We start from the raw sequence: 57,671 nt of genomic DNA, 5'->3' as shown, positions 1-57,671 counted from the left end.
CACTTGCCCAGCCGACAATTGATCGATCGTTTCAAAATCAGCCAGCTTGTCCATTCGGTCGGATATCGCCATCAAGCGATCCTCGAATGTTGGATCCTCGACGAGTGGCATAAGGTGATTCATGAATCTTTCAAGCTCCTCATCCGTAAGCCCGATCTCAGTAAAAAGTCCAGACAGTAAATCGTCCAGTTCTTCATCATCGTATTCCATGTCTTCGTCATCATAACCCATCTCTAAATCGATAATGTCTTCTATATCATAAATGAAATGGAAGGTATCGATGATGGAATCTCCTTCTTCCAATTCACCATACTCCATCAATAATTCCGTCAATTCCGCTTCTGTCATGTCATAATCCTTCAATAACTGCTTCAATGTCTCAGGAGTGACTGTCGGTCCCAATGTATCGCGTAACTCATCTACCGATTCCATCTCCTTCAAGGTCAAGTCATAATAGGCTAAGTAATCTTCCAATTCCTTTTGTGTCATTCTAACTTCCGCCAGGTATGCATTAAGCTCTTCCTGGTTCATTTTCGTTGCAGCGAAGCCTTTAGCTCCGATTGAGCCTACCGAAAAAAGAACGATAAGTGCTACAAATAACGAAAAAAATCTCTTCAATTTCTTTTCCCCCCAATAATTTCTAGTAAAGCCAAACTCCTAACCATTATAAAGCAGCTAAACCAAAAGGTATACATTAATAACAATGATTGACTGTAAATAGGAGGTTAGGAGTGGGTGGAAGGTCTGTTTTTTTCGCATGCTCCTGAGATGATCTTTAAGGTGATAGAAAGGGAAACGATAGCTTTTTCTTGACGGAAGGTTAGGGCAGCGTTAAACTATTAATAACTTCACCATGTTACCATATTAGCGAACTAAAGTAATTTGTAAGATTATTATGATTATTTATAGGATTATGTTAATCTTTTTGCTACTATTTCTTATATGGACCCAAAAATAAGGATTTAACTGTGCTTGATCTTGGAAGGATATAAGGATGTACAAAGACAATGGAGGCAGGGATTGGTTTTGGCCAAAGAAGGCGAACCGATTGAATAGATGATTACTACTTTTTTAAAAGGATGTGCAGTCGTGACAAAGCCGTTTATGTTCGAGAAACCGTTAGGCATGAGAGATACACTGCCAGTGCTATATGAGACGAAGGTGAAGGCCAGAAATGAAATGAGCGATGAAATCAAGAAATGGGGCTATCAATTCATTGAAACCCCAGCACTGGAATATCATGAGACGATTGGCGAGGCCTCGGCCATTTTAGATCAACAGCTGTTTAAGCTTCTTGATTCCGAAGGCCATACGCTCGTTTTGCGGCCTGATATGACAGCACCCATTGCCCGGGTGGCGGCATCGAAGCTGTTAAAGCAGCAAATTCCGCTGCGCCTGGCCTATTCAGCGAATGTATATCGGGCCCAGCAGCGTGAAGGCGGCAGGCCGGCAGAATTCGAGCAGATTGGCATTGAGTGCATCGGCAATAAATCGATAAGTGCAGATGCTGAAATGATTGCACTGCTTGCCGATGTGTTAAAGGCAGCGGGCCTGGAGCGATTCAAGATTTCCATTGGCCATATCGGCTTCTTGCAGGAATTCTTCTTAAGCATACTTGGAACGGAGGAAAGGGCCTCCAAACTGAGGAAGTTTCTATATGAAAAGAATTATGTCGGTTTTCGGGAGCATGTAAAATCGCTGCCGCTATCATCGATCGATAAACAGCGGCTCATCGAATTTACCTCTTTAAGAGGAAGTGAGGGCACCTTGGAAAGGGCGCTGGCGCTGGTCGAGAATGATAAAGGGAAAGATTCCTTGTCAGGGCTCGAGGAATTATCCGTTCAGTTGCAGCAATTCGGCGTAGGGCAATACGTGAGCTTCGATTTAACATTGGTCAGCCACATGAGCTATTATACGGGAACCTTATTTGAGGTGTATGCAGGACAAGTCGGTTCACCAATCGGAAATGGCGGCCGTTATGATAATCTTCTGGAAAAATTCGGTTGGGACGCATCGGCAACAGGGTTTGCGATCCGTGTCGATCGACTTGCCGAAGCTCTTGGAGAGCCTATGCAGCCTGTCGCGCCTGAGTGTATTTTATTCAGTCCAGAACGGCGACTGGAAGCGATCGAAAACGCAAGAATAAAACGATCGGAAGGAAAGCGGGTAACGATTCAGGATATCACCGTCGTCCAAAACGTTGATGCTTTTACAAGGACCTTTTCAGAGGTGCACTTATTTGTAGGGAATGGGGGGAACGGCAAAGATGAACAATAGCTTTTTAACGATAGCGATGCCAAAGGGGAGAATTTTTGAAGAAGCGGCAGAGCTATTAAGAACGGCGGGGTTTCGTCTGCCTCCCGAGTTCGATGATTCCCGGAAATTGATCCTTGAGGTGGAAGAGGAGAATTTACGGTTCATATTGGCCAAACCGATGGATGTCGTAACCTATGTCGAACACGGGGTCGCCGATATTGGCATTGCCGGTAAGGATGTCATGATGGAGGAAGACCGTGATGTATATGAACTGCTTGATTTGAAGATCAGTGCGTGCTACTTAGCCGTGGCAGGCTTGCCTGGTACGAAAATAAGTGACATCGCCCCTAAAATAGCCAGTAAATATCCGAATGTGGCCTCTGGCTATTTCCGTGAGCAGGGAGAGCAAGTCGAGATCATCAAGCTGAACGGTTCAATCGAGCTGGCACCATTGATTGGCTTGGCAGAACGGATCGTGGATATCGTTTCAACAGGCCAGACATTGAAGGAAAATGGCCTCGTTGAATATGCGAAAATTGCTGATGTGACTTCGAGGTTGGTGGCGAACCCAGTCAGCTATCGAATTAAAGAAGCAAGGATCACGGAGATTGTGGATAGATTGGCAGAAATCATCGAATAGCAAAGAATCGCAAATGAGGTGAGCGTATGAAAATGGAACGGTTTGCAGAAGGGATTTCGCTGAAACGCTCGGTTGACGCAGGTACGGCCGATCAACGAAAAGCGGTTCAGGATATTATCCATGAAGTCAGGAAAAGCGGGGATTCCGCTGTACATAAATTCACCGCACGTTTCGATGGGGTGAGTCTTGAGGAATTGCGGGTATCCGAACGGGAAATGGAAGAAGCGACAGCATCCTTAACGGCTGAACAGCTTGCTATCATTCAGGAGGCTGCCGATAATATTGAATTGTTTCACGAGAAACAAATTAGGAATTCATGGTTTACGACGGATGATACGGGAACGATGCTTGGGCAAAAATTGACACCACTTGATGCGGTGGGAGTGTATGTTCCGGGAGGCACAGCGGCATATCCTTCGTCAGTGCTGATGAATACGATGCCGGCCAAGGCTGCGGGGGTGGAACGAATCGTCATGGTATCCCCTCCGGGCCAAGATGGTAAATTATCACCGGCTGTTTTAGCGGCTGCAAAGATTGCCGGAGTCAAGGAAATCTATAAAGTTGGCGGGGCTCAGGCGATAGCCGCATTGGCTTATGGGACGGAAACGATAAAAAAGGTCGACAAAATCGTCGGTCCGGGAAATATCTACGTTGCGCTGGCGAAGCGGGAGGTATTCGGTGATGTGGCCATTGATATGATCGCCGGACCAAGTGAAATTGCCGTGTTGGCGGACGAATCAGCCATTGCAGCGGAAGTTGCCGCCGACTTGCTATCACAAGCGGAACACGACGCCCGTGCTTGCAGTGTCTTGGTGACAATATCCGCATCTCTTGCAGAAGAGGTTGCTGCAGAAGTGACAAAGCAGGCCGCATTGCTTCCCCGCCGGGAGATTGCTTCCGCATCGATTAAGGATTATGGAAGGATCATCGTATGCGGGAATATGACGGAAGCCATTGAAGCCATCAATGAGCTTGCACCGGAACATCTAGAGATCATGACCAAGGATGCACTTGAAGTGATGGCCAAAATCCGGCATGCCGGGGCAATCTTCATTGGCCGCTACAGTTCTGAGCCTGTCGGGGATTACTTCGCGGGGCCCAATCATGTGCTGCCAACAAACGGAACGGCCCGTTTTTCGAGCCCGCTGAATGTGGATGATTTCCAAAAGAAGTCAAGCGTCATCATGTACAGTGAGACGGCCTTCCGCCAGAATGCAGAAAAAATCGCTGCTTTTGCCCGCATGGAGGGACTTGAGGCTCACGCCCGTGCCATAGAATCGCGCGGCGTGAATGAATCCAAGAACTAGGGGCATTTTTTTACGGAATATATGCAAGGTACAGCTTGGGAAAAGGGGACAGGCCCCGATGAGGAGGATTTGTGATGGAACGTTTTGCTAGTGTGGAGCGAAAGACGAATGAAACGGAGATCAGTTTGAAGTTTGGTGTCGATGGGGAAGGCAATTCATCTATCAAGACTGGCGTCCCGTTTATGACACATATGCTTGATTTGTTCACGAAACATGGGAAATTCGATTTGTCCGTCGATGCAAAAGGCGATACGGAGGTCGATGATCATCATACAACTGAAGATATTGGCATTTGCTTAGGCCAGACGTTATTGGAGGCGCTGGGAGACAAGCGCGGGATTAAACGGTACGGAAATGCTTTCGTACCGATGGACGAAGCACTCGCGCAGGTTGTCATCGACTTAAGCAATCGTCCGCATCTGGAATTCAGGGCGGAGTTCCCTTCGCAAAAGGTAGGGACGTTCGATACGGAACTCGTGCATGAGTTTCTTTGGAAATTCGCTCTTGAAGCCAGGATGAACTTGCATGTAGTCGTTCATTATGGCCATAACACGCACCATATGATCGAAGCGATATTCAAAGCGATGGGACGTGCATTGGATGAGGCGACGACCATCGATCCGAGGGTTAAAGGCATTCCTTCAACGAAAGGATTGTTGTAAATGCTCGGGATCGTGGATTACGGCATGGGGAACTTATTTTCTGTAAGCAAAGCGCTGGAGCGGCTTGGCGCCGATTCATTCATTTCCGATGACCCAAAGGAACTTTCAAAGGCAACAGGAATCATTCTTCCTGGTGTTGGCTCGTTCAGGGATGCCATGAGCCTTTTGGAAAAACAAGGGCTGGATGAATTCCTGAAGCGTTATGCAGCAGGGGGAGGCTATGTATTAGGCATCTGCCTCGGCATGCAGCTTCTCTTTGATGAAAGCGAGGAAAATGGGCCGGCACAAGGATTGTCACTCATCCCAGGCAATGTCGTCCGGTTTCAGGGCATGGATGCAAGCGGCCATGTTTATAAAGTGCCTCACATGGGCTGGAATCGACTTGAATTCAAACATTCGTCACCTGTGACTGCAGGACTGGAAGCGGACCATGTTTATTTCGTGCATTCCTATTATGTAGATACGGATGAGGCATATATTGCCGCCAGTGCGACGTATGCAGGGGAAGTCCCGGCAATCGTAGCGAAAGGGAATGTGTTCGGCATGCAGTTCCATCCTGAAAAAAGCGGGCAGATGGGCATGTCGCTGTTAAGAAATTATCTGTCATTAGTAGAAGGGAAGGAAAAAGCATGAGCAACTTTACGATATACCCGGCGATTGATATGCGCGGAGGCAAATGCGTCCGCTTGATCCAGGGAGACTACGATCAGGAAACCGTTTATGGAGATTCTCCCTTCGATATGGCAAAAAGCTTTGCGGACCAAGGCGCGGATTGGATACATATGGTCGACCTTGACGGGGCGAAAGAGGGAGTTCGCATCAACGATTCATACGTGATTAAAGCAGCAAGTGAATTGGGCGCACGCATCCAAATCGGCGGCGGCATCCGTACGGAACAAGATATCGCCCATTATCTGGATAATGGGGTGGAACGTGTCATTCTTGGAAGCACAGCCGTTTCAAATCCTGCCTTCACGAAGGATATGATCAGGAAGTATGGAAAGCATATCGCGATTGGCATAGACGCGAAGGATGGCAAGGTTGCGACTCATGGGTGGCTTCAAACGTCCGGAACCCTTGCCATCGAGCTCGGTAAACGCCTGGCGGATGTAGGTGCCGAGACGTTCATCGTGACCGATATCGCGAAGGATGGCATGCTTTCAGGGCCGAATGTCAACGGGATATTGGCTATGGCGGAGGCAACAGGGAAAAACGTGATCGCCTCCGGCGGCATAAGTTCATTGGAAGATATCATTACCCTCAAACAGCAAGAAGCTGAAGGGATTGCAGGGGCGATCATCGGCAAGGCATTATATACGAATCGCTTTACCGTTGCAGAGGCGCTGGAAAAGGTGCGTGGTTAAATGCTCACTAAACGAATCATTCCGTGTCTCGATGTAAAGGATGGGCGTGTTGTCAAAGGCATACAATTCGTTTCGCTAAGAGATGCCGGAGATCCGGTCGAGCTTGCGGCTTTTTATGATCAGGAAGGTGCCGATGAGCTTGTCTTTCTCGATATTTCTGCCTCACATGAAGGCAGGGAAACGATTGTCGACGTCGTTCAAGCGGTAGCCGGCAGCTTGGCCATCCCGTTCACAGTTGGCGGCGGCATTAATTCCCTGGCGGATATGAAGAAGATATTACGTGCAGGTGCAGATAAAGTATCGTTGAATACAGCAGCCGTTCTCCGGCCTGAATTGATTAATGAAGGCTCTGATTACTTTGGTGCCCAATGCATCGTCGTCGCCATTGACGCCCGATACGATGAAGGGCTGGGATCATGGCGGGTATATACCCATGGCGGGCGAAAACCGACCGAATGGGAAGTGGTCGACTGGGCCAAGGAAGCCGTCAGTCGCGGTGCCGGCGAAATTTTATTGACAAGCATGGATTGCGACGGGGAGAAACAGGGGTTCAATATCGCTTTAACCAAAGCGGTATCGGAAGCGGTTTCCGTGCCGGTCATCGCCTCAGGCGGTGCAGGTAACGCCGAGCATTTCCGGGAAGCATTTGAAGAAGGCAAAGCCGATGCAGCATTAGCTGCCTCGATCTTTCATTATAAAGAAACATCGGTCAAAGAAGTCAAAGCGTTTCTCAAACAACAAGGAGTGGTTGTACGATGAATCTTGAAACTATTAAATTCGATGAAAAAGGTCTAATACCGGCAATTGTCCAGGACGCCCGCAGCAAAGAAGTGCTGACGCTTGCTTACATGAATGAAGAATCGCTAAAAATGTCGATTGAATCGGGTGAAACGGTTTTCTTTAGCCGCTCGCGAAATGAATTATGGCATAAGGGGGCGACCAGCGGAAATACACAGAAAATCATCGAAATCAAGTATGACTGTGATCAGGATGCATTGGTCGTTGCGGTCGTTCCTGCAGGTCCTGCATGCCATACTGGAGCAACGAGCTGTTTTAGCGAAACGATCTATCAAAATACGGAAGCCCGTCAAGCGGCTGAAACGAATGTGGCGTTCCTGACGGAATTGGAACAATTGATTACCAAAAGGAAAGCGGAGATGCCTGAAGGCTCTTATACCACCTACTTGTTCGATAAAGGCGTTGATAAAATCCTGAAAAAGGTCGGAGAAGAAGCGGCAGAAGTGATCATTGCCGCCAAAAACCGCGATGCCGAGGAATTGTCCATGGAAAGTGCCGATCTCCTCTATCACTTATTCGTTTTGCTCCAGGAACAGGAATTGCCTTTCCAAGCGGTGCTGGATGTATTGAAGGCCAGACACTCCGAAAAGGACGAGCCAAAAGAAACTGAATGAACGGTTGTCTGCCCTCCTTTAAAAGGAGGGCCGTTTATATTTTTCTTCTAAAAGGCGCCGCGCATCAAATGGCCCCCCTGAATATAAAGGGAAAGTCATGACACTAATTTGATATTCACACAGAGTGGAAGGGAAAGGAAGGGGCGAGACTCCCGCTTAGGAATGCGCGTCCAAGGGAGCAAGCGCCGAGGGGGCTCCCCGGACGGCCTCTGGATAAGCGAGCGCCTGAAGTGGAAAATAACGGACAAAGGACAAAAGAAAAAAGGCAAATTTCCAAAACGGCGGGCCATTGACGCTAGTTTGCCTAGAGAATAAGCCCTCCATCAAAAGGAGGGCTTTCTTTATTGGTCACTATTTCTTGACTCATGATTTATCTAGGAATATACTTCATCAAAAATGGAGTGTTTATGCATTTTGTTCACTTCCAATAAGGAGGATACACAGATGAAATTCAGTTCCTTGAATAAAAGCTACATTAATGGTGAATGGGTGGAAGGTTTGACGGGCCGTACCAACGATATTCTTAACCCATTTGATGGTTCTATTTTATCAACTGTAAGTCTAGCATCATCCAAACAAGTGCAGGAATCCTTTGAGCATGCAAAAGCAGCACAAAAAGAATGGGCCAAGACAACTCCGGAACAACGGAATGAAGTATTGAAAAAGGCAGCGTCATACTTTCAGGAATACCGCGACGACATCATTGATGTCATCGTCCGCGAAACAGGCGGAAGCTTCATAAAAGCCAATGCTGAACTTGACCTGACCATACAAATTTTAAAAGAATCATTGACCTATTCACATGAGGTGAACCGTGTACATGAAGTGCCATCGGCTGTGGAGGGTAAGGTGAATCGCATTCATCGCCGGCCATTGGGGGTCATTTCATCGATTTCTCCTTTCAACTTCCCGCTGAACCTTTCTGTAAGAACGATTGCTCCTGCCATTGCGTTAGGAAATAGTGTCGTTCACAAACCAGATGTACAGGTTTCGTATTCAGGCGGAATCATCATCGCTGCTGCCTTTGAATATGCGGGCCTGCCAAAAGGGGTATTGAATATGATCATTACTGATCTGGAGGAGATCGGGGATGACATGCTTACCAATCCGATCCCAAGGCTGATCAGCTTTACGGGTTCAACGCCAGTTGGACGCCATATTGGTGAAGTGGCCGGGAAGAACCTAAAACGTGTGGCACTTGAATTGGGCGGCAATAATCCATTTATCGTCCTTTCGGATGCGGATGTCGATCGTGCAGTCGATGCAGCCATCTTCGGAAAGTACTTGCACCAAGGACAAATTTGCATGAGCATTAACCGAATCATCGTCCATAAGGATCTATACGAGGACTTCATCGCGAAATTTGTGGAACGGGCCAAGATGCTTCCTTACGGAAATCCGTTAAATCCAAAAACCGTCATTGGGCCGCTTGTGAATGAACGCCAAATCGACAAAGCGCAGCGCTACATCGAGGAGGCCAAGCTAAGTGGTGCAGTCCTTGCGCTTGAAGGGAAAAGGGAAGGAAACGTCCTGACACCATACGTTTTCCGCGATGTGCAAAATACGGACAAGATTGCCCAGACTGAACTGTTCTCACCAGTCGTTTCCATCATTAAAGCCGAAACCGACGAAGAGGCCATTGAGGTGGCCAATGATACCGAATACGGTTTGAGCTCTGCCATTTTCACCAATGACTTGGAGAGAGGCGAGCGATTGGGTCTCGAAATCGATAGCGGGATGACGCATATCAATGATCAGACTGTAAATGATGGTCCTAACGTTGCTTTTGGCGGCAATAAAATGAGCGGTATGGGGCGCTTCGGCAACCCGTGGGTAGTGGAGGAATTCACTGTCACCAAATGGATATCCAAACAAACCGTTGCTCGCCAATATCCTTTTTAAATTGAGGCAAGAAATTCCTTGATGCCTTTCTCCAAGATGGCAGCTTAAAATGATAGCGCATTGCCGGATTTATAACCGGGGGTCAGATAACCTTTTTCCATTTTCTTGAATTATTCGGCAAAATTACTCCAATATGTTATAATACTGTGGTTAATCAACTTGTAGATGGAGGATTACATGAGTAAAGACTCTAAATTTGGCCAACAGGCAAAAATTTTAACCTTTCACCCAACAGGTGAGTATTATTTCACCAAGGGTTTAAAAGCATATCATAGAAGAGAACTGCCAAAATCAAAAAAATACTTGGAGCGTGCGCTTGAACTGGAGCCGGCCGAACCGATGATAGCCTGTCAATTGGCAATCACATGCTCGGAAATCGGTGAATATAATTATTCGAACAACCTTTTGGAAAACATCTTGGATGTGATGGATCCTTATATGTCGGAATGTCATTACTTTCTGGCGAATAATTATGCCCACTTAGGCATGTTCAAGGAAGCTTACCGTCATGCAAGTGCTTATCTCGATAAAGAAGAGGATGGGGAGTTCAGCGATGACGCAGAGGATTTGCTTGAACTGATTACCTTCGAGACGGATGAAACGGAAGAAAACCCCTTTAAGCATGATGGGCTCATTGCCAAACAGGAGAAAGCGCGTGAATATTTGGAATCAGGGAATTTCCCTAAGGCAATCGAGGTATTGAAGGAAACGATTGCCGAATATGAGGACTACTGGTCCGCTTATAATAACTTGGCATTAGCCTATTTCTACCTTGGCCAAGTGGAGGATGCCTTTGGGACCTTGGATGAAGTGCTGGAAAAAAGCCCAGGAAACCTGCATGCGCTTTGTAACCTCGTCGTTTTCCATCATTATCAACAGGATGAAGAGAAGGTCGAGGAGCTCATACAGATGCTGGAGAAAATCCGGCCGATGCTATCCGAACATCGTTTCAAGCTTGGGGCGACCTTCGCCTTGATCGGAAATTATGCCTCAGCGTATCGATGGCTGAAAGTTTTGCAAAAGCAAGGTTTCGAAGGTGATGGGACCTTCTATTATTGGCTAACGATATCCGCCTATCACTTAGGCCACGAACAGGCAGCCAGAAAGGCTTGGAAGAAGGTCGTGGAAATGAACCCGGAAAAGGAAGGCATGGAGCCGTGGGGTGATATGAATGCTACCTCGGACGGTTTTGAGCATCACTTTCCTTCCATTATTAAACGGCTGGAAAGCGAGTTTATCGAAGAAAGGCTGTTTGCCATTTTCCTTTTGAAGCACTCGGTCCATAAACAGAAGTTATTGAAAAACCAAGTGCTCAACCTTAACCAGAATTTCACTGATCTGGAACGGGATTATGCCGACCTTGTCCAGGCTCCTTCCAAAGATCGCCCATTGACGCACGTTGATTTTGCGGATCGAACGGCTGAGTTGTTATACCGGCATTTCCAGCCGATTCAATTGGATGAAGCTGGACTTTATCTTATGTGGTTTTCGGTCTTCATCGAAGCGGTGAAGTCCGAGCAAAAGCTCAACAATCCTGCAGGATGGGCGTCTGCGGTGGAATACGTATGGAATCAGCTTAAAAATGAGAAAGTTAGCAAACAGGCAATTGCAGACAAACATTTCATATCCGTGTCCACCTTGTCGAAGTACGTGAAGTTGGTGCAAACCCTTCTGGAATGAGCAGATATTTGGACGAAAAATTATTTGTTATATAGGATAATAGGTAGGGAACACTAACCGTAGTGAAGGTTCCATTCGTAATGGAATATGGAGGAGTGAGAACATGTCTGAAAAAATTTATGACGTTGTTATTATTGGAGCTGGTCCTGCCGGGATGACGGCTGCTGTCTATACATCACGTGCGAACCTATCAACCTTGATGTTGGAACGAGGCGTTCCGGGCGGGCAAATGGCCAATACGGAAGAAGTTGAAAATTATCCTGGATTCGACACAATCCTCGGACCTGAACTTTCAACGAAAATGTTTGACCATGCAAAGAAATTCGGTGCGGAGTATGCTTATGGCGATGTTAAAGAAATCATCGACGGTGAAGAGTATAAAACGATCATTGCCGGTTCCAAGGAATTCAAAGCGCGCTCAATCATCATTTCATCGGGTGCCGAATATAAAAAAATCGGCGTACCGGGCGAAAAGGAATTGGGCGGACGCGGGGTATCGTATTGTGCGGTTTGTGACGGAGCATTCTTCAAGCAAAAAGAACTGTTCGTTATCGGCGGGGGAGACTCTGCGGTGGAAGAGGGCGTGTACTTGACCCGCTTCGCTTCGAAGGTGACGATCGTTCACAGGCGTGAAGAGCTTCGTGCACAAAAAATTCTTCAGGATCGCGCTTTTGCCAATGAAAAAGTCGATTTCATCTGGAATCATACGTTGAAGGAAATCAATGAAGAGGGCGGCAAGGTTGGCGGAGTCACCCTCGTTTCGACAGTGAACGGTGAAGAAACGAAGCTCGATGCAGACGGTGTATTCATTTATATCGGAATGCTTCCGCTGACTAAACCATTTGAAAGCTTGAACATCTTGAATGCAACGGGCTATATTGAAACGAATGATCGGATGGAGACACGTGTCCCTGGTATCTTCGCTGCTGGTGACGTTCGTGAAAAAACATTGCGTCAAATCGTGACAGCGACCGGTGATGGAAGCATTGCCGCTCAATCTGCCCAGCATTATGTAGAAGAACTTCAGGAAAAATTGCAGCCAAAGGCATAATCGGATCGGTTACAAAAATTTACACATCGTAATTCCGTTTTAACCCGGCTGTAACACGCGTGAAATAATGATTCGGTATAGTTAGAGTAGAAGTTGACCCCCTTTAATTATAAACGTTGGAGGACACAGATTAAGCATCTGTGTCCTTTTTTTGTCTGTTCTTATATTCCAATTCAAGGGAAATGGGTAGGCCTGCATGCAATTCCGATGTTCCATCCCTTTGCATGCAGGCGGGAATTCTGGTGAAGAATAGGAGTGGAGCAGCAGTTGAATACTTGGTACGAGGATCATCAGGAATGAATATTCCCCCAATGCAGGAAGTTTACTTTATTGTTAGCTCATTTCAAAAATAGTATAATGATAAGATATACTAAACATACACATATATCTTTCATAAAAGGATGTAAAATACCATTTGTTTGAACTATCAGCATTTGTAAATCGTCAAATGGATATCGAACGGCGATTTATGGTGAAGGTTCCTATAGTCGAACAGAGGCCAAATCGAGGTGAAGAACATGCAACGTGTCACAAATTGTGTACTGATCAAGGATGGACAAATCCTCTTATTGAAAAAACCTAGACGCGGATGGTGGGTAGCCCCAGGTGGCAAGATGGAGCCCGGAGAGTCCATACGTGATGCCTGTATTAGGGAATATCGTGAAGAAACGGGCGTTTATTTAAAAAACCCTTCCATCAAAGGCATTTTCACTTTCATCATGAAGGACGGAGATAAAGTGCTTTCGGAATGGATGATGTTCACTTTCTTTGCAACGGATTCCGATGGCGTCAACTTGGATGTTTGTGAAGAAGGCGAACTTAGCTGGCATCCAGTCGATGATGTCAAGAAACTGGAAATGGCTGAAGGCGACTTTCACATCCTGGACTATATGGTTCATGGGCGTGGAATCATTTACGGAACCTTTACCTACACGCCTGAGTTTAAGTTACTTTCGTATCGTTTGGATCCAGGCTAATGGTTGCTATATAAAAAAGATTGTTAAACATGGGGGCGGAGAACAATGAATACAGGGCAGATGAATGAAACGCAATTGGTCATCATTACCGGAATGTCGGGAGCGGGGAAGACAGTGGCGGTTCAAAGTTTTGAAGACCTCGGCTTTTTTTGCGTCGATAATTTGCCGCCCACACTATTGCCGAAATTTTTGGAGTTAATGAAGGACTCGGGGAATAAGATGAATAAAGTGGCGCTTGTCATGGACTTGAGGGGGCGGGAGTTTTTTGATTCGTTATTTCTCGCACTTGATAACCTTACGGATACATCATCGGTATCTCCAAGGATCCTCTTCCTTGAGGCTGATGACGATTCCTTGGTGCGCAGATATAAAGAGACGAGACGAACCCATCCGCTTGCACCATTGGGGCGGCCATTGGAAGGCATTAAAATGGAACGGGAACTTCTGGATGAATTGAAGGGCAGGGCGCAGCTGATTTTCAATACGTCACAACTGAAACCGCGCGAATTGAGGGAGAAAATCGCTTCGGAATTTTCTTCCGATAAAAGGGTCGGATTCACGGTCAACGTGATGTCCTTTGGTTTCAAGCACGGCCTGCCGATAGACGCTGACCTTGTGTTTGATGTGCGGTTCCTGCCAAACCCATATTATATCGACCACATGAGGCCGAAGACTGGCTTGGAACAGGAAGTGTCCAGTTACGTTTTGAAATGGAGCGAGACCCAGAAGTTCTTGGAAAAGGTCACCGATTTACTAGCTTTCATGCTTCCCTACTATAAACGGGAGGGGAAAGCGCAGCTTGTGGTTGCGATTGGATGTACAGGCGGTCAGCATCGTTCCGTCGCTTTGACGGAGTATATCTCGAATCACTTCCAAAATGATTATCGGGTTCAAGTGTCACATCGGGATATCGAAAAAAGTAAGGGGAAAGCAGATGTTAAATAATAAGAAACAGCCTAAGGTCGTGATCATTGGCGGGGGAACGGGCCTTCCCGTTTTATTAAGGGGCCTGAAGAAGCATCCGGTCGATATAACGGCGATCGTTACGGTGGCCGATGATGGCGGAAGCTCGGGCCGCCTTCGTGAGGACATGGATATTCCCGCTCCAGGAGATATTCGGAACGTGCTTGCTGCGTTATCGGATGTGGAACCTCTCGTTGAACAAATGTTTCAGCACCGCTTTCAGAGTCAAAATGAGCTGTCCGGGCATTCGCTGGGGAATTTGATCCTGGCGGCAATGACCTCGTTGACCGGGGACTTTGTCCATGCAATCCAGGAAATGAGCAAATTCCTGAATGTCCGCGGCAAGGTGCTGCCGGCAGCCAACCAAAGCGTGGTCCTCCATGCGGAAATGGATGACGGAACGATCGTTACAGGAGAATCCAAGATCCCCTTCTCAGGAAAGAAGATAAAAAAAGTGTTCTTATCTCCTCAACATATCAAGCCGCTCAGTGAAACCCTTCAGGAAATCAAGCAGGCTGATCTTATTGTCATCGGACCGGGAAGCTTATATACTAGCATTCTGCCTAATTTACTTGTCCCTGGACTGGGGGAAGAGGTCGGCCGTTCCAAGGCTAAGAAGGTGTACATTTGCAACTTGATGACACAAGCAGGCGAGACGCTGGATTATAGCGCAAGCGATCATATTAAAGCGATATATGACCATATGGGCAATGCCTATATTGACAGGATACTTGTAAATAATGAGGAAATACCGGCCGAGATCCAGCAGCGGTACCAAGCTGAATATGCCAAGCCTGTCATGTATGATGTCGAGAGTTTAAAAAGGATGGGCCTTGAGATCATCCAGGAGCGCATTTTCAGCTATGAAGGGAATGTCATCCGGCATGATACAGAAAAAGTGGCCGATTTGCTTTACAATATGCTAATAAATGAAACGAAAAGCCATATAATTCCGTAGATATAGGCAGGGGCGTTTTTTTACTGATAAAAATAGATTACCTGCGTTCGATTGGGGGTGGAATGGATGTCTTTTGCTTCAGAAACGAAAAAAGAGCTTACTACATTAGAGGGAAAGGATTGTTGCGGAAAAGCGGAATTGTGTGCGCTGATCCGGATGAACGGATCCCTTTCATTTTCTAATCGGAAGCTTGTTGTGGATATTCAAACTGAAAATGCAGCGATTGCGAGACGGATTTATACGCTGCTGAAGAAAAGTTATGAGGTCCAAGTCGAGCTTTTGGTCCGTAAAAAGATGAAGCTTAAAAAGAATAACGTCTATATTGTCAGGATGTCATCTGGGGGACAGCGGGTTTTGACCGATTTGGAAATTTTGGGTGACGGATTTGAAATCCTCCATGCGATATCCGATAAGATCGTTGGAAAGAAATGCTGTAAGCGCTCCTATCTAAGAGGGGCATTTCTTGCGGGAGGTTCAGTGAATAATCCGGAAACGTCTTCGTATCACCTGGAAATTTTCTCGCTTTATAAAGAGCATAATGATGCGCTTTGTGAGTTGATGAATAAGTTCGACCTGAAGGCCAAAACGCTTGAGCGCAAAAAAGGATACATCATTTACTTGAAGGAAGCCGAGAAGATTGCCGAGTTTTTAAGTATCGTTGGGGCCCATTCCGCACTATTGAGGTTCGAGGATGTCCGGATTGTCCGTGATATGCGCAATTCTGTGAATCGGCTTGTGAATTGTGAAACGGCTAACTTGAACAAAACGATCGGTGCCTCATTGCGGCAGGTGGAAAATATCCATTACATCGAGGATACGGTCGGATTGAACATTTTGCCGGATAAACTTCGTGAAATTGCCGAACTGAGAATAGCCTTCCAGGATATAACCTTAAAGGAACTTGGCGAAATGGTATCCGGGGGAAGCATCAGTAAATCCGGAATTAATCACCGGCTACGGAAGATTGACGAAATAGCTGACAGGCTCCGTGGGGGAGAGGCTATTGCTGCGAAAAAATAAAGCTTACAGGGGAGATCATGATGGTGGAGAAACAAGTTAAAGTAAAACTGAAAACAGGTTTACAAGCCCGGCCGGCGGCCCTGTTTGTACAAGAAGCTAACCGCTTTCATTCGGATGTATTTCTTGAAAAAGAAGGAAAGAAAGTGAATGCAAAAAGCATCATGGGATTAATGAGCCTCGCCATCAGTTCAGGCGTATCCGTGAAGCTGATCGTTGAGGGGCGCGATGAGAAGGAAGCGCTGGAGGCATTGGAAGAATTCGTTCAGCAAGAGAGTTAAAGAAAGAGGATGCTAAAGGCGCATCCTTTTTTTCATGGCATGCTAAAAGGCCGCGAAGCTCTCGCGGCCTTTTGCTGTGCTGCATTATTTATCTTTTTTATCCTCAAGGATGCTGCGAGTGATGACTTTGTCGATCAAGCCGTATTCAAGGGCTCTTTCGGAAGTCATGAAGTTATCGCGTTCCGTATCTCTTTGAAGGACTTCGAGAGGCTGGCCAGTGCGTTCTGCCAAAATCTGATTCAATTTATCTTTCAAGTGAAGGATACGGCGGGCAGCGATTTCGATTTCCGTAGCTTGTCCTTGCGCCCCTCCAAGTGGTTGGTGAATCATGACTTCACTGTTCGGCAACGCATAGCGCTTGCCCTTTTCGCCAGCAGCCAACAGGAAGGCTCCCATGGAAGCGGCCATACCAATGCATACAGTGGATACATCAGGTTTGATATATTGCATCGTATCGTAAATGGCCATACCGGAAGTGATGCTTCCGCCCGGGCTGTTGATGTATAATGTGATATCTTTTTCAGGGTTTTCCGCTTCTAAAAATAGTAATTGAGCAACAATGGAATTGGAAACATTATCGTCGATTCCGCTTCCCAGCATAATGATCCTGTCTTTTAATAAACGGGAGTAAATATCGTAGGCACGCTCCCCACGACTTGTTTGTTCGATAACTGTAGGAATTAAATTCATGTTCATTTCCTCCTTCGATTAAGAGAATCATTTTAAATTCTTTATGTATGTATGATACACTTTTTGGTCAATTTAGGTCAAACAAAACAAATCCTATAAGTGATAATTTGTTCGACAATTTTCTGGTCAAGTCTCCTTCCTCTTTGAATTCATTTGTAATTATGCCGATCAGGGATGAATTTCCACATTATCCATAATACCCAAAAGACAAACTTTTAAACCTGATAACCCTTGCAAAGGAGGGCATTCTATCATATAATGAAGTCTGTCGAATAGATATGAACATTGATTTTTCCAATTCGCCCTCGTAGTGCAACGGATAGAACGCAAGCCTCCGAAGCTTGAAATGCAGGTTCGATTCCTGCCGAGGGCACTGCCAAATCTCCCGCTTAAATTATTTAAGTGGGGGATTTTTTTATGAAAGATGATTTTTGTTGGAATTTCGCGATTTCCATCGAAATCTGTTTGATGGGGACATCCCTCGAAAATAAGGGCTTCAGTCTTGAAAAATGGGGATTTTTCAATAAAAGTAGTTGTGAAAATGGCATTCCTGACATATAGTATGGAAAACAAATAAACCATTCAGAAAAAAACGTAAGCGTTTTCATGGGTTTTTGTGTAGAATTTTTTCCTGATAATGTAAAATGGAGTGGGGAGGGATGAATCGATGAGTATGAATATGAAAGCAGGATTATTTCAACAGCAAACTTTAAAGATGGCAATGACCCAGGAGCTCATGCAGGCTATTACCTTGCTGCAATACTCCACCCAGGAGCTTTCCGCTTTCTTGGAAAATAAAATGGCCGAAAATCCATTACTGTCCCTAGATCAGCCAACATCTGCATTATTTCAGCCGACCTTTGACCGGAAAAAAGGTAAACGGACCCTTAAAAATACGTATGATGCCAACTATTGGATCGAACAAATCAGTGAAGACACCGTCTCGCTTGAACAGCACGTCATGTCCCAGGTCAATCACCAGCAGCTAACGGGTGAGCAGTATAAGGCGATGCTGCTCTTAATTCATAATCTCGATGAAAACGGTTACTTGCGGATAAGTCTGGACGATATTTGCATTGCAGGCATCTCTCCAGCCGTTTTGGAGGAGAGCCTCTCCATTCTACAGCAGCTCGAGCCGCATGGACTTGCAGCGAGAAATCTGCAAGAGTGCCTCTTGCTCCAAGTGATAGCGGAGGGGATCAACCCCCTGGCGGAAAGCATCATAGAAAATCATTTTCTCGACTTTGCCGAAAAGCGTTGGAAAGATCTAAGTAAGAAAATCGGCGCTACAATGAAGGAAATACAAGAGGTATTCGATTATGTGCAAACGCTGAATCCGCGGCCAGCTTCATTGTTCTTCCAGGAAAAACCATCATATATAGTGCCTGATGTCGTTGTCGAGGTCCGTGAAGGGATGCTTCTTGTCGGGAATTACGATGGCAACACACCGAACCTTAATGTAGATAAAGGGTACTTGAACCGGATGAAGAGCCATGGAGATAAAGGCGTACAACGGTTCATTCAGGATAAGTGGCAGGAATACCAATGGATTTCAAGAGGGATTCAACAGAGAAAAGAAACGATATTGAAGGTTATCCAGTGTATCGTCGATAAACAGCCAGCGTGCTTTCATCACGGGCTGAATTACTTGAAGCCGATGACGATGAAGGAAGTGGCCGATGAACTTGGAATACATGAATCGACGGTAAGCCGCGCCGTTAAAGGTAAATATGTGCAGACCCCTTTCGGTACGATCGAGATGCGGATCTTCTTCACAACATCTTTACAATCAGTAGGCCTTGAAGAGGATATGTCCGGCATGCAAGCTAAAAAGGGACTCAAGGCCGCGATCGATGGCGAAAATAAACAAAAGCCGCTATCGGATCAGGATTTGGCTGAACGGCTGAAAGAGGAGCATGGAATCATCCTTGCACGTCGAACGGTTGCCAAATACCGGGAGCAGCTAGGGATACCGTCTTCATCTAAACGAAAAAGATATGACTGAAAAGGGTTGGGTATTTTGGAAACGAATCAGTTTGTTTTATATAGCAGGGCAAGATGTCCGTTATGTGATGAGGCCAAGGTGATACTTGAAGAGGTGAAACGGGATTCGGGCATAGGTTTTAAGGAAATCGATATTCATTCCGATGATGTGCTGCTTGAGAAATTTGCTTTGATGATCCCTGTGATTGAATGGAAAGAAGAAATCATTCAGTATGGAAAGGTTGATAAATCAGCTCTAAATGGGCTTTTGCAAAAATAATTTTTCAAATCATTTGAAGAAACAATCCGTTCCTGCTAGAATAAAATATGTAGCAGGAATATTTTTTTTATTTCAGGTGGGACATAAAATGACTACGCGGGACATATAGTGTCCAATCAGACTTTTTAGGAGTTTTATCTATGCGTACATTACTCGAGGTACAAAGAAAATTATTACCTGATTTCCTTATGGTTATGCAAAAAAGATATGATATCCTGCGTTATATCAAAATGATGCAGCCGGTGGGAAGGCGAAGCCTGGCCGTGAGTCTTAATTTGACGGAGCGGACGCTTAGAGGCGAGGTCGATTTTCTGAAAAGTCAGAACCTGGTTAATATTTTCAGTTCTGGTATGACACTGACGGATGAAGGGATGGAAATCCTGGAGAAGTTAGAAGGAATAATGCGTGAAGTTATGGGTATAGACATAATGGAACGGCAATTGCAGGACTTGTTGCAAGTGGATGAAGTCATCATTGTATCGGGAAATTGCGATGAAACCCCATGGGTAAAAAAAGAATTGGGCAAAGCTTGTGCAAACCGTATGAAACTCGAGTGGAAATCAAAGAATATCATTGCGGTAACTGGTGGATCGACAATGGCCGAAGTGGCCAATTCGCTGTCGCCTGATGAAGCATCGAAGAAATTGATATTCGTTCCAGCCCGCGGTGGAATTGGTGAAGCGGTGCAGAACCAGGCCAATACGATCGTCGAAAAAATGGCACAGAAGGCGCACGCCTCATACAGAGTGTTATATGTACCCGATCAATTGAGCGATGAAGTTTACGCTTCCTTTCAGAAGGAGCCTGCAATCAAAGAAGTCATTTCACAAATCAAATCTGCCGATATGATCATTCATGGAATTGGTGATGCCATGGCGATGGCAGAGAGAAGGAATTCTCCGCCGGAAATGTTAAAGAAGCTGTTAGATGGTAAAGCTGTAGGAGAAGCATTCGGTTATTACTACGATGAAAACGGAAAAGTTGTCCATAAGGTTTTGACTGTCGGCATCCAGTTAGATGATCTCAGCCCTGAAAAGCGAGTGATAACTGTCGCAGGTGGGAAAACTAAGGCCAAGGCTATCCGTTCTTATATGAAAGGCGCTCCTTCGTCAACCGTATTGATTACGGATGAAGCGGCAGCACTGGAGTTAATTCAGGGGAATTACACCCCTTAATATATTTGCGAACTTTAAAGGAGGAATTTTTCATGGCAGTAAAAGTTGGTATTAATGGTTTTGGACGTATTGGACGTAATGTATTTCGTGCAGCATTGAATAACCCTGAGGTGGAAATTGTTGCTATTAACGACCTAACGGATGCTAATATGCTAGCGCACCTTCTTCAATATGATACAATTCATGGTTCTCTTAATGAAAAAGTAGCGGTTGATGGTGATTTCTTGGTAGTTGACGGCCATAAAGTAAAAGTATTGGCTGAACGTGACCCTGCACAATTAGGCTGGGGAGATTTAGGTGTTGAAGTGGTTGTTGAATCTACAGGACGTTTCACGAAACGTTCAGATGCAGCCAAACATTTAGAAGCTGGCGCGAAAAAAGTAATCATCTCTGCTCCTGCATCCGATGAGGATATCACAATCGTCATGGGTGTAAATGAAGAGAAATATGATGCGGCGAACCACCATGTAATCTCGAATGCGTCATGTACTACAAACTGCTTGGCTCCATTCGCTAAAGTTCTTCATGAACAATTCGGAATCAAGCGCGGTATGATGACGACTGTTCACTCGTATACAAACGATCAACAAATCCTTGATTTACCTCATAAAGATTACCGTCGTGCTCGTGCAGCGGCCGAAAACATCATTCCTACAACAACTGGGGCGGCAAAAGCTGTTGCACTTGTTCTTCCTGAGCTTAAAGGGAAATTGAATGGTATGGCAATGCGTGTACCGACTCCAAACGTATCTGTAGTCGATCTTGTAGCAGAACTAGAAAAAGATGTAACAGCTGAAGAAGTGAATGCAGCATTCAAAAAAGCTTCAGAAGGGGACCTAAAAGGAATTCTTGAGTACAGCGAACTTCCGCTAGTATCAACGGACTATAACGGCAACCCATCTTCTTCTACAATCGATGCCCTTTCCACAATGGTAATGGAAGGAAACATGGTTAAAGTATTATCTTGGTATGATAATGAAACAGGATATTCTAACCGTGTAGTTGATTTGATCGACTATTTGGCTAAAAAAGGATTGTAATTAGAATAATAAAAAAACCTCACCAAGGTGAGGTTTTTTTAATCATACTCTAATAAAACCTGGCAGATGATGATATTATTAGTAAGTCATTAAGCACATGAGGCGCTTCCATTCCTTGTTTTTGGATAATTTTCTGGAAACCGACTATAATGAAGTAGAGTAAAGGGGAGATGGGATATGTACCCTCTCCCTTTTTGACTAAAAAAATCAAAAATGTGTTAACAATATCTAAGGAGGTTCTTTGGATTATGAATAAAAAGTCGATTAGAGATATTGAATTAAAGGGGAAACGTGTATTTTGCCGTGTTGATTTCAACGTTCCGATGCAGGACGGAAAGATTTCGGACGATACAAGAATCAAAGCTGCATTGCCGACGATTTCCTACCTGACGGAACAAGGCGCAAAAGTCATCTTGGCGAGCCATCTTGGCCGTCCTAAAGGACAAGTTGTGGAAGAATTACGTTTAGCTCCTGTTGCCGAACGACTAAGCGAGCTTAGCGGCAAGGATGTGCAAAAAGCTGAAGAAGCATATGGCGAGTCCGTTCAATCCATGATCGACAATATGGAGAATGGCGAGATCTTGTTATTGGAAAACGTCCGCTTCTATCCAGGCGAAGAAAAGAACGATCCAGAATTGGCGAAGTCATTCGCTGCACTTGCCGATGTTTATGTGAATGATGCATTCGGGGCTGCCCATCGTGCCCATGCTTCGACGGAAGGGATTGCACACCACCTTCCAGCCGTTTCCGGATTGCTGATGGAAAAAGAGCTTGCTGTGCTCGGAAAAGCCTTATCGAACCCGGAACGTCCTTTTACAGCTATAATTGGCGGCGCAAAAGTAAAGGATAAAATAGGTGTCATCAAAAATCTTTTGGAAAACGTCGATCATTTGATCATTGGCGGCGGCCTTGGTTATACATTCATTAAAGCGCAAGGTCATGAAATCGGTAACTCGCTATTGGAGGAAGACAAGATTGAATTGGCCAAATCCTTCATCGAAAGCGCTAAAGAAAAAGGCGTGAAGTTGCATTTGCCGATTGATGCCGTCGTTACGGCTGAATTTTCACCTGATGCAGAGACTGAAATCGTCAATATCGATTCGATACCAAAAGAGAAAATGGCTCTTGATATCGGTCCGAAAACAAGTGAATTATATGCGGATATCATCAAAGGCTCCAAGCTTGTCATTTGGAATGGGCCTATGGGCGTGTTCGAATTCGATAAATTTGCGAATGGTACAAAAACCGTTGCCCAAGCCTTGGCTGATGCAAAAGATACTTACAGCATCGTCGGCGGTGGAGATTCTGCTGCGGCTGCCGAAAAGTTTGGGTTGGCGGAAAAAATGTCCCATATTTCAACGGGCGGCGGTGCATCTCTTGAGTTCATGGAAGGCAAGGAATTGCCGGGCGTTGTAGCATTGAACGACAAATAGGCGTGAACCGTCAAAAATTTTTCAACTTTAGAAGGGATGAGAAACCATATGCGTAAACCGATTATTGCAGGTAACTGGAAAATGAATAAGACACTATCTGAGGCAACTGCCTTTTTAGAAGAAGTGAGCAATTTAATTCCTAAGCAAGATGTAATCGATACGGTTGTATGTGCTCCTGCTTTGTTTCTGGATCAATTAGTTCAAGCTGCAAAGGGGACCGATGTGAAAATCGGGGCACAGAACATGCACTTTGAAGATAATGGAGCCTTCACAGGAGAAGTCAGCCCGATCGCATTAGCTGATCTTGGTGTCTCTTATGTCATCCTAGGCCATTCCGAACGTCGCGAAATGTTCAATGAAACGGATGAAGCCGTTAATAAAAAAGCTCATGCCGCTTTCGCTAACCAATTAACCCCGATCGTTTGCTGCGGTGAAACGCTTGAGCAGCGTGAAGCTGGCGAAACGAATGATTTTGTTGCCGGCCAGATCGAAAAAGGCCTAGCGGGCTTATCCGACGAGCAGTTGAAACAAGCTGTCATTGCCTATGAACCGATTTGGGCGATTGGCACTGGTAAATCATCATCTGCACAAGATGCGAATGAAGTATGTGCACATATCCGTTCAGTAGTTGCTGACAAGTTTTCTAACGAAGCGGCAGCGGCCATCCGTATCCAGTACGGAGGCAGCGTAAAACCTGAGAATATCAAAGAGTACATGGCGCAACCTGATATTGACGGTGCATTGGTAGGCGGGGCAAGCTTGAAGCCGGATAGTTTCTTACAATTGCTGGAGGCTGGTCACTATGAGTAAGTCGCCTGTGGCACTTATCATCTTGGACGGTTTTGGCTGCCGCAGCGAGGAAAAAGGAAATGCTGTTTATCATGCGAAAAAACCGAATTTTGACCGTTATTGGGAGCAGTACCCGCACTCCCATCTAACTGCAAGCGGCGAAGCAGTCGGCTTGCCTGCAGGACAAATGGGGAACTCGGAAGTGGGCCATTTGAATATCGGTGCCGGACGCATCGTTTATCAAAGCCTGACCCGTGTGAACCTGGCAATCCGCGAAGGCGAGTTTGCAGAAAACCCGACCTTGGTCGAGGCTATGAAGCATACCAAGAAAAAAGGTACAGACCTTCATCTGTTTGGACTTCTTTCGGATGGCGGCGTGCATAGCCATATTGAACATATGTATGCCTTGCTGAGACTGGCAGCCAAAGAAGGAGTCAAGAATGTGTATGTCCATGCGTTCCTCGATGGGCGTGATGTCGGACCGAAAACGGCTCAGGGCTATATCAAGGATGCCGAGGCGAAAATGAAGGAAATCGGTGTAGGCCGCTTTGCAACCATTTCGGGAAGATATTATTCCATGGACCGTGACAAACGCTGGGAGCGTGTCGAAAAATCCTACCGTTCAATGGTATATGGAGATGGACCAGCTTATCCTTCTGCACTGGAATGTGTCGAGGATTCATATGAACATGGTATTTTTGACGAGTTCGTGATTCCTTCGGTCATTACGGCGGAGGATGGCAAGCCGGTGGCGACGATTAAGGATGAGGATGCAGTTATCTTTTATAACTTCCGTCCCGACCGGGCGATCCAGATTTCGAATACATTCACGAATGAGGACTTTCGCTCATTTGACCGCGGTCCCGGTCATCCGAAACACCTTCATTTTGTCTGCCTGACGCATTTTTCGGAAACGGTTGATGGATATGTTGCATTCAAGCCGACAAATCTCGATAATACATTAGGGGAAGTGCTTTCTCAAAACAAGCTTACTCAGCTTCGCATTGCTGAAACGGAAAAATATCCGCATGTGACGTTTTTCATGAGCGGTGGCCGAGAAGAGAAGTTTCCTGGTGAAGAGAGGATTTTAATTAATTCTCCGAAAGTCGCTACATACGATTTAAAACCGGAAATGAGTGCTTATGAAGTGACGGATGCGTTGGTGGAACAAATCGAGGCCGATAACTTCGATGCGATCCTTTTGAATTTTGCCAATCCGGATATGGTTGGGCACTCAGGGATGCTTGAGCCGACCATAAAAGCGATTGAAACCGTTGATGAATGCCTAGGCAGGATCGTCGATTTGATCGTCTCTAAAGGCGGCACGGCAATCATTACGGCAGACCATGGGAATGCCGATGAAGTCGTTACGCTTGAAGGAAACCCGATGACGGCCCACACAACGAACCCTGTGCCTGTCATTATCACCAAAAATCAGGTAACATTAAGAACAGATGGTATATTAGGCGATTTAGCTCCAACGATGCTTGATCTGCTTGGAGTCGAAAAACCTGTTGAAATGACAGGGAAATCCCTATTATCTAAATAAAAATGTGAATTGGAAAAGGAGAGATTTAAATGCCGTACATTGAACATGTATATGCACGCGAAGTGCTTGATTCCCGTGGTAATCCAACAATAGAAGTAGAAATCCAAACTGAGTCCGGATACTTCGGACGCGCAATCGTCCCATCAGGTGCTTCAACAGGAGAACATGAAGCAGTTGAGCTTCGTGACGGGGATAAATCTCGCTACCTGGGTAAAGGGGTACAAAAAGCGGTTGATAACGTAAATGAAATCATTGCTGAAGCTGTCATTGGCTTGGATGTTACGAACCAAGCTGGCCTTGACCTTACGATGATCGAATTGGATGGTACGGAAAACAAAGGAAACCTTGGAGCGAATGCAATCCTTGGCGTATCCATGGCTGCTGCCCATGCTGCTGCTGAATTTTCCGGTTTACCATTGTACCGTTACCTTGGAGGGTTCAATGCAAAACAACTTCCAACTCCAATGATGAACATCATCAACGGCGGATCACATGCCGATAACAACGTCGACTTCCAGGAATTCATGATCCTTCCTGTCGGTGCGCCAAGCTTCAAGGAAGCCGTTCGTATGGGTGCTGAAGTATTCCATGCATTGAAATCGGTTCTTTCTGCTAAAGGCTTGAACACGGCTGTTGGCGACGAAGGCGGCTTTGCGCCAAACCTAGGTTCGAACCGTGAAGCACTTCAAGTCATCATCGAGGCGATTGAAAAAGCAGGCTATAAAGCAGGCGAAGATATCTACCTTGGTATGGACGTAGCTTCATCTGAATTCTATAACAAAGAAACAGGCAAATACGATCTTGCAGGCGAAGGCCGCAATGGCGTTACATCTGAAGAAATGGTTGCTTTCTATGAAGAGCTAGTGAATGAATTCCCGATTCTTTCCATCGAAGACGGCTTGGATGAAAATGACTGGGATGGCCACAAACTTCTAACTGAACGCATCGGTTCTAGAGTTCAATTGGTTGGTGACGATTTATTCGTAACGAACACGAAAAAATTGGCTGAAGGCATTGAAAAAGGCATCGGTAACTCGATCCTGATCAAAGTGAACCAAATCGGTACACTGACTGAAACGTTTGACGCAATCGAAATGGCTAAGCGCGCTGGCTACACGGCTGTCGTTTCCCACCGCTCAGGTGAAACGGAAGATGCAACAATCGCTGACATCGCCGTTGCAACGAACGCAGGACAAATCAAAACAGGTTCGATGTCACGTACGGACCGTATCGCTAAATACAACCAACTTCTTCGCATCGAAGACCAGCTTGGCGACTTGGCTGTTTACGGCGGCTTGAAATCTTTCTATAACTTGAAGAAATAATTACCGTGACACCCTCTTCCGACGAGAAGCGGGTGGAGATGATTATCTCTCACCTCCCATTCCATGTGAATGGGGGGTTTTTTTATGGGAAGCCAATTTAATCAAACGTTTGATTAAAGTCAAAAAAGGTGCCGCATATGGGCACCTTTTACTTATTTATCTACAGCTTCTACTGGAACGGCATTATAGTATTCTTCCAAAGTGCTTTTCGTTTTGAAGATTTCAGTTGCGGCATCGGCGCCAATATAGCGGATGTGCCACGGTTCGTATTTATAGCCTGTAATGTTTTCCTTGCCTTCCGGATAGCGGATGATAAATCCGTATTCATGGGCATGCTCTGCAAGCCAGGACGCTTCATTCGTGTCTCCGAAGCAATCTTGGGCAGCACATGCACCGTCATGGGTCGTGACATCGATGGCCAGACCTGTTTCGTGCTCGCTCGTCCCAGGCATTGCACTGTAGGTTTTCGCTTTTTCTTCCCCGTCCTTGGCCACATAGTTATTAAAGACCGTGATTTGCGTTTGATGTGAACGGTAGGCGGATACGCCGGCGAAGTGCATATTGTCTTTTTCGGCAGCTTGGAATAGCCGTTCAAGCGCTTCTGCCGCTTCTTTGCGCATCATTCTTTTTTCAATTTTATCCTGAAAGATGAAATCCACTTTTGGGTAAACAAGATCTTCAGGTTTGTAATCTTCCGGCAAGCTGTATTGTTTGTTGACAAGTACAGGGATGCTTTCTGGGTTGGCTAAAGTCTGCAGGCCAGCCTGCGCGGGCTTGACCGTTTCATCCACTTCCACCTGGCGTTGGGCCGATTCTTTTGAATCATCTTGCTTATCATCAGTTTCTGTCTCCGTATGGTGGGAGCTCGGGTGTTCTTCTTTTTGCTCTTTTTTTTCATCGCTTGATTGGTCGAATGAACATCCGGACAATAAAATGAACGATGACAGAGCAGTTGCAGTAAATATAGGTTTTAACATATGAAAGGCCCCTTGCTTTTAATATAAGATTTCCTGCGATAGGCGTTTTGAAAGATTATCGTGACAAGTAATCCCTCGTCAATTCACTTTGGTACTTATCGAGGAATAAGCCGATCCAGACCACCATCAATAAAAATGGATAATCATTGCGGACTGCGGCTTCCACGACGGGTGCAGACCAAAAGTGAGATAGGAAACCGCCTGACATCCTGATCGTCTCGAAGGTGACCAGGGCGTGCAGCGATAGCCAGAGAATCGTAAGGGTGTTGGTGCCGAAACCAATGACGGCCGCTATGATGCTCAGCAGGATGGCGGCTGCACCGATCAGCAGCACATGGTAACTTGATTGGAAAAAGTCGATGCCGCTATTGGAAAGTCCATTATAAATAATAGCAGTAAAATAGACGGTTGTCGTGGTATATGCAGCAAATAATAAATATCGATTGCCATGATATTTTGCAAGCAGCAGCAAAAGCGGCGAGAGAACGATCAATAAGACACTGATGAGATTGCTGCCGCCTATCCATAAAGAATAGCCTGCAACCGCCGAGAACAGGATGGTCAATAAATCAAGAATCCGGAGAATGGGCTTGAACATGGTGACACCTCTTTCTTCCCTTTTTGTGAATTATCTCAAACTTTGATTCAAAAAGAAAATGATGAAGCTGCTGTTTAGGAATTCTTACCATTAAATGATAACAAAGATTGTGGATATCTTATGGGTGTGGTAAAGTTAAAGTAATTGTTTATTGGTACTTCAGGAGGTGTGATTGCATGCATGCTTTTCTCATAACGCTTTTGGTGATCGTCAGTATCGCCCTTATTGTGACGGTATTGCTTCAATCGGGTAAAAGTGCAGGTTTATCAGGTGCGATTGCCGGCGGTGCTGAGCAGCTATTCGGAAAGCAAAAAGCTCGCGGCTTGGATTTGATTTTACATCGTGCAACGGTAGTATTAGCCATTTTATTCTTTGCTTTAACTTTACTTGTTGCATTCTTTGATGTGTAATCGATCAAAAATGAGTCTAGCTAAATAGCTAGGCTTTTTTCTTTGCACGATAGTTGCATGAATAGATATAGTAATTTTAGTACTTAATGATAGGATAGGGAATTTTTTTGGTTGCTATTTACTAATGAAGGAGCTAATTATCATGAAAATCAAGCTGCAGCAGCCCTTTACTTTTGAAGGCGGAAAAAGAGCTGTCTTACTATTGCATGGATTCACGGGGAATTCCGCAGATGTGCGGATGCTTGGACGTCACTTGGAGAAGCACGGTTACACCTGCCATGCCCCGCACTATAAGGGACATGGGGTTCCGCCAGAGGAGCTGGTGAAAACGGGCCCTGATGATTGGTGGAAGGACGTCATGATGGCATTCGATTTCCTGAAGAGCAAGGGCCATGAGGAAATAGCTGTTGCCGGACTCTCTTTGGGAGGCGTATTTTCTCTTAAATTAGGTTACACTGTACCTATAAAGGGTATCGTATCAATGTGTGCGCCCATGTATATCAAAAGTGAAGAGATGATGTATAAAGGAGTATTGGAGTACGCTAGAGAATTTAAGAAGTATGAAGGAAAAACGCAAGAGCAAATAGAGCATGAAATGGACCTCCTGGCCGATAAACCGATGAATACATTGAAAGCCCTTCAGGAATTGATAACGGATGTACGGGAGCATGTCGATTTGATTTATGCACCGACATATGTCGTGCAGGGGCGGCATGATGACGTCATCAATCCGAAAAGTGCCGATATCATTTTTGATTCCATCGAGTCACCTGTCAAGAAACTGAAGTGGTATGAAGAATCCGGTCATGTCATCACGCTGGATAAAGAAAAAGAACAGCTGCATGAAGATGTATTGGAATTTTTAGAAAGTCTGGATTGGTCCGAATAACAAATTTATTATACCCTGAATAGGAGGGGTTTTATGGAAGATAACATTCAAGAACACATGAATAGGCTTTTGACGTACATGACCGACGAAGCATATAAGCCATTGACGGTACAGGAGCTTGAAGAGGCTTTGAAGATCGAAGACTCGGCAGACTTCAAGAATTTCGTCAAGGCGCTAGTGAAGCTGGAAGAAAAGGGATTGGTGGTCAGAACGAGAAGCAATCGTTACGGCCTGCCGCAAAAAATGAATTTGTTCCGCGGAAAATTAACGGGTCATGCAAAGGGCTTCGCATTTGTAACGCCTGAAGATAACCCAGGAATGGATGATATTTTCATCCCGCCAAATGAAACGGGTACAGCGATGCACGGAGATATCGTCATGGTACGAGTATCCTCGGAAACGTCCGGATCAAGGCAAGAAGGCACGGTCATCAGGATCCTTGAACGCGGAATAACGCAAGTGGTAGGTACATACTCCGAAAGCAAAAGCTTTGGTTTCGTCATCCCTGATGATAAAAAGATCGCAAACGACATCTTCATCCCGCAGCATGCTTCCCATGGAGCGGTGGAGGGCCATAAGGTTGTCGTCAAGCTGACTTCTTACCCAGAAGGACGTGTAAGTGCAGAAGGAGAAATCATCGAAATTCTAGGGCATAAAAATGACCCTGGCGTCGATATCCTTTCCGTCATCCATAAATATGGTTTGCCCATGGAATTCCCGGAAGACGTCATGAAGCAAGCCAATGCCGTTTCCGATACGATTTCTGAAAGTGAAATCGGCAGCCGCAGGGATTTGCGCAAAGATGTTTTGGTCACGATTGATGGGGCCGATGCGAAGGACCTCGATGATGCCGTTTCGGTTACTAAGCTTGAAAATGGCCATTACAAGCTAGGTGTCCATATTGCCGATGTCAGCCATTATGTTACGGAAGGTTCACCAATCGATAAGGAAGCCCTTGAAAGGGGTACGAGCGTTTATTTGGTGGACAGGGTCATTCCGATGATTCCGCATCGTTTATCGAACGGGATTTGCTCCTTGAACCCGCAGGTCGATCGGTTTACACTTTCTTGTGAGATGGAAATCACACCAGACGGGCATGTCGTCAATCACGAGATTTTTGAAAGTGTCATCAAGACGACGGAGCGGATGACATATGGCAATGTGAACAAGATTTTGGTGGATAAAGATGAAGAACAGCTGGAGCGCTATGAAGCGTTGGTGCCGATGTTCGAGGACATGGAGAAGTTGGCGGCCATCCTTCGTAAAAATCGGATGAACCGCGGTGCGATCGATTTTGATTTCAATGAAGCGAGGGTTATCGTTGACGAAGAGGGACATCCGACTGATGTCGTTTTACGTGAAAGGTCGGTTGCCGAGAAGCTGATTGAAGAATTCATGCTCGCGGCCAACGAAACCGTTGCCGAGCATTTCAACCGTCTTGACGTTCCGTTCATTTACCGTATCCACGAAGATCCGAAGCCGGAAAAACTGCAGCGCTTCTTCGAATTCATTACGAACTTCGGCTACATCGTGCGCGGGTCGGCCAATGACGTCCATCCAAAGGCATTACAGGAAATCATCGAGGCAGTGGCAGGCAAGCCGGAAGAAACGGTCATATCCACCGTCATGCTCCGTTCGATGCAGCAAGCGAAATATGATCCGGAAAGCCTGGGCCATTTTGGATTATCAGCTGAATTTTATACACATTTCACTTCACCGATCCGCCGTTACCCGGATTTGATCGTGCATAGGCTGATCCGGACTTATTTGGTGGAAGGGAAAACGGATGAAGCGACGAAAGAGAAATGGAATGCGATTTTACCCGAGATTGCCGATCATACCTCGAAGCGGGAACGTCGCTCCGTCGATGCGGAGCGCGAAACCGATGATTTGAAGAAAGCCGAATATATGCTTGATAAAATCGGCGAGGAATATACCGGCATCATTGGTTCCGTTACGAATTTCGGAATGTTCGTCGAGCTGCCGAACACCATTGAGGGGCTTGTTCATGTCAGCTTCATGACGGATGACTATTACCGCTTCGATGAGCGCCAGCTGGCCATGATCGGGGAACGTACAGGGAATGTATTCCGGATTGGGGACGAAATCGACGTACGTGTTTCCAACGTCAATAAAGAGGAACGCGCCATCGATTTTGAAATCATCGGCATGAAGGTGAGCCGTCCGCGTCCATCCGGAGAGAAGAAAATATTCAAAGCCAATTCAGGTGACCGTAAACGCGGCCGCGGCGGGAATGGCGGAAGAAACGAAGGAAAAGGCGGCGGCCGTGGCGGCAATCGCAAGGGAGATTCGCCTTCTTCCGATAGAAAGCCGAAAAAGAAGAAAAAATTCTTTGAAAATGCGCCCGCTGCCAAGCGCAAGAGGAAGCCTAAAAAGAGATAAGATTGATGTGAGGGGATGATCGATTCATCCTCTCACCGCGATCGGATGTAAAAAGGGGAGAGTTAGATGCCAAAAGGCTCAGGTAAACAACTAGCACAAAATAAAAAAGCGTATCATGATTTCTTCATTGAACAAACATTTGAAGCAGGCATCGTTTTGAAAGGGACCGAAATCAAGGCAATCCGTGCGGCCCGAGTGAATTTGAGAGATGCCTTCGCTAAAATTGAAAATGGCGAAATCTATCTTTATAATATGCATGTCAGTCCTTACGAGCAAGGGAACCAGTTTAACCATGACCCGTTGCGGACAAGAAAGCTCCTTTTGCATAAGAAAGAAATCAGTAAACTGATCGGTGAAACGAAAGAAGCGGGCTACACCATCGTTCCATTGAAAATGTATTTGAAAAATGGTTTTGCCAAGGTTTTAATCGGGCTTGGAAAAGGGAAGAAGCAATATGACAAGCGAGATGACCTGAAGAAGAAGGAAGCGAAACGTGATATTGAACGTGCTTTCCGTGATCGTCAGAAGATGTAACACTGCCAAGACCTTACAATTGATTTTTCGTTTCAATCTGTTATAATTAATCCTGTACCGATGACAATTGAATATCAGCCAACTTGCTGACTATTCTTCTCTCGTACGCTCCATTTCAATCATGGGGACGTTACGGATTCGACAGGGATAGTTCGAGCTTAAGTTGCGAGTCGAGGGGATCGGCCTCGTTAAAACGTCAACGCCTATAACTGGCAAACAAAACAACAACCTAGCTTTCGCTGCGTAACAACAGTCGTTAGCTGTTCCTCCCTCCATGGCCCACGTGGTAGGGTAAGGGACTCACTCTAAGTGGGATACGCCGGAATCCACCGTCTGAGGATGAAGGAAGAGACCAATCAGACTAGCTGCTCTGCCGCCTGTCGATAGGCTAATGAGTTCGCGAAATGCGAATATATCGACTACACTCGTAGAAGCTTAAGTGCCGTTATGTCTGGACGTGGGTTCGACTCCCACCGTCTCCACCAATACATATATTGGTGGTTTTTTATTTGCCTTTTTTCCTTTCAAGAAGGAATATGAGGATGAACAGGGAATGTAGGAAGAGAGCATTTAATGAAAGCGCATACATATGGAGACGGGGGCATGTTGATGGGATTTGATGTGATTGTGGTCGGAGCGGGTCTCGCCGGGTTGGTGGCTGCGGCAGAGCTTGCGGATGCCGGGAAGAAAGTATTGCTGCTGGATCAAGAACCGGAAGCTTCTCTTGGCGGGCAGGCATGGTGGTCTTTTGGCGGTTTATTTCTTGTCGACTCACCTGAACAGCGGAGATTGGGCATTAAGGATTCACGGGAGCTTGCCTGGCAGGATTGGTTAGGTACGGCTGGTTTTGATCGTGAGGATGATGAAGATCATTGGGGGAAAAAGTGGGCGGAAGCTTACGTCCACTTTGCATCAGGGGAAAAACGGGAATGGCTGACAGCCCAGGGCATCCGTTTTTTTCCGGTAGTTGGCTGGGCGGAGCGAGGGGGTTACCTCGCTGAAGGACATGGTAACTCGGTTCCGCGTTTTCATATTGTATGGGGAACGGGTCCGGGGATCGTAAAGCCGTTCGAGGATCGGGTCCGTAAAGCGATCGGGAAAGGTCTGGTCGATTATCGTCCCCGTCATCGCGTGAATGAATTGTTAACGGAAGACGACTCTGTCTTTGGTGTACGTGGATCGGTGCTTGTGCCGAGCTCGGCAGCTCGCGGCGAGGCTAGCTCCCGGGAAGTGATCGGGGACTTTTCGTTTCATGCTCAAGCTGTGCTTGTGACAAGCGGCGGAATCGGGGCCAATCATGAATTGATAAGAAAGAATTGGCCTGCGCGACTAGGTGAAGCCCCGAAAAATATGATTTCCGGCGTTCCTGAGCATGTGGATGGGAGGATGCTTGCCATTACGGAAAAGGCCGGAGGAAGAATCGTCAATCGCGACCGGATGTGGCACTATACGGAAGGAATCAAGAATCATGATCCCGTTTGGGCCAAGCATGGAATCCGTATCCTGCCCGGGCCTTCATCTCTTTGGCTCGATGCAACGGGCCAGCGATTCCCTGCTCCGAATTTTCCGGGATTCGATACGCTGGGGACGCTTGATGCCATCATGGCGACAGGGTACGACCATTCATGGTTCATTTTGACGCAGAAAATCATCGAAAAAGAATTTGCTTTATCGGGCTCTGAGCAAAATCCCGATTTGACAGGTAAAAGCATTCGGAAGGTGTTATCCCGCGTCCTGCCTGGCGCATCGTCTCCCGTGCAGGCTTTCATGGACAAGGGCGAGGATTTTGTCATAGCGGATTCACTCCCGGAACTTGTGGACGGGATGAATAAGCTCACGGAAGAGAACTTGCTTGTCCTTGCCGATATCGAGCGGCAAATAATCGCGAGGGATAGGGAAATGGATCATAAATTCACGAAAGACCTGCAAATCACCGCAATGCGTGGAGCACGCCATTATATCGGGGATCGGTTAATAAGAGTTGCAGCACCGCATAAAATCCTCGATCAAAAGAATGGTCCGTTGATAGCGGTACGGTTGAATATCGTCAGCAGAAAAACTCTAGGGGGATTGCAAACCGATCTTTCCTGTCGCGTCCTGAATGCTTCCGGACATCCAGTGAATGGCCTGTATGCAGCGGGTGAGGTAGCTGGATTCGGCGGGGGCGGGGTTCACGGTTATCGTTCATTGGAAGGAACATTCGTCGGCGGCTGCCTTTTCTCCGGACGACAGGCGGGCAGGGCGCTTGCAGATTTATGACGAGGACCTGCTTTTGGGGTCCTTTTTTTGTAGGAAAATCGAAATATCGCCGAAATCGCAGATAAATGGACCAGAATCTCAGATAAAGTGCCGAAATTGCAGATAAATGGACCAGAATCGCAGATAAAATGCCGAAATTGCAGAAAAAAAGATCAGTTTCGCAGATAAAATGCCGAAATTGTAGAAAAATCCTCGAATTTCGCAGATAAAAGGGACAAGCGCATTCATTTGAAGGAATATTCGTTATTTTTGTCGAATCCTTTGGGAGAAACCCAAGATAGGAGTGAGGAATATTGATTGTAAAACAGCGAAAAGTCCCGCTTACGATCCTCAAATTACGTGCATTGGTGCGCAGGCTTCCGCCACATCATCCAAAGATGCCTTCAATTATGCAGGATCTCAATAAAAGGGAGGCTGGCTATAAAGGGGAAACCTCCATTGACTTTCCATTAAGTAAGCTTTTTGGAACCGAAAAGTCATTTCATCTTCCACGATATACGGTTGTAGGACCCATCCCTTTTTTTTCAGATGGATACTTTAATCGTGACTTTTGCAATATAACATTCCAGTAATTCCGATCCATTCATTCATTGTCATCAGCAATCCCCAAACAATCATACGTACCTCTCCTGAAAACCGTACGCTCCAGTATAAAGTCATTCATCGCGAGGCGCTTCCCGCTATAATTAATCAACTCGAAAATTCCATGAAAGAATCGATTTTAGATGCTAAAGCTTTAAAGAAAGCTGTTCGCGTCATCAATAAACAGCATATCGATGCCGATTTTTCCATGCTTGAACGATACAAACTTTCCGAAACTATTTTTATTTAATCGGCCCGACTATCACGAATCGGCAGCTGCGGGATTTTTTGAATATTTCCTCTGCATCCACTGCAACGCGAATCCTGCAATCATTGAACCTGACAAGCCGTGGCGTGAATAAGGGGAGGGAGTATAGCCTGTTTTTTGATGAGTGAAAAAAGAGGCTGACCCTAAAAAGAGTCAACCTTCCTTCCTATTCCTTCAATTCCTTGCCCATTCCCTTCAGGAAGTGGACGCCGAAACCGATCGCCCGGTTTATGTCGGGATCATTCAACGTTTTCATTAGATCGAGTACGCCGATTTTCTTTTCGCTTTGGAGGAATTTGTTTCCTTCGTCGATTCCGGCGAGTGCACTTTTCAGCAGTTTCGTCGATTGTGCGGCATCGGCTTTCATCAAGGCCCCTGTTGCCCCCATAACGGTATTGATCAGGTTTGTGACAGGTTGTCTTGTGACTTGTTCAAGGGCGATTTTGGCAATCTGTTCTTTTCCTTGAAGCATCGAGGTCGCAGCTTCGAATACTCCGGCGCCATTCAGTTCATTGACGATTTTAAACATATGGTTTAAGGCATCTTCATTATTGGCGATCAGTGTTTTTAGTTCTTCTAGTTTTTGGAGCTTTTCTTCTTCCTCCGTAAGCGGATTATGGATTTCCGTAATGGGAGCTGCCATGAACATCACCTTCCTTGTTATTTTTCCGTTAAATGAACATACCCTGGACGTGCCCACTTCCGCTCAACCTCGACTCCATTTTGGGGATGTCGTTTTTTATTCCGTGGATTTGTATCGGGCAGCGGAGTATCGCCGCTTGCGCATAACACTTCCATGCGGACCATCGTCTGTTTGTATGCCGGCGTGCTTGTGCGCTGATCGTAAATGGGACCGGTCAGGAAGTTAATGGCAGAGTCTTTATCAACGGAATTCATCGGTAAAAATAGCTCGTTGTTTTTTACTCGATCCGTGATCAGCACCTTTAATTTAACGGCTCCGAATGGTGACACCAAGCGGACGAGCCCGCCATCGCCGACTTTACGCTCACTAGCCAGCTTAGGCGAAATCTCAACGAAAATATCCGGAACCTTTGCTTGGATTCCAATAGATTTATTCGTCATGTTTCCTTCATGGAAATGCTCCAGCATCCGCCCGTTGTTGATGTGAAGATCGAATTCCGCTGGGAACTGAGCCGGCTCGACCCAATCAGATAGTGCAAAACGGGCTTTCTTATCGGGAAAGTTAAAACCATCTACATAAAGGAGCGGCGTGCTTGCTCCGTCATGGCTGCCCCAGAGGAAGCTGTTCCAGCCTTCGAGCACACCATAATTGGCTTGGCTGAAAATCGGTGAAAGGCTTGCCATTTCATCATAGATTTCACCAGGATGTGTGTAATTCCAATCCGCTCCCAACCGTTTGGCGATCTCTTGGGTGATCCACCAATCCGCTTTAGCGTCTCCTAGAGCAGGCAGAGCTTGGTATAGACGCTGTACCCGACGCTCCGTATTGGTGAACGTGCCCTCTTTTTCAAGCGAGGGCACGCCAGGTAACACGACGTCTGCATATTGAGCGGTCCTGGAAAGGAAAATATCTTGTACCACGAAGAAATCCAAGCTGGATAATACGTCATGAACGTGGTTGGCATCCGAGTCGACAAGTGCCATATCTTCACCGACTAGGTACATCGCTTTCATGTCGCCTTTTTCAATGGCGTGAAGCATGTCGATATTGTTCATGCCTGGTTTGCCATCGATTTTCACACCGTAAGCCCTTTCGAATTTGGCGCGGGCCGCATCATCGGAAATATGCTGGTATCCGGGAAGCCATGTCGGGAGGGTACCCATATCGCAAGCGCCTTGGACATTGTTATGGCCGCGAAGCGGATAGGCACCGGCTCCAGCGCGGCGGTAGTTTCCTGTAGCCAGTAAAAGGTTGGAAATGGCGGCCGACGTGTCGGAGCCTCCAGTGTTTTGGGTTACACCCATCCCCCATAGGATGCAGGTCCCATCGGCATCACGGATCAATTCAGCAATTTGGATCAATGCTTCTTTTGCAAGGCCTGTGTGCATTTCAGCATATTCAAGGGTGTATTTCTCAAGTACTTCCATATAATCGTCGAAGAAGTTCACATTCTCATCAATGAATTCCTGATCATGCCAGCCTTGGTCGATCATATATTTGGTAACCGCCATCAACCAGACCTGGTCCGTGCCCTGTTTAGGGCTGATGTGAATATCGGAACGCTCCGCCATTTCATTTTTCCTGATATCGGCTACAATCAGTTTTTGGCCGTGAAGCTTATGGGCCCGCTTCACGCGTGTCGCCAGTACAGGATGCCCTTCAGCCGGATTCGCCCCGATGATGATGACCAAACCAGCCGCGGCGATATCCTTGATCGTTCCGGCATCTCCGCCCATTCCGACTGTACGGAACAATCCGTCTGTAGCAGGCGATTGGCAATAACGAGAGCAATTGTCGACGTTATTCGTCTCGAATACTTGTCGTGCCAGCTTTTGAATGACATAGTTTTCTTCATTCGTGATCTTGGAGGAAGAAATGAAGCCTACGGAGTTGCCGCCATGCTGTTGTTTGATCGAACCGAATCTTGAGGCGACCAGGTCCAATGCTTCATCCCAACTCGATTCGATGAATTTGCCATTTTTCCGAATGAGCGGCTTGGATAAACGTTTCTCGGAGTTTACGAAATCCCAGCCGAATTTCCCTTTGACACATGTGGAAATCGCATTGACGGGAGCTTCATGAGTCGGTTGGATTTTAAGGATTTTCCGGCCCTTAGTCCAGACCTCGAATGAGCAGCCCACCCCGCAAAACGTACAGACCGTTTTTGTCTTCTTCGTCCGTTTCTCACGCATGGCCGCCTCGATTTCCGAAAGGGCGAAAATCCCGCTGTACCCAGGCTCCACTTCTTTGACAAGGTCAATCATGGGTTCGAGCAAATCGTTTTTGATACCTGACATGAACCCAGCCTCACCGAGCATTGACTTCTCCATTAATGCATTGCAGGGACAAATGGTTACACACTGTCCGCAGCCGACACATGATGAGCTGTTGATTTCGGAGCCTTCATCCCAGATGACCCTTGGGCGATCGGCTTCCCAATCGATGGATAGTGTCTCGTTGACCTGAAGGTTCTGGCAGACCTCGACGCATTGCCCGCATGCAATGCATTGATTGGCATCATAGCGGTAAAATGGATGCGACATATCGACATCGGCCAATTTCACTTTCGGTGTGTAAGGGTATTTTTGGTGTTCAATTTCCATTAATTCTGCCGTGTTGTGAAGCGTGCAATTGCCGTTATTATTATCACACACTGTACAGTATAAGGAGTGGTTTTCCAGGATCCGATCCATTGCTTCGGTTTGGGCTTCTTTTGCTTTGCTCGAGTTCATGGCAATATCCATCCCGCTCACGGCCACGGTCGAACAGGAGCGGACGAGTTTCCCATCGACTTCGACAATGCAGGTGTCACAGGTCTGGATCGGATCGACCTCGGGGACATAGCAAATTTGCGGGTGGGCTAGCCCATTTTGGTTGATAACCTCAAGTATCGTCAATCCGGCTTTTGCCGTATAATCCAAACCATTGATTTTAAACGTGCTCGTCGAATTGCTCATAGTAGTTCCCCCTTTTTAGCAAAAACACAACAAAAAACCACCATGAGCACACCTCCGCCTCTAAAACGTTGGTGTAGGTCATGGTGGAATAGTTTAGTAGCAAAACTTGCCAATATACCAATCATACCATTATGTATGGGCGATGAAAAAGAAAGAGACGCAACAACCCATTATTGCATGACCAACTTTCATCCCTGATATTATACCTTTATTTACAAAAAGATACAATACTGCCCAGCAGCGGACGTTCGCCAAATCCCTTTCGTTTTTGAGTTTCGTGATTTATGATAAGGAAAAAAGAAGGCGATTTGGAGTGAGTGCATGATGTCAAAGGTGATTCACGAATTCAATGATATGATCCGTAAGCTGCGCAAGGAACTTTTCGGGAAGGGGCCGGAACGGATCCATACTGTTTTCGTTGAGAATATGGCCGTCACCACATTGCATGGGAATTTAACCCCGACGGAAATATTCATATCCAGCACAGAGGAAGGCAGGGATATGGTCCATTCTGCACGAACAAAAATGATTCAGGATGTATACTCCGTAAATCCTCCGGATGGAATGGAAGAACTGGTGGGAGCCAAGCTTGTTCATCTGTTTTCCGATTTTAAAGTGGAAGAAAATATAGCGATCTCCGTATTCGTTTTCGACAAGGAAATAGCGGGGAAGCATAACGGGCAGTGATCACGGCATGTTCCATGCATGATCACTGGACAAAGTCCTTTGTATTTGTAGGGAATATACCTACTTGAAAAAAGCGATCGGGGGAAGGTCCATGAATGAAAGGGATTGGCATATTTTAAAGATATTGCATGAACATAAGAATATCACTAAAACGGCGCAAAGCTTATATATCTCGCAGCCTTCTTTAACGAAAAGGATCCAGCAGATGGAGAAGGAGTTCAATTTGAAAATTGTCGAGCGGGGAACAAGGGGAGTGCAGTTCACCCCTCAAGGGGAATATTTGGCGATCTGTGCTGATGAGATGCTGATCAGGCTGAGGCAAATCAAAGAGACGGCGTTCAATATGGGACAGGAGATCAGTGGCACATTACGGCTGGGCGTCTCCAATTATATTACGCTGCATAAGCTGCCCGGATTGCTGAAAAAATTTCGTGAATTATACCCGCAGGTGGATTTCCATGTGACTACAGGCTGGAGCAAGGAAGTACTGAACCTCATTTACAAGGAAGAAGTTCACGTCGGGATCGTCCGGGGCGATTATCAGTGGTCAGGAGCTAAGCATCATCTTTTTGAGGAGACGATTTGCATTGCTTCCAAGGAAAAAGTCGAAGTCGGGGACCTGGCTTCATTGCCGAGAATCGATTACAAGACCGATGCACTCCTGAAAACGATGATCGATGATTGGTGGAGGAATAATTTTCAAGGCCCGCCGTTAGTTGGGATGGAGGTGGACAAAGGGGATACATGCAAGGAAATGGTCAAAAATGGCCTCGGGTATGGAATCCTTCCCAGTGTTTTATTGGAGCACGACCCAGCCCTGAGGCAGTTGGACCTGAGGGATGAGCAAGGAAACCCGCTTATCCGGAATACGTGGATGTTATATCATGAAAAGTCCCTCGAACTAAAGCTGGTCAAAGAGTTTGTCGAATTTGTCGAGGGCGTTGATTTCATGAGGGATCTATAGGAGGAGCGCAGAAACTTCTGTGCTTTTTTGTCATTCCGTTTTTGAATGGTTATCGATAATTTATTGGTATTTTGATTATGGTACACACAGGATTATGATGGAAGGAAGGTAGCAATCAACAGGAATCAGCCTAAGAAATGGAGAGGAAGTCAAGTGAGTGTCCTGTTTTTGATCGTATTGAATGTCATTGTGCCGGTCTTTTTCCTGATAGGGGCTGGAGCCATTCTTCATCGTAAATTCAAGCTCGATATGAATACATTATCTAAATTGAATCACTTCCTGCTCATGCCGGCCATCAGCTTTGTCAATATTTATCAAAGCGATATCGGCGGGGGGATGGTTGTCCAAATATTTAGCTTCCTCGCCCTGCAAGCGGTAAGCCTCATCATCGTGAGTACCGTGGTTGCCAAGCTTGCCAGGTTCGATCAAAGTCTCTCTGCCACGTTTAAAAATAGTGTGGTTCTGAATAATTCAGCCAATTTCGGACTGCCCGTCAGCCAGATGGTTTTTCATGGGAATCCACTTGGCCTGTCGATCCAGGTCATCGTGATCATATTTCAAAACCTGTTGAGCTATACCTACGGTTTGATGAATTCCGTTTCCGTCCATACAAAAAGTGTAAAGGGGGCCATTCGGGAATTTTTGAAAAACCCAATCATTTATGCTCTCTTACTCGGGTTTCTTTTACAGGCTGCGTCCTTTGATATCCCTTTGTTTTTATGGACCCCGATCGATAATATCGCCAGTGCATTCATCGCCATTGCCCTGATCACCTTGGGTGCACAGAGCGCCTACTTGAAAATAACGCATTTCCCGCTTCCGCTTATCCTTAGCTTGATTGGACGGTTGATCCTTTCTCCATCCATCGCGTTCCTGATCCTTCTCATGCTGGGCTTGGAGGGGACTGTCGCCCAAGGGTTATTTATCGCAAGCTCATTTCCGACCTCAAGAAACAGCGCATTATTCGCCTTGGAATATGACAACCACCCGGAGTATGCGGCACAGGCCGTCCTGATGTCCACCGTATTCAGCTGCATCACGGTAACATTGGTCGTATATCTATCGAAAATATTATTCTAGCAAGGCCTGCTTTTCACGAAAAAGTCCCTGAATTCAAAATCAAGTGCCTTTGCAGCAGGAAACGACATTCATCCTCGGATCGAGCTTGAAATCGCTTCGTGTTTGACTGCATGATGGAGAAAGCAAGACGTTTGTTAGCTTTAATGAAGTCAAGCAGCGTTCAAGAAAATTAAATCGTACGCAAAAAACCATTCGAATTCCATTGGATGGTTTTTTGCTGATACTTCTTAGTATATACTAGGAATAAAAGAATTAGAGGCGGCGCCATGCAAAGTTGGTATCATATCTTTCCGAAGAATACGGGGCTAAGCCCGTATGTCTGGATCATTTTTTGTATCCTCCCTTTTTATTTCATTTTCAAATCTTCATCGATGCTGGAGATTGTCTTTGGGATCGTCATGATCATTTTATTCTTCATTTCTTACGGTCTCTCTTTCGTGTCTAAGGGATGGCCCGTATACATGTGGACGGCGATACAAATCATCATCTCGATATCGATGACCATCTTTTTCGGCTATATTTACTTTTCCCTTTTTTTGGCATTCTTCATTGGCAATGTTCAAAATAAGGTTGGATTTTTCGTTTTATATTCCATCCAGCTTTTAGCTACCATCGTTTCCGTCAATATTGGCTTCATCATGAAGGACCCTACCTTCTTTTCGCAGTTTCCCTTCATGCTGATTTGTGTAGTGGGCGTGATCCTTCTTCCATTCAACACGTATAATCGCAATAAACGGGATAGACTGGAAGAACAATTGGAAGATGCGCATAAAAGAATATCAGAGCTGGGCAAGATGGAGGAACGTCAGCGGATTGCCAGGGACTTACATGATACACTTGGACAAAAGCTTTCCTTAATTGGCTTGAAAAGCGACCTCGCAGGTAAATTGATTGATTTAAAACCGGACTCTGCCAAGAAAGAAATCAGGGATATCCGCCAAACGGCTAGGACGGCTCTCAAGGAAGTAAGGGAAATGGTATCGGAAATGCGCGGGGCCAAGCTAAGCGATGAAATCATCCGGGTCAAGCAAATACTGAAAGCGGCAGAAATAGAATTCAGTTTGGAAGGGACCACGGAACTGCAAGATACGCCATTGCTTGTTGAAACGGTTTTAAGCATGTGCTTGAAAGAAGCCGTGACCAATATCGTCAAACATAGCCGTGCCGACTCCTGTCATATCGTGATAGAGGAATTGCATACAGGCGTGACGATCAAAGTCGAAGATAATGGCGTGGGCCTTTCACATAAATCGGAATTTTATAAAGGCAATGGCCTTCAAGGGATGAAGGAAAGGCTTGAATTCGTGAACGGCAGTCTGGATATTCGTTCCACTGATGGAACGACACTGTATATCAGGGTTCCGAATGCCATAAAAAATAATGGATAGGTGGGGTTAGCATTGATTTCAATCGTAATTGCCGAAGACCAGCGGATGCTGCTCGGCGCGCTAGGCTCTATCCTCGATCTGGAAGAGGATATGGAAGTTGTCGGAAAAGCGAGCAACGGGGAAGAAGCAATGGAACTCGTCAAACGTTTGCAGCCGGATATATGCATTACCGATATTGAGATGCCTGTAAAAACCGGACTGGATGTTGCAGAAGAAATCAAGAATGAGGGCAATCAGTGCAAAGTCATCATCTTGACGACTTTTGCGCGGCCTGGGTACTTTGAAAGGGCGAGGAAGGCAGAGGTAGGTGGATACCTACTAAAGGATAGCCCAAGTGAGGAGCTGGCGAACTCGATCCGGGTCATCATGGATGGCAGGCGCATTTATGCCCCTGAGCTGGTGGATATGGCATTTGAGGAGGAAAACCCACTCACTGAACGGGAGTGTCAGGTGCTCAAATTGATCGCCGATGGCAAGAATACGAAGGAAATCGCCAGCCAGCTATATTTAACGAATGGAACGGTCCGAAATTATATCTCGATCATACTCGACAAGCTAGATGTAAGCAATCGTGTTGAAGCGATCGTAAGGTTCAAGGAAAAAGGCTGGTCAAAAGATTGACTTTGGGAACACCGAAACATACAGCGGCAGGATTGAAGTATGGTATATTGATTCTTATTACATAAGGGAAAGGAGATGACCAACATGCATAAAGCCACATTTGCTGGGGGCTGTTTTTGGTGCATGGTTACACCATTCGAGGAACAACCGGGGATTGGAGGGATCGTATCCGGATATACGGGAGGACATGTTGATAATCCGACTTACGAGGAAGTGAAGACGGGAACCTCAGGACATTATGAGGTCGTGGAAATTACGTTCGATCCCCAATTGTTTCCCTATGAACGGCTGTTGGAATTGTATTGGCAGCAAATTGATCCAACCGACGACGGCGGTCAATTCCATGACAGGGGGAGCCAGTATCGGACGGCCATCTTCTTTCATGATGAGGCTCAAGAGAAACTGGCCAGTGAAGCGAAGGAGAAGGTGGCAGCGAGCGGGAAGTTCGCTAAACCGATCGTGACCGAAATCCTTCCGGCCCAAACCTTCTATCCGGCCGAGGACTATCATCAAGGCTACCATAAGAAAAATAAAGAAGAGTACAAGGCGGATCGAGCGAAATCGGGACGTGATGAATTCATTGACCAGCACTGGGTTGGCAAATAAACCGGATCGGATGTGTTTCGCATCCGGTCCGGTTTATTTGCCATATCATGAGATTTCTCATGATATTTTCATTTTTCTTCAGTACACTAAGGGGGAGGTGGTCGTAACGATGAATAAAAGGATTTTAATAATAGAAGATGAAGAAAAAATTGCAAGGGTGCTGCAGCTTGAACTTAATCATGAAGGCTATCGGACGGAAGCCGCTTATAACGGGAAAACAGGCTTGGAGAAAGCGGAAAGTGAAGAGTGGGATTTAATCTTATTGGATGTGATGCTGCCCGAGCTGAATGGCATAGAAGTGCTTAGGCGTTATCGGAAGAAGAATGCCTTCACGCCAGTCATCCTTTTAACGGCAAGGGATGCCGTTCCTGACAAGGTGAATGGGCTTGATCATGGAGCGAATGATTACGTGACGAAGCCGTTTGAAATCGAAGAGCTGCTGGCACGGATCCGTGCTTGTTTTAGGGCCAATGTCCAGACGGGCCAGCCTGAAGGAAGTGCGGATGAACTTACGGTCCATGATCTGAAATTGAATCTTGGCACAAGGGATATCCTGAGGCAGGGGAAAAGGATCGAGCTGACTTCCCGCGAATTCGACTTGCTTGTGTACCTGTTGCAAAATAAAAATCAAGTGCTGACAAGGGAGCAAATCCTTACCCATGTTTGGGGATATGACTTCGTAGGCGATACGAATGTGGTTGACGTATATATCCGGTATTTACGCAAAAAGGTGGATTACCCCTTTGAATTACAGCTCATACATACGTATCGCGGTGTGGGCTATAGCTTGAAGGAGCCTTTATGAAGACTTCCGCAAAAATTCAATTGTATTCCAGCCTTTTTTTAAGCATCATGCTGGTTTTGTTGAGTGTCATCGTTTTATGTGCTTTCCTTTGGATATCCGTGGAAAGGGAAGAGGATGTGCTGGAAGATCAAGCTTCGTTGATTGGAGAAAACATCGTCGATAGTGATTTGACAGCAGGTGATGCCGGTTTACTGGAGGCTTATACACCTGACGATGCCATGGTGCGCATATTCGGCACGGATGGAAGCTTGATCAAGTCGTTTGCGGATGACGAGGACCTCCAGGGGTTGGCGGTACCGTCCATAAGCAAGAAAGGATATGATTTTACCAAGGTCGACGGGGAATATGTCCTGACCTACCGCTATCCTTATCCGGATGAAGGGAAGAAATTGGGGATGATCGAAATCACCCAGCCGCAGGACACCCTCCTTGATCATTTATCGACCCTCGCACTCGTATTGGGTGGTTCCTCCCTTTTTGTCGTTTTGTTATCGGTCCTTGCAGGCAAGTGGCTGGCCAAGCTTATCCTTAAACCGATATCGATCATGAGCGGAACCATGTTGGAGATCGAGAAGAGCGGTGAATTCAAACGGATCCCGCTAGCGGGTCGATCCAAGGATGAGCTGCAGGTAATGGGGGAATCATTCAACAAGATGATCGGAAGGCTGGAGCGAAATTATGACCAACAGCAGCAATTCCTCTCGGATGCTTCCCATGAATTGAAAACGCCGATCACGGTCATTGAAAGCTACTCCTCCTTATTGAAACGCTGGGGAATGAAGGATGCGGCGATTCAGGAAGAGGCGGTGGAGGCGATCCATCATGAAGCCCTCCGGATGAAACAGCTGACGGAGCATTTGCTGCAGGCGGCTTCCCAATCGGACCCTACTGTCGATACGGAGGAAGAAATCGAGCTTATTTCGTTTTGTGATCAGATTGCCCAAACGTTTAGACGGACGGGCCATCGTGAAATAAAGCTGCAATCCGAGGTTAAGGAAATCCAGGCAATGACCATTCCCGGTAAGCTTGAACAGGTACTGGTCATTCTCCTCGACAATGCAATCAAATATAGTGATTCCGGTATAGAAATCATGATAAAACGGGAGATGGATGATATCTTCATCAGCGTGAAAGACCAAGGTCCAGGGATATCACCAGAACATCTGCCTCATGTATTCGAACGTTTCTATCGAGTCGATTCGTCGAGAGCAAGGAAAACTGGAGGGAATGGTCTCGGGCTTTCCATCGCCCGATCGCTTGTCGAGTCATTCCATGGTAAGTTGGGCATCGAAAGCGAGGTCGGAGAGGGAACAGTGGTGACTATCATCCTTTCTCATCGAATTCTAATCTAACCCTCATGCTCGTTTCATGAAGGATGGTTATTCTTAAGGTAACAAATTAAAGGAGGAACTCATTCATGAAAAAGCAGTGGAGTACGATAAAGGAAGGCATCATTCAACGGAAAAAGATGATCGTGACGGTGTCCGCAGCCACGGTATTGCTGTTTGGCGGTGCCGCAGGAACGGCGGTATATGCAGTCAATAAAGGGGCCCTATCCGAGGATGAGGCTGTCAAAATGATTTCGGATAAACTAGGCGGGGAGGTTACTCAATTCGAGAAGGATTGGGATCAGCCAACGACCTATGAAATGACCGTTAAAACGAAAGAAGGCTATCAGGACGTGGACGTCGATGCTGAAAAAGGAGAGATTCTTTCTCAGGAGCCGGAAGATGCCGACGATGAAGATATGAGCACGGAGCAAGCGGTGGAAAAAGCAAAGGTCAGCATGGATGAAGCTGAAAAGATTGCCTTGAAAAAGGTGGATGGGCAAGTGACGGACGCCGAATTGGATTCGGAAGATGGCGGTCTTGTTTATGAATTGGAAATCAAGCAAGGTAAAAAAGAATATGATGTAGAAGTCGATGCAATGACGGGAAAAGTATTGAAAACCGAGTTGGATGATTAAACAATAAAATGATTCCTGCCGTTTGCAGGATCAAAGCTTCGGAATGATTTCATTCCGAGGCTTTTTTTTCATTGGCTGATTTTTTTGCGTCGGTTGCTCAGGGTTCTGGAGGATTTGAACATTGACCGTTCCATTTCAATGCGGTCGCTCGCTTTCCGCGGGCGGTCCGGAAGTCTCCTCGGCGCTTGTGCGCCTGTGGTGTCTTCCCAGGACTTGCACTGCCGCAGGAGTTTCGCGCCCTCCGTTCCATTCCACTGTGCTTGAAATTAAACTAGACTCCATTACCCATCGCCGTAAAAGGAGTATGTTTCATGGGTAAGTTTTATAATTTTATTCACATTTATGATGGAGCGGCATAATGTAAAGGTAAGGTCATATCATTTGTTATTTCCATGATGACACGGCGGCATAGCCAAGTGGTAAGGCACAGGTCTGCAAAACCTCTATCATCGGTTCAATCCCGATTGCCGCCTTAAAAAGACATCTCCTATCGTTCTGGAGATGTCTTTTACTTTTTATTGTTTTTAACTTCCAACTTAGGAAGGTGTGAAAAATATCGCTTAGAAGATACGCGTCCTACGGAGACCTGGCTTGCGTAATTGACCGAAGATCGGACCGCCTCTGGAAAGCTTAGTGCGTTCAGCGGAATAAGACGGACAATGTGCACTCAAAATGATGAGGAATGGAAATCTTATTTCGTTTTCACGCGGAGTGGAATGAAACGGAAGGTGCGAGACTCCTGCGGGAAATGCGGTCAAGGTGAGACCCGCAGGCGCATGCGCCGAGGAGGCTCGCCGACCGCCTCTGGATAAGGGAGCACCTGCAGTGCAATGAAACGGTTTAAAGTATACCAGCCTAAACAGTGGGGACTCGGAATTCCATATCGTTGTTCACGCAGAGATCATCGAAACGGAAAGCGAGTGCCGAAGCAGCGATTAAAGTGGGAAATCTTTTAAGAATGATTGTGGAATGTTTTCTATCAACCCTTTCTTCCTTTTTAGAAGAATGAACCAGGAAATGGTGGTGTGCCTACCGAAAGAGGGGGATGTAAGTACTTTCATTCAATGGAGGAATGTCGGATGGAGAGTTTAGCGAGGGCACTGTCCTTAAGAGCAAACAAAGAATATGAACAATCGAGTCAGGTATTGCAGGAGTTGGCGAAGCGAGATCCCGGCGATGCAATCATCCGGTATCACTGTGCCTGGAGTTTGGATATCCTGGGACTTGAGGCGGAAGCGGTTCCGCACTATGAAGCGGCCATCGGACTGGGATTGCCTGATGAGGAAGCAAAGGGTGCCTACCTAGGCTTGGGAAGTACATATCGCACCATCGGGAAATATGCGCAAGCAAAACGGACATTGGAGGCGGGTCTGGAGAAATTTCCTGGTGACAGGGCTCTAGTGGTATTCAGGGCGATGGCCCATTATAATTTGGGGCAGCATGATTTGGCCATGGAATCTTTATTGAAAGTGATAACGGAAACCTCGAATGATCGCGAAATTCAATCATATGCAAGGGCGATTGAATTTTATAGCGATAAACTGGATATCGTTTTCACGGAAAAATGATCAGCCATCCCCAAATTATCCACATAGGGTATAAAAAACAAGATGTGAATGACGTTACGCACAAATTTTATATGGATTAATCAACAAAATGGCACGTTTAGTCAAGGTATCGGGCAAATAGATGTGGATAACCCGGGATTGTGGATAACATTTCTGTTTCATTCCGTCCTTTTCCACAGGTAATCCACATATTCACCATTTTTGCTAAAAAAACAGCAGGGAAGGTTAAGCATTCAGGAATTTGTTTTTGTAATGGCTTAAGGCCAAAAGCGGATAGATATAGCGATAGCTGTGATAGTGGATATATAAAAAATCCGCCATTGCCTGCCCAACAGGATAATCATCGGTCCAGCTGCCGGCTTGACCGGAGCGGATCAGATAGGCGATGCCCTTCTCTATTTCCGCTGTCGGTTCTTCGGATACCGATATCAACGCATCCACCGCCCAGGCTGTATGGGTCAGGGTACTGGCACCTAGCGGAATATACCGTTCCTTGATGTCACTGTAGCAGGACTCACCCCAGCCGCCATCTTTATTTTGGATTTTCTTCAACCAAGCGGCTGCTTTTCGGATGGAATGATGTTCACTTGATTGCCCTGCTGCCTTCAGGCCAGTGAGGGCAGACCATGTGCCATATAGATAGCAGATTCCCCAGCGCCCATACCACGAGCCATCACGCTTCTGGTCGTGCAACAGCCAGTCGATCGCTCTTTTGCTTGCTTCCTCAGGCTTCTTCATGTTTGTATAATTCCCTAGAAATTCAAGCGTCCTTCCGGTCAAGTCAGCGGTCGAAGGGTCTGTCAGGAGATACTTGGAACCTTCCAGAGGCAGTAGCTGGAGCCATGTATGGTCGTTGTTCCGCTCGAAGGCAGGAAATCCGCCATCGTCATTTTGCATGGAAACGGTAAAGGAGACGCCGCGCTGCCAACTATCCCGTTTATCCGTCGCTTCACGGATTTGGTTAGAGAGCGCCCGGAGCGTGGATGTCGTATCATCGACATCCGGGTTCATCGTATTCAAATCGGAAAATCCCCAGCCACCCGGGATTGCGTCAGGATTATGAATCAACCAATCTCCATACATATAATGCTGGCGTGACAGTAAATATTGATTGGCGGCGTGAACAGCCTCGTCTTTAAATGAGATGCCTGCTTCTTGAAGTGCGTAGCTGATCAATGAGGTATTCCAAACATCTGCATTCGTAAATTGGATATGCGTCTGACCATCAATGGAACAAGCCATCCCCTTCAATCCTTCCACTGCCTTGACGATCACCGGATCATTTTTCGAATATCCAATGGAAAGGAGTGCAAAGATCATGAAGAAGGTGGAACCGAAATAATTATAAAGCGTTCCGTCCGGTTCAATTCTATCGAGCATATACCGTTTCGTTGAATCCAAGGCCAAGGAATGCAAGTAATCGGGAAACCCGATCAATGCTTTGACGCCGGATTGAATGGTGGAGAAGAATGAGCGATATTCTTCCGTCCGATATTCCTCCCATACGTGCTCCTCGGATCGTTCCTCCCTAGACAGGAACAAATCTTTTAAACTGGGAGCGTTGGAGCTCTTGATCTGAAACCGTTCATGACCAAGTAATAGGATGGGGATCATATTGACGCGCCCATATACGGAAAGATCATAGATGTTGACGAAAAAGGTTGGCGGCAGTAAGACAGCTTCAAGAGGAATCGGGAAAAAGCGCGGCCAGTTATATTGCCCGGTGACCGTGAGCATCATTTTGGTCAATGCTTTGGCCTGCTTGATCCCGCCCTTGGAAAGAATGAATTGTTTCGCTTTTCTCATATGGGGATCATGTTTAGTTCGGATGCCGCTATAGAGCAGACCATAGTAAGCCTCGATCGTTACCGTAACATTCCCATCCAGTTCGTCCGGGAAGAGCTTCCATGATCCGTTTCCGGTTTGCCTGCTTTCGATTCGTCTTACTAGAGCTTCTATAAGAGGAGGATCTTCCATATCAAGGATTTTTAATATGATGATCATATAGGCATCTGCAGTTATCCCGGTATCAAATGGATAATTCCACGAACCATCAGCGGATTGGTCCTGCTTCAAGCATTGAATAAGGCGGTCGATTTCCACTTGTACTTTTTGGCTCAAAGATGTTCCCCCTTAAACACTTTTTAATTAATATATATATTCGGAAGTCGCCGGTGCATTCGGGAAATCGGATCGTTTAAAGCATTTCAGGATGGGGGAACAGAAAACGCCTTGGCGATATAATCAGCCAAAGCGTTTTTTTTTATGAACCAAGATCGATCATTTAGCGGGTAACGAGGATTGGTGCATATAGCGGTAAACCGGAAGTTCCTTCCCTTTTACAGCAGGGATGAAATTGAAGGTCACATAACTGTCTATCCCTTCAGGCTCGAGCGCCAGGGAGATGAAATTGGCATCGGCCTGGGCCATATCGAATACATAGCTCCCTTTTGGGAAATCACGTTTCTTCTTTGTTATGTCGGTGGTGACTGCCCTTGTCGCATGTCCGCTTTCCAGTTCCGGAGATACCTTTATATCCCTGACTTTGTAGCCTTCAACAGATATTTTCATCGGTTTTTTTAATTTTTTCACGTCTACACCCAATAGCTGAAGTTTGTTGGCGATTTCTTTATATTCAGGCGGAAGGATGTAGGCTGTCGGGCGATCCCTGACAAGGGTAGGGTAGGCATCGGTAGAATCGAGCCAATCGATTGGGGTATTGACCAATTTTGCCTTCGCTAGATCGACTACTGCCAGCCGTTGATTCTTGACTAACTTATTCTCGCTGGCAATGACAATCTTGTCCTTATCATTAGCCTTTCTGCCTTTTTCGACGACTTCATGCTCTGCCTGTTTGACCACTTTTTTTACGGTACGTGCCTGATCGGCGGCCGTTTTAATGAATGCTGCCTGCGCGGTGGCCTGGGCAAAAACCCGCCGTTTAAAATCGGTCCGGGCAATATTGATGCCCCTTGTTTCAATTAAATAGGTCATCGTATTTTTCAAACCGAGGGCGTTTCTGCCGATGCGGGCCTCGGTGCTCCCTTCAGTAGCGGTAAGGACGCCGGCATTAGAAGTATCGAGTGTATAGTAATCATGATAGGAGAGCTTTTCCTTTTTCAACGTTTTAAAAACATTCGGTAAAAGCAGCTCATCCGAAGCTTTTCGAAGCGGCTCCGGTATATTCAGATTCTTGGCTGAGGAGATGAGTAGATCATAGGAAGAGATCGATCCATTTGCGCCTACCTTTTTAAGGGGAGCCGGATTGACGGTATATTCATGTACATCAAGAATGACTTCAGGCTCATAATCATCGATCGCCTGATGGATCTTCTGTACTTCAGGATATTCCACTTTTAAATAATCGCGATTCGCATCCATATCATTGGCCGTATATCGTTTGAAATAATAAGAGCCATCTGGATTGACGCGCGGAACGATGGCTACATTCACTTTCTCGAGGACATCGCCAAGCGTACCATCTGCCAGCCATTGGGCAAGGACTAATGTTGATTCACCAGCTGCGGGTTCATTCCCATGAATTTGGCCTTGGATCCAAATCAATGGTTTGTGGCTATCCTTCCGCGGATTTTTTGAATCCTTACTGAAAAGTAGCATCGGGATATCGCGTCCCTCCGTGGATTTTCCTATCGTCTTGAGATGGATGTTCTTATTTTTACGGGAGAGGGATTTGATATAACCAATCAATTCTTCTTGGCTTGTAAAGGCGATCTTGTCTTGCTTAAAGGCAGGGGTCTTGAAAGATACGGAAGGTTCTGGGAAAAGATAAGAGAGATCATCAGGTTGAATATAGCTTGGGCCATTTCCGTAATAAGGGGTGAATTCTTCTGCCTTGGCGACTGGACTCTGGCCAGGCAATCCAGTGACAAGACCTAGTGTGACCGCTGATAAGATGGTTGGAATGATTTTTTTCACGAAGCTCCTCCTTGTTTATCTTTTTCCATAAATTATCATATTTTTCACTAGGTATACAGTATAAAAGAAAGATATGGTAAAAAACAGGGAGAATCTACTAGATTGATAAGGATATTGCGTGGCTTCTGGCCCGGTAGGGGTACTCAGCTTCCAGGCCATTCCCCCCTTATGGAATGGCTGAATAGCAAGCCCGCAAGTGAAGATTGATTTTGTTCACCCAGCTGAAAATGAAGAAAATGCGAATCAGCCTTTGGCTTGACCCGCATTTATTTTAAAGCTTCTTGCAATTGGTCCAATAGATCATGTGAATCCTTTCCACGCATGATCTGGCCGTTCACTTTTGCATAAGATGTTTCCTTACATAACTTGCATTCACTTAAGCATTCATATTCCTTATATTGAATCCGTGGATTGGCTAGAAACTTACCATATTCAGCGATCGTTTGGTCGGTAGTGAAGCGGTCCAGGTTATTTTGGCAAAATTCAATCTGGATTTTTTCTTTTTTGGTGAACATTTTGGAAAGGAAGGTTTTCATCATATCGCTTCTTTCGTTAGAAGAGTAAATATTTGTTAGTTTGATTTTATCATTTCCAGGAGATAAATGCATGGATGGATTATCCAACTTCATTACAATATGACTAGCTTTAATTAATAAAAGTAATTCCTTTGTATATATTGACACATATCTAAGAAGTGTTAGAATAAGGGTGACCTTGATAATGATAATGAATCTCATTATCAAAAAAATAACATTTGTAGTAGGAATAAGAACATAAGACAGATAAATAGTCTTAATTCATATATTCTTAATTAAAAATAGTATCGCTGTATTTACTGAGATAGGAAGAGTAGGGAATGTAGATGAAGATAAGATATTTAGTTATTGCTTTAGTCATTTTATCCTTTACTTCATTGTTCATTGGCGTAAAGGATATTACCCCCCTCGATTTATTGGACTTAACCGATGATAAAGTGCAGATCATGCTGCAAAGCCGTCTCCCCAGAATGGTTACGATCATCATTGCCGGAGTGGTGATGAGCATAAGCGGACTGATCATGCAGCAATTGAGCCGCAATAAGTTTGTTTCGCCCACCACTGCAGGTACGATGGATTCTGCAAGGCTTGGCCTCCTGCTTGCCCTTATCATCTTTCCATCAGCCGCCCTTATCGAGAAAATGGTATTCGCTTTCATATTCGCTTTGGCAGGTACCTTCTTGTTCATGAAGATTCTTGATCAAGTCAAATATAAGGATACGATCTTCATTCCATTGGTTGGGTTGATGTTTGGCAATATCGTCGGTTCCATCTCGACCTTCTTTGCTTACAAATATGATTTGATCCAAAGCCTCAATACCTGGATGAATGGCGATTTTTCGATGATCATGTCGGGAAGGTACGAGCTTATATATGTTAGTATCCCGTTAGTCATTCTCGCCTATTTCTTTGCCAATAAATTCACTGTGGCAGGCATGGGCGAGGAGTTCGCCATCAACCTGGGGCTCAATTATAAATTCGTCGTCAACTTCGGCTTGGTTATCGTGGCCTTATCCTCGACAGTCGTTTTGCTGACGGTTGGGACCATACCTTTCATAGGATTGATCGTACCGAATATTGTATCCCTTTACCTTGGTGATAATTTGAAAAACAGCCTTTCTCATACAGCGTTGCTAGGGGCCGTGTTCCTATTGTTCTGCGATATTCTGGGCAGGATCATCATTTATCCATTTGAAATCCCGATCGGTCTCGTGGTGGGTGTGATAGGAAGCGTCGTATTCATCTATCTGATAATGAGGAGAAAGGCATATGAATAATAAAAGTAAGATCATCATCTTAGCCGTTCTTGCAGCGGTCCTGACGGCAGGTTATATCTTTTGGGATCTTGGTCCGAACTGGGATTATGCACTTCCGAGAAGGGTCATGAAAATTCTCGCCATCATTGTGGTAGGCTGCGCAATAGCCTTTTCAACCGTGATTTTCCAGACGGTCACGAATAATAAAATCCTGACACCAAGCATTTTGGGATTGGACTCCATGTATATGCTGATCCAGACCGGAGTGATTTTCCTCTTTGGTTCTACGCACATCCTGATCATGAATAAAACACTTAATTTCCTGATTACGCTGACTGCGATGCTCATTTTTTCCAGTTTGCTGTTCAAATTCATGTTCAAGAAAGACCGCAATATTTACTTCTTGTTGCTTATCGGGATCATCTTCGGGACACTATTTGGCAGCATGTCTTCATTCATGCAAGTGTTAATAGACCCGAATGAATTTCAGATCATCCAAAATAAAATGTTTGCCAGCTTCAATAATGTCAATACAGATCTATTAACCTTGGCCATCATCCTCATGATAGCGGCAATGATCTATTTCATGAGATTTTTGAAGTATTTGGATGTCATGTCCCTCGGGAGGGACCAAGCCGTAAACCTGGGTGTCGATTATGATTTTGTCACGAAACGGGTCTTGATCGTCGTGACGATCCTGATATCCATTTCTACTGCCCTGATCGGCCCCATCACATTCCTCGGGTTACTTGTTGCCAATGTGGCTTACCAATTCATTAAATCCTATCGCCATAAACACATCATCCCGGGGGCGATGCTGATCAGTGTGATTGCCTTGGTCGGCGGTCAATTCATTGTAGAGAGGATCTTCACATTCTCTACTACCCTAAGTGTGATCATTAACGTCATTGGCGGAGTGTATTTCATCTATCTTCTATTAAAGGAGAATAAATCATGGTAGAAGTGAGAAATTTATTCAAAAAATATCATAATAAGACGGTGGTCGAGGACGTTTCCCTTGAAATCAAGAAAGGGAAAATCACTTCCTTCATCGGTCCCAATGGGGCGGGGAAAAGTACCGTCCTTTCGATGATCAGCCGGCTCATCACCCGTGATTCGGGGGAAGTCCTGATTGATGGGAAGGATATGGGGACATTCACTAGCAAGGAGCTTGCCAAAAAAATCGCCATTTTAAAGCAGGCGAACCATATCAATATCCGGTTGACGATTCGTGAACTCGTCGCATTTGGCCGGTTCCCATATTCACAAGGTAAACTGACTAAAGAGGATTGGAAGTATGTCGATGAAGCGATTGAATATATGGAGCTTGCCGACATGCAGGAGAAATACCTCGACCAGCTAAGCGGCGGGCAGCAGCAACGGGCATTCATTGCCATGGTCATTGCCCAGAATACGGAGTATGTCCTTCTTGACGAACCTTTGAACAATCTGGATATGAAGCATTCCGTTCAAATCATGAAGGTATTAAGGCGATTGGCAGATGAACTTGGGAAGACGGTCATCATCGTCATCCATGATATTAATTTTGCCTCCTGCTATTCCGATTATATCGTGGCATTGAAGGACGGCAAGGTCGCCCATAATGGGCCTACCGAGCAAGTCATTAATTCCGATGTATTGAAGGAAATCTACGATATGGATATTGAAATCCAAAATATCAACAACAATAAGATTTGTGTGTACTTCACATAAGCACCAAACCAATCGGTTTTTAATTACTTCAGTAATCGTAGCCGTTCCATAAGCACTTCGCACATTCAGTTGGCTGTAAAGAGTTGGCGGGCGCCCAAGATTATAGCCGCCTCCTGTTTCAGGGAGAAGTGGCGAAGGTGATTGTGTGATGGTGAGGATGCGTAAAGTGATTTTAAATAAAAAATATTTTTCGAGGTGACCAAAATGATAAAGAAAATATCTGTATTGCTTTTAATTGCAATGCTGGCTGTAGTGGCTGTGGCTTGTGGATCAGATAAAGATAAAGAAGAAACAGGTCCGAAAAAAGAAAGTGCCAAAAGCGAAGAAATGACCGTTAAGCACCAATTAGGCGAAACGAAAGTGAAAACGAATCCTAAAAAAGTTGTGGTATTCGATATGGGTGCCCTTGATACTCTTGATAAATTTGGTGTGGAAGTGGCGGCCGTCCCTCATGATGGACTTCCGAAATACCTTTCTAGTTATAAAGATACAACAGAGAATGCAGGCGGGTTAAAAGAACCTGACTTCGAAAAAATCAACGAGCTGGCTCCGGACCTAATCCTGATATCTGGCCGTCAATCTGAAGCATATGAAGAATTAAGCAAAATTGCGCCAACAGTTTTTGTAGGTGTCGATACGACAAAGTATATGGAATCCTTTAAAGAAAATGTAACGCTTTTAGGTAAAATCTTCGGTAAAGAAGACGAAGCAGCTAAAGAATTGGCAACTGTTGAAGAACACATTAATGCATTGAAAGAAAAAGTTCCAGCTGATAAAAAAGGCTTAATCGTTCTTGCAAACGGCGGTAAAATAAGTGCATACGGCCCTGATTCAAGGTTCGGAATCATCCATGATGTATTCGGAGTGCCTGCTGTCGATGATAAATTGGAAGTGTCTACACATGGTCAAAGCGTTTCTTTCGAATACATTGCGGAAAAGAATCCAGATTATCTATTCGTTGTCGATAGAGATGCGGTTGTCGGTGATGGCGCAGCAGCAAAAGAAACAGTGGAAAACGATATCGTGAAAAATACTAAAGCATTTAAAGAAGGTAACATCATTTATCTTGACCCTAACTACTGGTACCTATCCGGAGGTGGACTTGAATCCGTTGATGAGATGGTGAATGAAATTTCTAAAGGCATCAAGTAAGGGAAACATAAGCAAAGCCTGTCCTCGATTGAGGGCAGGTCAGACTGTAGACAAACTCGATGAAAATCGAGTTTGTCTATTTTTATGGCCTGTACAATTTAGACGTTGATTTCCACTCCAGGCACTCGCTTTCCGCGGG

54 protein-coding genes, 2 tRNA genes and 1 other RNA gene (1 of these 57 running past the window's edge) are annotated in these 57,671 nt (G+C 45.7%); 48 read left to right on the top strand and 9 right to left on the bottom strand.

Features of this window, described 5'->3' with window-relative positions; translation table 11 throughout:
• Positions 1 to 618 carry the 5' portion of a processed acidic surface protein gene (locus AS888_RS05470; RefSeq protein ID WP_061141173.1) on the bottom strand. Its footprint begins 456 nt before the window's first position, so only the first 618 of its 1,074 coding nucleotides appear in the window; it begins with the start codon at positions 616 to 618; its stop codon lies off the left edge, out of view.
• A gap of 471 nt (positions 619 to 1,089) precedes the next feature.
• On the opposite strand from AS888_RS05470, the gene AS888_RS05465 reads away from it, so the two are divergent.
• The 17 genes from AS888_RS05465 to AS888_RS05390 all read left to right on the top strand — a co-directional run bounded on the left by AS888_RS05465 (position 1,090) and on the right by AS888_RS05390 (position 16,470).
• On the top strand, positions 1,090 to 2,277 hold the full coding sequence (locus AS888_RS05465; protein ID WP_061141172.1) for an ATP phosphoribosyltransferase regulatory subunit: 1,188 nt from the start codon (positions 1,090 to 1,092) through the stop codon (positions 2,275 to 2,277).
• A complete protein-coding gene (gene hisG, locus AS888_RS05460; protein ID WP_061141171.1) occupies positions 2,267 to 2,896 on the top strand; it encodes an ATP phosphoribosyltransferase in 630 nt (209 codons plus the stop codon). The genes AS888_RS05465 and hisG overlap by 11 nt, the downstream gene beginning before the upstream one ends.
• 26 nt (positions 2,897 to 2,922) lie before the next feature.
• Complete coding sequence (gene hisD, locus AS888_RS05455; protein WP_061141170.1) at positions 2,923 to 4,203, top strand: histidinol dehydrogenase; 1,281 nt, start codon at positions 2,923 to 2,925, stop codon at positions 4,201 to 4,203.
• 74 nt (positions 4,204 to 4,277) lie between these two features.
• Complete coding sequence (hisB, locus tag AS888_RS05450) at positions 4,278 to 4,865, top strand: imidazoleglycerol-phosphate dehydratase HisB (RefSeq protein WP_061141169.1); 588 nt, start codon at positions 4,278 to 4,280, stop codon at positions 4,863 to 4,865.
• Entirely contained in the window at positions 4,866 to 5,498 is a 633-nt protein-coding gene (gene hisH, locus AS888_RS05445; RefSeq protein ID WP_061141168.1) for an imidazole glycerol phosphate synthase subunit HisH, read from the top strand.
• Positions 5,495 to 6,229 carry a 1-(5-phosphoribosyl)-5-[(5-phosphoribosylamino)methylideneamino]imidazole-4-carboxamide isomerase gene (gene hisA / locus AS888_RS05440; protein WP_061141167.1) on the top strand — a complete coding sequence of 245 codons (735 nt, stop codon included), beginning with the start codon at positions 5,495 to 5,497 and terminating at the stop codon, positions 6,227 to 6,229. Before hisH ends, hisA begins: the two co-directional genes overlap by 4 nt.
• A complete protein-coding gene (hisF, locus tag AS888_RS05435) occupies positions 6,230 to 6,988 on the top strand; it encodes an imidazole glycerol phosphate synthase subunit HisF (protein ID WP_061141166.1) in 759 nt (252 codons plus the stop codon).
• Complete coding sequence (hisIE, locus tag AS888_RS05430) at positions 6,985 to 7,641, top strand: bifunctional phosphoribosyl-AMP cyclohydrolase/phosphoribosyl-ATP diphosphatase HisIE (protein WP_061141165.1); 657 nt, start codon at positions 6,985 to 6,987, stop codon at positions 7,639 to 7,641. Before hisF ends, hisIE begins: the two co-directional genes overlap by 4 nt.
• A 162-nt stretch (positions 7,642 to 7,803) precedes the next feature.
• Positions 7,804 to 7,956 carry a hypothetical protein gene (locus AS888_RS26325; protein WP_221408566.1) on the top strand — a complete coding sequence of 51 codons (153 nt, stop codon included), beginning with the start codon at positions 7,804 to 7,806 and terminating at the stop codon, positions 7,954 to 7,956.
• A gap of 129 nt (positions 7,957 to 8,085) precedes the next feature.
• The gene (locus AS888_RS05425; protein WP_061141164.1) at positions 8,086 to 9,543 is read left to right on the top strand and encodes an aldehyde dehydrogenase family protein; all 1,458 of its coding nucleotides are present in this window, start codon (positions 8,086 to 8,088) and stop codon (positions 9,541 to 9,543) included.
• Between the two features lie 177 nt (positions 9,544 to 9,720).
• Positions 9,721 to 11,223 (top strand): tetratricopeptide repeat protein, encoded by a 1,503-nt coding sequence (locus AS888_RS05420; protein WP_061141163.1) that lies wholly within the window; start codon positions 9,721 to 9,723, stop codon positions 11,221 to 11,223.
• 103 nt (positions 11,224 to 11,326) lie between these two features.
• Complete coding sequence (trxB, locus tag AS888_RS05415; RefSeq protein WP_061141162.1) at positions 11,327 to 12,274, top strand: thioredoxin-disulfide reductase; 948 nt, start codon at positions 11,327 to 11,329, stop codon at positions 12,272 to 12,274.
• 518 nt (positions 12,275 to 12,792) lie between these two features.
• Positions 12,793 to 13,251: an 8-oxo-dGTP diphosphatase gene (locus AS888_RS05410; RefSeq protein WP_061141161.1), complete on the top strand. Its 459-nt coding sequence runs from the start codon at positions 12,793 to 12,795 to the stop codon at positions 13,249 to 13,251.
• A gap of 45 nt (positions 13,252 to 13,296) precedes the next feature.
• Positions 13,297 to 14,196, top strand: a complete 900-nt coding sequence (gene rapZ / locus AS888_RS05405; protein ID WP_061141160.1) for an RNase adapter RapZ — start codon at positions 13,297 to 13,299, stop codon at positions 14,194 to 14,196.
• The gene (locus tag AS888_RS05400; protein ID WP_061141159.1) at positions 14,186 to 15,172 is read left to right on the top strand and encodes a gluconeogenesis factor YvcK family protein; all 987 of its coding nucleotides are present in this window, start codon (positions 14,186 to 14,188) and stop codon (positions 15,170 to 15,172) included. The genes rapZ and AS888_RS05400 overlap by 11 nt, the downstream gene beginning before the upstream one ends.
• A 66-nt stretch (positions 15,173 to 15,238) precedes the next feature.
• Positions 15,239 to 16,192, top strand: coding sequence for a DNA-binding protein WhiA (gene whiA / locus AS888_RS05395; protein WP_061141158.1), 954 nt, complete (start codon positions 15,239 to 15,241; stop codon positions 16,190 to 16,192).
• 20 nt (positions 16,193 to 16,212) lie between these two features.
• Entirely contained in the window at positions 16,213 to 16,470 is a 258-nt protein-coding gene (locus AS888_RS05390; protein WP_061141157.1) for an HPr family phosphocarrier protein, read from the top strand.
• An 84-nt stretch (positions 16,471 to 16,554) separates the two neighbouring features.
• Here AS888_RS05390 and clpP read toward each other — a convergent pair whose 3' ends face one another.
• Positions 16,555 to 17,160: an ATP-dependent Clp endopeptidase proteolytic subunit ClpP gene (gene clpP, locus AS888_RS05385; RefSeq protein WP_061141156.1), complete on the bottom strand. Its 606-nt coding sequence runs from the start codon at positions 17,158 to 17,160 to the stop codon at positions 16,555 to 16,557.
• A gap of 301 nt (positions 17,161 to 17,461) precedes the next feature.
• Between clpP and AS888_RS05380 the strand changes: the two genes are divergently transcribed.
• From AS888_RS05380 to eno, 9 genes are all read left to right on the top strand, one after another.
• Positions 17,462 to 17,533: transfer RNA gene (locus AS888_RS05380), tRNA-Arg, on the top strand.
• Positions 17,534 to 17,827: 294 nt separating this feature from the next.
• A complete protein-coding gene (gene rpoN, locus AS888_RS05375; protein ID WP_260320123.1) occupies positions 17,828 to 19,165 on the top strand; it encodes an RNA polymerase factor sigma-54 in 1,338 nt (445 codons plus the stop codon).
• 15 nt (positions 19,166 to 19,180) lie between these two features.
• Complete coding sequence (locus tag AS888_RS05370) at positions 19,181 to 19,423, top strand: glutaredoxin family protein (protein ID WP_155645426.1); 243 nt, start codon at positions 19,181 to 19,183, stop codon at positions 19,421 to 19,423.
• Between the two features lie 140 nt (positions 19,424 to 19,563).
• Entirely contained in the window at positions 19,564 to 20,598 is a 1,035-nt protein-coding gene (locus AS888_RS05365; RefSeq protein WP_061141155.1) for a sugar-binding transcriptional regulator, read from the top strand.
• A gap of 32 nt (positions 20,599 to 20,630) precedes the next feature.
• Positions 20,631 to 21,638 (top strand): type I glyceraldehyde-3-phosphate dehydrogenase, encoded by a 1,008-nt coding sequence (gene gap, locus AS888_RS05360; RefSeq protein ID WP_061141154.1) that lies wholly within the window; start codon positions 20,631 to 20,633, stop codon positions 21,636 to 21,638.
• Positions 21,639 to 21,886: 248 nt separating this feature from the next.
• Entirely contained in the window at positions 21,887 to 23,071 is a 1,185-nt protein-coding gene (locus tag AS888_RS05355) for a phosphoglycerate kinase (RefSeq protein WP_061141153.1), read from the top strand.
• A 48-nt stretch (positions 23,072 to 23,119) separates the two neighbouring features.
• On the top strand, positions 23,120 to 23,881 hold the full coding sequence (gene tpiA, locus AS888_RS05350; protein ID WP_061141152.1) for a triose-phosphate isomerase: 762 nt from the start codon (positions 23,120 to 23,122) through the stop codon (positions 23,879 to 23,881).
• Positions 23,874 to 25,409 carry a 2,3-bisphosphoglycerate-independent phosphoglycerate mutase gene (gene gpmI, locus AS888_RS05345; RefSeq protein ID WP_061141151.1) on the top strand — a complete coding sequence of 512 codons (1,536 nt, stop codon included), beginning with the start codon at positions 23,874 to 23,876 and terminating at the stop codon, positions 25,407 to 25,409. Before tpiA ends, gpmI begins: the two co-directional genes overlap by 8 nt.
• Positions 25,410 to 25,438: 29 nt before the next feature.
• Complete coding sequence (gene eno / locus AS888_RS05340) at positions 25,439 to 26,734, top strand: phosphopyruvate hydratase (RefSeq protein WP_061141150.1); 1,296 nt, start codon at positions 25,439 to 25,441, stop codon at positions 26,732 to 26,734.
• A 152-nt stretch (positions 26,735 to 26,886) separates the two neighbouring features.
• On the opposite strand, the gene AS888_RS05335 is transcribed toward eno, so the two are convergent.
• Together AS888_RS05335 and AS888_RS05330 are read right to left on the bottom strand one after the other, a co-directional pair.
• Positions 26,887 to 27,711 carry a M15 family metallopeptidase gene (locus AS888_RS05335; protein ID WP_061141149.1) on the bottom strand — a complete coding sequence of 275 codons (825 nt, stop codon included), beginning with the start codon at positions 27,709 to 27,711 and terminating at the stop codon, positions 26,887 to 26,889.
• A gap of 55 nt (positions 27,712 to 27,766) precedes the next feature.
• The gene (locus tag AS888_RS05330; RefSeq protein ID WP_061141148.1) at positions 27,767 to 28,309 is read right to left on the bottom strand and encodes a hypothetical protein; all 543 of its coding nucleotides are present in this window, start codon (positions 28,307 to 28,309) and stop codon (positions 27,767 to 27,769) included.
• Positions 28,310 to 28,485: 176 nt separating this feature from the next.
• On the opposite strand from AS888_RS05330, the gene secG reads away from it, so the two are divergent.
• From secG to AS888_RS26680, 7 genes are all read left to right on the top strand, one after another.
• Positions 28,486 to 28,719: a preprotein translocase subunit SecG gene (gene secG, locus AS888_RS05325; RefSeq protein WP_061141147.1), complete on the top strand. Its 234-nt coding sequence runs from the start codon at positions 28,486 to 28,488 to the stop codon at positions 28,717 to 28,719.
• A gap of 142 nt (positions 28,720 to 28,861) precedes the next feature.
• Complete coding sequence (locus AS888_RS05320) at positions 28,862 to 29,608, top strand: alpha/beta hydrolase (RefSeq protein WP_061141146.1); 747 nt, start codon at positions 28,862 to 28,864, stop codon at positions 29,606 to 29,608.
• Positions 29,609 to 29,641: 33 nt separating this feature from the next.
• Positions 29,642 to 32,011: a ribonuclease R gene (gene rnr / locus AS888_RS05315; RefSeq protein WP_061141145.1), complete on the top strand. Its 2,370-nt coding sequence runs from the start codon at positions 29,642 to 29,644 to the stop codon at positions 32,009 to 32,011.
• 66 nt (positions 32,012 to 32,077) lie between these two features.
• Positions 32,078 to 32,545, top strand: coding sequence for an SsrA-binding protein SmpB (gene smpB, locus AS888_RS05310; RefSeq protein ID WP_061141144.1), 468 nt, complete (start codon positions 32,078 to 32,080; stop codon positions 32,543 to 32,545).
• 123 nt (positions 32,546 to 32,668) lie between these two features.
• Positions 32,669 to 33,030: a transfer-messenger RNA gene (gene ssrA, locus AS888_RS05305) on the top strand.
• 124 nt (positions 33,031 to 33,154) lie between these two features.
• On the top strand, positions 33,155 to 34,804 hold the full coding sequence (locus AS888_RS05300; RefSeq protein WP_061141792.1) for an FAD-binding dehydrogenase: 1,650 nt from the start codon (positions 33,155 to 33,157) through the stop codon (positions 34,802 to 34,804).
• A gap of 550 nt (positions 34,805 to 35,354) precedes the next feature.
• Positions 35,355 to 35,636: a hypothetical protein gene (locus tag AS888_RS26680; protein WP_061141142.1), complete on the top strand. Its 282-nt coding sequence runs from the start codon at positions 35,355 to 35,357 to the stop codon at positions 35,634 to 35,636.
• A gap of 184 nt (positions 35,637 to 35,820) precedes the next feature.
• Here AS888_RS26680 and AS888_RS05285 read toward each other — a convergent pair whose 3' ends face one another.
• Positions 35,821 to 36,297 (bottom strand): helical membrane plugin domain-containing protein, encoded by a 477-nt coding sequence (locus tag AS888_RS05285; protein ID WP_061141141.1) that lies wholly within the window; start codon positions 36,295 to 36,297, stop codon positions 35,821 to 35,823.
• Positions 36,298 to 36,314: 17 nt separating this feature from the next.
• Entirely contained in the window at positions 36,315 to 39,254 is a 2,940-nt protein-coding gene (gene fdhF, locus AS888_RS05280) for a formate dehydrogenase subunit alpha (protein WP_061141140.1), read from the bottom strand.
• 324 nt (positions 39,255 to 39,578) lie between these two features.
• Between fdhF and AS888_RS05275 the strand changes: the two genes are divergently transcribed.
• The 11 genes from AS888_RS05275 (at position 39,579) to AS888_RS05225 (ending at position 48,939) form a co-directional block, all read left to right on the top strand.
• Positions 39,579 to 39,941 carry a Na-translocating system protein MpsC family protein gene (locus AS888_RS05275; RefSeq protein ID WP_061141139.1) on the top strand — a complete coding sequence of 121 codons (363 nt, stop codon included), beginning with the start codon at positions 39,579 to 39,581 and terminating at the stop codon, positions 39,939 to 39,941.
• Positions 39,942 to 40,032: 91 nt separating this feature from the next.
• The gene (locus tag AS888_RS05270) at positions 40,033 to 40,905 is read left to right on the top strand and encodes a LysR family transcriptional regulator (protein WP_061141791.1); all 873 of its coding nucleotides are present in this window, start codon (positions 40,033 to 40,035) and stop codon (positions 40,903 to 40,905) included.
• Positions 40,906 to 41,058: 153 nt separating this feature from the next.
• The gene (locus AS888_RS05265; RefSeq protein WP_061141138.1) at positions 41,059 to 41,985 is read left to right on the top strand and encodes an AEC family transporter; all 927 of its coding nucleotides are present in this window, start codon (positions 41,059 to 41,061) and stop codon (positions 41,983 to 41,985) included.
• Between the two features lie 266 nt (positions 41,986 to 42,251).
• Positions 42,252 to 43,373 carry a sensor histidine kinase gene (locus AS888_RS05260; RefSeq protein ID WP_061141137.1) on the top strand — a complete coding sequence of 374 codons (1,122 nt, stop codon included), beginning with the start codon at positions 42,252 to 42,254 and terminating at the stop codon, positions 43,371 to 43,373.
• 12 nt (positions 43,374 to 43,385) lie between these two features.
• Positions 43,386 to 43,994, top strand: coding sequence for a response regulator transcription factor (locus AS888_RS05255; protein WP_061141136.1), 609 nt, complete (start codon positions 43,386 to 43,388; stop codon positions 43,992 to 43,994).
• Between the two features lie 84 nt (positions 43,995 to 44,078).
• Entirely contained in the window at positions 44,079 to 44,600 is a 522-nt protein-coding gene (msrA, locus tag AS888_RS05250; RefSeq protein ID WP_061141135.1) for a peptide-methionine (S)-S-oxide reductase MsrA, read from the top strand.
• Positions 44,601 to 44,709: 109 nt separating this feature from the next.
• Positions 44,710 to 45,405 (top strand): response regulator transcription factor, encoded by a 696-nt coding sequence (locus AS888_RS05245; RefSeq protein ID WP_061141134.1) that lies wholly within the window; start codon positions 44,710 to 44,712, stop codon positions 45,403 to 45,405.
• A complete protein-coding gene (locus AS888_RS05240) occupies positions 45,402 to 46,757 on the top strand; it encodes a sensor histidine kinase (protein WP_061141133.1) in 1,356 nt (451 codons plus the stop codon). Before AS888_RS05245 ends, AS888_RS05240 begins: the two co-directional genes overlap by 4 nt.
• 65 nt (positions 46,758 to 46,822) lie before the next feature.
• A complete protein-coding gene (locus AS888_RS05235; protein ID WP_061141132.1) occupies positions 46,823 to 47,371 on the top strand; it encodes a PepSY domain-containing protein in 549 nt (182 codons plus the stop codon).
• Positions 47,372 to 47,773: 402 nt separating this feature from the next.
• Positions 47,774 to 47,844, top strand: a tRNA-Cys gene (locus AS888_RS05230).
• A gap of 606 nt (positions 47,845 to 48,450) precedes the next feature.
• Positions 48,451 to 48,939 (top strand): tetratricopeptide repeat protein, encoded by a 489-nt coding sequence (locus AS888_RS05225; protein WP_061141131.1) that lies wholly within the window; start codon positions 48,451 to 48,453, stop codon positions 48,937 to 48,939.
• A gap of 225 nt (positions 48,940 to 49,164) precedes the next feature.
• Here AS888_RS05225 and shc read toward each other — a convergent pair whose 3' ends face one another.
• The 3 genes from shc to AS888_RS26085 form a co-directional block, all read right to left on the bottom strand.
• Positions 49,165 to 51,060, bottom strand: a complete 1,896-nt coding sequence (gene shc / locus AS888_RS05220) for a squalene--hopene cyclase (protein ID WP_061141130.1) — start codon at positions 51,058 to 51,060, stop codon at positions 49,165 to 49,167.
• A 159-nt stretch (positions 51,061 to 51,219) separates the two neighbouring features.
• Positions 51,220 to 52,875 carry a M14 family metallopeptidase gene (locus AS888_RS05215; RefSeq protein ID WP_061141129.1) on the bottom strand — a complete coding sequence of 552 codons (1,656 nt, stop codon included), beginning with the start codon at positions 52,873 to 52,875 and terminating at the stop codon, positions 51,220 to 51,222.
• A gap of 266 nt (positions 52,876 to 53,141) precedes the next feature.
• Positions 53,142 to 53,390 carry a DUF1450 domain-containing protein gene (locus AS888_RS26085; RefSeq protein WP_221408565.1) on the bottom strand — a complete coding sequence of 83 codons (249 nt, stop codon included), beginning with the start codon at positions 53,388 to 53,390 and terminating at the stop codon, positions 53,142 to 53,144.
• 347 nt (positions 53,391 to 53,737) lie between these two features.
• Between AS888_RS26085 and AS888_RS05205 the strand changes: the two genes are divergently transcribed.
• The 4 genes from AS888_RS05205 (at position 53,738) to AS888_RS05190 (ending at position 57,532) form a co-directional block, all read left to right on the top strand.
• On the top strand, positions 53,738 to 54,688 hold the full coding sequence (locus tag AS888_RS05205) for an ABC transporter permease (protein ID WP_061141127.1): 951 nt from the start codon (positions 53,738 to 53,740) through the stop codon (positions 54,686 to 54,688).
• Positions 54,681 to 55,628, top strand: coding sequence for an iron chelate uptake ABC transporter family permease subunit (locus tag AS888_RS05200; protein WP_061141126.1), 948 nt, complete (start codon positions 54,681 to 54,683; stop codon positions 55,626 to 55,628). The genes AS888_RS05205 and AS888_RS05200 overlap by 8 nt, the downstream gene beginning before the upstream one ends.
• The gene (locus AS888_RS05195; protein WP_061141125.1) at positions 55,622 to 56,380 is read left to right on the top strand and encodes an iron ABC transporter ATP-binding protein; all 759 of its coding nucleotides are present in this window, start codon (positions 55,622 to 55,624) and stop codon (positions 56,378 to 56,380) included. Before AS888_RS05200 ends, AS888_RS05195 begins: the two co-directional genes overlap by 7 nt.
• Positions 56,381 to 56,587: 207 nt before the next feature.
• On the top strand, positions 56,588 to 57,532 hold the full coding sequence (locus tag AS888_RS05190; protein ID WP_185113052.1) for a siderophore ABC transporter substrate-binding protein: 945 nt from the start codon (positions 56,588 to 56,590) through the stop codon (positions 57,530 to 57,532).
• Positions 57,533 to 57,671: the final 139 nt, after the last annotated feature.

This window comes from Peribacillus simplex, from assembly GCF_001542915.1.
In the GTDB taxonomy this organism is placed as follows: Bacteria; Bacillota; Bacilli; order Bacillales; family DSM-1321; genus Peribacillus; species Peribacillus simplex_B.
Note: the sequence above shows the minus strand (reverse complement) of the source record. Positions and strands in the feature narration are given on the sequence as shown.

Excerpts from the sequence above, each read along its gene's own strand:
- rnr (WP_061141145.1), top strand. The coding sequence starts at position 29,642 with ATGGAAGATAACATTCAAGAACACATGAATAGGCTTTTGACGTACATG.
- hisA (WP_061141167.1), top strand. The coding sequence starts at position 5,495 with ATGAGCAACTTTACGATATACCCGGCGATTGATATGCGCGGAGGCAAA.
- gpmI (WP_061141151.1), top strand. The coding sequence starts at position 23,874 with ATGAGTAAGTCGCCTGTGGCACTTATCATCTTGGACGGTTTTGGCTGC.
- AS888_RS05320 (WP_061141146.1), top strand. The coding sequence starts at position 28,862 with ATGAAAATCAAGCTGCAGCAGCCCTTTACTTTTGAAGGCGGAAAAAGA.
- hisH (WP_061141168.1), top strand. The coding sequence starts at position 4,866 with ATGCTCGGGATCGTGGATTACGGCATGGGGAACTTATTTTCTGTAAGC.
- clpP (WP_061141156.1), bottom strand. The coding sequence starts at position 17,160 with ATGAATTTAATTCCTACAGTTATCGAACAAACAAGTCGTGGGGAGCGT.
- hisD (WP_061141170.1), top strand. The coding sequence starts at position 2,923 with ATGAAAATGGAACGGTTTGCAGAAGGGATTTCGCTGAAACGCTCGGTT.
- whiA (WP_061141158.1), top strand. The coding sequence starts at position 15,239 with ATGTCTTTTGCTTCAGAAACGAAAAAAGAGCTTACTACATTAGAGGGA.
- AS888_RS05200 (WP_061141126.1), top strand. The coding sequence starts at position 54,681 with ATGAATAATAAAAGTAAGATCATCATCTTAGCCGTTCTTGCAGCGGTC.
- AS888_RS05270 (WP_061141791.1), top strand. The coding sequence starts at position 40,033 with ATGAATGAAAGGGATTGGCATATTTTAAAGATATTGCATGAACATAAG.
- AS888_RS05240 (WP_061141133.1), top strand. The coding sequence starts at position 45,402 with ATGAAGACTTCCGCAAAAATTCAATTGTATTCCAGCCTTTTTTTAAGC.
- AS888_RS05410 (WP_061141161.1), top strand. The coding sequence starts at position 12,793 with ATGCAACGTGTCACAAATTGTGTACTGATCAAGGATGGACAAATCCTC.
- eno (WP_061141150.1), top strand. The coding sequence starts at position 25,439 with ATGCCGTACATTGAACATGTATATGCACGCGAAGTGCTTGATTCCCGT.
- AS888_RS05390 (WP_061141157.1), top strand. The coding sequence starts at position 16,213 with ATGGTGGAGAAACAAGTTAAAGTAAAACTGAAAACAGGTTTACAAGCC.
- AS888_RS05300 (WP_061141792.1), top strand. The coding sequence starts at position 33,155 with ATGGGATTTGATGTGATTGTGGTCGGAGCGGGTCTCGCCGGGTTGGTG.
- AS888_RS05225 (WP_061141131.1), top strand. The coding sequence starts at position 48,451 with ATGGAGAGTTTAGCGAGGGCACTGTCCTTAAGAGCAAACAAAGAATAT.
- tpiA (WP_061141152.1), top strand. The coding sequence starts at position 23,120 with ATGCGTAAACCGATTATTGCAGGTAACTGGAAAATGAATAAGACACTA.
- hisB (WP_061141169.1), top strand. The coding sequence starts at position 4,278 with ATGGAACGTTTTGCTAGTGTGGAGCGAAAGACGAATGAAACGGAGATC.
- AS888_RS05235 (WP_061141132.1), top strand. The coding sequence starts at position 46,823 with ATGAAAAAGCAGTGGAGTACGATAAAGGAAGGCATCATTCAACGGAAA.
- AS888_RS05420 (WP_061141163.1), top strand. The coding sequence starts at position 9,721 with ATGAGTAAAGACTCTAAATTTGGCCAACAGGCAAAAATTTTAACCTTT.
- hisG (WP_061141171.1), top strand. The coding sequence starts at position 2,267 with ATGAACAATAGCTTTTTAACGATAGCGATGCCAAAGGGGAGAATTTTT.
- rpoN (WP_260320123.1), top strand. The coding sequence starts at position 17,828 with ATGAGTATGAATATGAAAGCAGGATTATTTCAACAGCAAACTTTAAAG.
- AS888_RS05260 (WP_061141137.1), top strand. The coding sequence starts at position 42,252 with ATGCAAAGTTGGTATCATATCTTTCCGAAGAATACGGGGCTAAGCCCG.
- msrA (WP_061141135.1), top strand. The coding sequence starts at position 44,079 with ATGCATAAAGCCACATTTGCTGGGGGCTGTTTTTGGTGCATGGTTACA.
- AS888_RS05275 (WP_061141139.1), top strand. The coding sequence starts at position 39,579 with ATGTCAAAGGTGATTCACGAATTCAATGATATGATCCGTAAGCTGCGC.
- AS888_RS05365 (WP_061141155.1), top strand. The coding sequence starts at position 19,564 with ATGCGTACATTACTCGAGGTACAAAGAAAATTATTACCTGATTTCCTT.
- AS888_RS05335 (WP_061141149.1), bottom strand. The coding sequence starts at position 27,711 with ATGTTAAAACCTATATTTACTGCAACTGCTCTGTCATCGTTCATTTTA.
- hisF (WP_061141166.1), top strand. The coding sequence starts at position 6,230 with ATGCTCACTAAACGAATCATTCCGTGTCTCGATGTAAAGGATGGGCGT.
- AS888_RS05205 (WP_061141127.1), top strand. The coding sequence starts at position 53,738 with ATGAAGATAAGATATTTAGTTATTGCTTTAGTCATTTTATCCTTTACT.
- AS888_RS26325 (WP_221408566.1), top strand. The coding sequence starts at position 7,804 with ATGCGCGTCCAAGGGAGCAAGCGCCGAGGGGGCTCCCCGGACGGCCTC.
- AS888_RS05285 (WP_061141141.1), bottom strand. The coding sequence starts at position 36,297 with ATGGCAGCTCCCATTACGGAAATCCATAATCCGCTTACGGAGGAAGAA.
- gap (WP_061141154.1), top strand. The coding sequence starts at position 20,631 with ATGGCAGTAAAAGTTGGTATTAATGGTTTTGGACGTATTGGACGTAAT.
- secG (WP_061141147.1), top strand. The coding sequence starts at position 28,486 with ATGCATGCTTTTCTCATAACGCTTTTGGTGATCGTCAGTATCGCCCTT.
- AS888_RS05400 (WP_061141159.1), top strand. The coding sequence starts at position 14,186 with ATGTTAAATAATAAGAAACAGCCTAAGGTCGTGATCATTGGCGGGGGA.
- hisIE (WP_061141165.1), top strand. The coding sequence starts at position 6,985 with ATGAATCTTGAAACTATTAAATTCGATGAAAAAGGTCTAATACCGGCA.
- smpB (WP_061141144.1), top strand. The coding sequence starts at position 32,078 with ATGCCAAAAGGCTCAGGTAAACAACTAGCACAAAATAAAAAAGCGTAT.
- AS888_RS05195 (WP_061141125.1), top strand. The coding sequence starts at position 55,622 with ATGGTAGAAGTGAGAAATTTATTCAAAAAATATCATAATAAGACGGTG.
- rapZ (WP_061141160.1), top strand. The coding sequence starts at position 13,297 with ATGAATACAGGGCAGATGAATGAAACGCAATTGGTCATCATTACCGGA.
- trxB (WP_061141162.1), top strand. The coding sequence starts at position 11,327 with ATGTCTGAAAAAATTTATGACGTTGTTATTATTGGAGCTGGTCCTGCC.
- AS888_RS05245 (WP_061141134.1), top strand. The coding sequence starts at position 44,710 with ATGAATAAAAGGATTTTAATAATAGAAGATGAAGAAAAAATTGCAAGG.
- AS888_RS26085 (WP_221408565.1), bottom strand. The coding sequence starts at position 53,390 with ATGTTCACCAAAAAAGAAAAAATCCAGATTGAATTTTGCCAAAATAAC.
- AS888_RS05425 (WP_061141164.1), top strand. The coding sequence starts at position 8,086 with ATGAAATTCAGTTCCTTGAATAAAAGCTACATTAATGGTGAATGGGTG.
- fdhF (WP_061141140.1), bottom strand. The coding sequence starts at position 39,254 with ATGAGCAATTCGACGAGCACGTTTAAAATCAATGGTTTGGATTATACG.
- AS888_RS05355 (WP_061141153.1), top strand. The coding sequence starts at position 21,887 with ATGAATAAAAAGTCGATTAGAGATATTGAATTAAAGGGGAAACGTGTA.
- AS888_RS05330 (WP_061141148.1), bottom strand. The coding sequence starts at position 28,309 with ATGTTCAAGCCCATTCTCCGGATTCTTGATTTATTGACCATCCTGTTC.